The organism is Streptomyces sp. NPDC002104, assembly GCF_053593795.1.
Window position 1 is genome coordinate 57,087 of record NZ_JBSFDF010000010.1, and the last position, 55,382, is coordinate 112,468.

General features: G+C 74.2%; 50 protein-coding genes, 1 tRNA gene and 2 pseudogenes (2 of these 53 cut by a window edge). 27 read left to right on the plus strand and 26 right to left on the minus strand.

Translation table 11 applies throughout. The features are described from left to right. Both ACWCP2_RS11755 and ACWCP2_RS11760 read left to right on the plus strand, forming a co-directional pair. On the plus strand, window positions 1-600 hold the 3' portion of the coding sequence (locus ACWCP2_RS11755) for an aldo/keto reductase (protein ID WP_450908416.1). 393 nt of this gene lie to the left of the window's left edge; only the last 600 of its 993 coding nucleotides appear in the window; its start codon lies beyond the left edge, outside the window; it ends in the stop codon at window positions 598-600. Window positions 601-863: 263 nt separating this feature from the next. Beyond that, window positions 864-3,191: an ATP-dependent DNA helicase gene (locus tag ACWCP2_RS11760; protein ID WP_450908515.1), complete on the plus strand. Its 2,328-nt coding sequence runs from the start codon at window positions 864-866 to the stop codon at window positions 3,189-3,191. An 82-nt stretch (window positions 3,192-3,273) separates the two neighbouring features. On the opposite strand, the gene ACWCP2_RS11765 is transcribed toward ACWCP2_RS11760, so the two are convergent. After that, on the minus strand, window positions 3,274-3,942 hold the full coding sequence (locus ACWCP2_RS11765) for a hypothetical protein (protein WP_450908417.1): 669 nt from the start codon (window positions 3,940-3,942) through the stop codon (window positions 3,274-3,276). A 47-nt stretch (window positions 3,943-3,989) separates the two neighbouring features. Here ACWCP2_RS11765 and ACWCP2_RS11770 point away from each other — a divergent pair, with 47 nt between their 5' ends. Beyond that, entirely contained in the window at window positions 3,990-4,178 is a 189-nt protein-coding gene (locus tag ACWCP2_RS11770) for a DUF5703 family protein (RefSeq protein ID WP_243333977.1), read from the plus strand. Between the two features lie 218 nt (window positions 4,179-4,396). On the opposite strand, the gene chpH is transcribed toward ACWCP2_RS11770, so the two are convergent. Both chpH and ACWCP2_RS11780 read right to left on the minus strand, forming a co-directional pair. After that, window positions 4,397-4,630, minus strand: a complete 234-nt coding sequence (gene chpH / locus ACWCP2_RS11775) for a chaplin ChpH (protein ID WP_250740333.1) — start codon at window positions 4,628-4,630, stop codon at window positions 4,397-4,399. A 169-nt stretch (window positions 4,631-4,799) separates the two neighbouring features. Beyond that, complete coding sequence (locus ACWCP2_RS11780; protein WP_450908418.1) at window positions 4,800-6,125, minus strand: M20/M25/M40 family metallo-hydrolase; 1,326 nt, start codon at window positions 6,123-6,125, stop codon at window positions 4,800-4,802. 168 nt (window positions 6,126-6,293) lie between these two features. On the opposite strand from ACWCP2_RS11780, the gene ACWCP2_RS11785 reads away from it, so the two are divergent. Further along, window positions 6,294-6,381, plus strand: a tRNA-Leu gene (locus ACWCP2_RS11785). 92 nt (window positions 6,382-6,473) lie between these two features. Further along, window positions 6,474-6,833 carry a zinc ribbon domain-containing protein YjdM gene (locus ACWCP2_RS11790; RefSeq protein ID WP_450908419.1) on the plus strand — a complete coding sequence of 120 codons (360 nt, stop codon included), beginning with the start codon at window positions 6,474-6,476 and terminating at the stop codon, window positions 6,831-6,833. Window positions 6,834-6,907: 74 nt separating this feature from the next. Here ACWCP2_RS11790 and ACWCP2_RS11795 read toward each other — a convergent pair whose 3' ends face one another. Both ACWCP2_RS11795 and ACWCP2_RS11800 read right to left on the minus strand, forming a co-directional pair. Beyond that, entirely contained in the window at window positions 6,908-8,482 is a 1,575-nt protein-coding gene (locus ACWCP2_RS11795; RefSeq protein ID WP_450908420.1) for an APC family permease, read from the minus strand. A gap of 34 nt (window positions 8,483-8,516) precedes the next feature. Beyond that, the gene (locus tag ACWCP2_RS11800; protein ID WP_450908421.1) at window positions 8,517-9,464 is read right to left on the minus strand and encodes a hypothetical protein; all 948 of its coding nucleotides are present in this window, start codon (window positions 9,462-9,464) and stop codon (window positions 8,517-8,519) included. A gap of 228 nt (window positions 9,465-9,692) precedes the next feature. Here ACWCP2_RS11800 and ACWCP2_RS11805 point away from each other — a divergent pair, with 228 nt between their 5' ends. Then, window positions 9,693-10,118 (plus strand): ASCH domain-containing protein, encoded by a 426-nt coding sequence (locus tag ACWCP2_RS11805; RefSeq protein ID WP_450908422.1) that lies wholly within the window; start codon window positions 9,693-9,695, stop codon window positions 10,116-10,118. A 90-nt stretch (window positions 10,119-10,208) separates the two neighbouring features. On the opposite strand, the gene ACWCP2_RS11810 is transcribed toward ACWCP2_RS11805, so the two are convergent. Both ACWCP2_RS11810 and ACWCP2_RS11815 read right to left on the minus strand, forming a co-directional pair. Further along, on the minus strand, window positions 10,209-10,436 hold the full coding sequence (locus tag ACWCP2_RS11810; protein ID WP_450908423.1) for a DUF6243 family protein: 228 nt from the start codon (window positions 10,434-10,436) through the stop codon (window positions 10,209-10,211). A 163-nt stretch (window positions 10,437-10,599) separates the two neighbouring features. Continuing rightward, entirely contained in the window at window positions 10,600-12,255 is a 1,656-nt protein-coding gene (locus ACWCP2_RS11815) for an FAD-binding dehydrogenase (protein WP_450908424.1), read from the minus strand. Window positions 12,256-12,338: 83 nt separating this feature from the next. Here ACWCP2_RS11815 and ACWCP2_RS11820 point away from each other — a divergent pair, with 83 nt between their 5' ends. The 8 genes from ACWCP2_RS11820 to ACWCP2_RS11855 all read left to right on the plus strand — a co-directional run bounded on the left by ACWCP2_RS11820 (window position 12,339) and on the right by ACWCP2_RS11855 (window position 18,258). Continuing rightward, window positions 12,339-12,869 carry an NUDIX domain-containing protein gene (locus ACWCP2_RS11820; protein WP_450908425.1) on the plus strand — a complete coding sequence of 177 codons (531 nt, stop codon included), beginning with the start codon at window positions 12,339-12,341 and terminating at the stop codon, window positions 12,867-12,869. A 24-nt stretch (window positions 12,870-12,893) separates the two neighbouring features. Next, complete coding sequence (locus ACWCP2_RS11825; protein ID WP_450908426.1) at window positions 12,894-13,292, plus strand: YidH family protein; 399 nt, start codon at window positions 12,894-12,896, stop codon at window positions 13,290-13,292. 7 nt (window positions 13,293-13,299) lie between these two features. Beyond that, a complete protein-coding gene (locus ACWCP2_RS11830; RefSeq protein WP_450908427.1) occupies window positions 13,300-13,641 on the plus strand; it encodes a DUF202 domain-containing protein in 342 nt (113 codons plus the stop codon). Window positions 13,642-13,789: 148 nt separating this feature from the next. After that, complete coding sequence (locus ACWCP2_RS11835) at window positions 13,790-14,092, plus strand: hypothetical protein (RefSeq protein ID WP_450908428.1); 303 nt, start codon at window positions 13,790-13,792, stop codon at window positions 14,090-14,092. Between the two features lie 101 nt (window positions 14,093-14,193). After that, complete coding sequence (locus ACWCP2_RS11840) at window positions 14,194-15,105, plus strand: MBL fold metallo-hydrolase (RefSeq protein ID WP_450908429.1); 912 nt, start codon at window positions 14,194-14,196, stop codon at window positions 15,103-15,105. Between the two features lie 111 nt (window positions 15,106-15,216). Then, window positions 15,217-16,278, plus strand: coding sequence for a phosphotransferase family protein (locus tag ACWCP2_RS11845; protein ID WP_450908430.1), 1,062 nt, complete (start codon window positions 15,217-15,219; stop codon window positions 16,276-16,278). Between the two features lie 10 nt (window positions 16,279-16,288). Next, on the plus strand, window positions 16,289-17,509 hold the full coding sequence (locus ACWCP2_RS11850; protein ID WP_450908431.1) for an acyl-CoA dehydrogenase family protein: 1,221 nt from the start codon (window positions 16,289-16,291) through the stop codon (window positions 17,507-17,509). A 125-nt stretch (window positions 17,510-17,634) separates the two neighbouring features. Continuing rightward, complete coding sequence (locus ACWCP2_RS11855) at window positions 17,635-18,258, plus strand: acetate uptake transporter (protein ID WP_450908432.1); 624 nt, start codon at window positions 17,635-17,637, stop codon at window positions 18,256-18,258. Window positions 18,259-18,347: 89 nt separating this feature from the next. Here the strand turns inward: ACWCP2_RS11855 and ACWCP2_RS11860 are convergent. Next, window positions 18,348-18,701, minus strand: a pseudogene (locus ACWCP2_RS11860) (MerR family transcriptional regulator); the annotation flags it as partial. A gap of 71 nt (window positions 18,702-18,772) precedes the next feature. Between ACWCP2_RS11860 and ACWCP2_RS11865 the strand changes: the two are divergent. Beyond that, on the plus strand, window positions 18,773-19,957 hold the full coding sequence (locus tag ACWCP2_RS11865) for an alkene reductase (RefSeq protein ID WP_450908433.1): 1,185 nt from the start codon (window positions 18,773-18,775) through the stop codon (window positions 19,955-19,957). Here the strand turns inward: ACWCP2_RS11865 and ACWCP2_RS11870 are convergent. From ACWCP2_RS11870 to ACWCP2_RS11880, 3 genes are all read right to left on the minus strand, one after another. Beyond that, window positions 19,896-20,504, minus strand: a complete 609-nt coding sequence (locus tag ACWCP2_RS11870; RefSeq protein WP_450908434.1) for a TetR/AcrR family transcriptional regulator — start codon at window positions 20,502-20,504, stop codon at window positions 19,896-19,898. The genes ACWCP2_RS11865 and ACWCP2_RS11870 overlap by 62 nt on opposite strands. A 61-nt stretch (window positions 20,505-20,565) precedes the next feature. Then, complete coding sequence (locus ACWCP2_RS11875) at window positions 20,566-22,302, minus strand: class I adenylate-forming enzyme family protein (RefSeq protein WP_450908516.1); 1,737 nt, start codon at window positions 22,300-22,302, stop codon at window positions 20,566-20,568. A gap of 92 nt (window positions 22,303-22,394) precedes the next feature. Then, window positions 22,395-23,159, minus strand: coding sequence for an SDR family oxidoreductase (locus ACWCP2_RS11880; protein WP_450908435.1), 765 nt, complete (start codon window positions 23,157-23,159; stop codon window positions 22,395-22,397). Window positions 23,160-23,290: 131 nt separating this feature from the next. On the opposite strand from ACWCP2_RS11880, the gene ACWCP2_RS11885 reads away from it, so the two are divergent. The 4 genes from ACWCP2_RS11885 to ACWCP2_RS11900 all read left to right on the plus strand — a co-directional run bounded on the left by ACWCP2_RS11885 (window position 23,291) and on the right by ACWCP2_RS11900 (window position 27,654). Then, window positions 23,291-24,574, plus strand: coding sequence for an exo-beta-N-acetylmuramidase NamZ family protein (locus ACWCP2_RS11885; RefSeq protein ID WP_450908436.1), 1,284 nt, complete (start codon window positions 23,291-23,293; stop codon window positions 24,572-24,574). 102 nt (window positions 24,575-24,676) lie between these two features. Beyond that, window positions 24,677-26,077, plus strand: a complete 1,401-nt coding sequence (locus ACWCP2_RS11890; protein WP_450908437.1) for a serine-threonine protein kinase — start codon at window positions 24,677-24,679, stop codon at window positions 26,075-26,077. Between the two features lie 150 nt (window positions 26,078-26,227). Beyond that, window positions 26,228-26,839, plus strand: coding sequence for a hypothetical protein (locus ACWCP2_RS11895; protein ID WP_450908438.1), 612 nt, complete (start codon window positions 26,228-26,230; stop codon window positions 26,837-26,839). 83 nt (window positions 26,840-26,922) lie between these two features. Continuing rightward, on the plus strand, window positions 26,923-27,654 hold the full coding sequence (locus tag ACWCP2_RS11900; RefSeq protein WP_450908439.1) for a 3-keto-5-aminohexanoate cleavage protein: 732 nt from the start codon (window positions 26,923-26,925) through the stop codon (window positions 27,652-27,654). Here the strand turns inward: ACWCP2_RS11900 and soxR are convergent. Then, the gene (gene soxR / locus ACWCP2_RS11905; protein ID WP_450908440.1) at window positions 27,632-28,078 is read right to left on the minus strand and encodes a redox-sensitive transcriptional activator SoxR; all 447 of its coding nucleotides are present in this window, start codon (window positions 28,076-28,078) and stop codon (window positions 27,632-27,634) included. The genes ACWCP2_RS11900 and soxR overlap by 23 nt on opposite strands. 123 nt (window positions 28,079-28,201) lie before the next feature. Between soxR and ACWCP2_RS11910 the strand changes: the two genes are divergently transcribed. Beyond that, on the plus strand, window positions 28,202-28,663 hold the full coding sequence (locus tag ACWCP2_RS11910; RefSeq protein ID WP_327307527.1) for a MaoC family dehydratase: 462 nt from the start codon (window positions 28,202-28,204) through the stop codon (window positions 28,661-28,663). Here ACWCP2_RS11910 and ACWCP2_RS11915 read toward each other — a convergent pair. The 3 genes from ACWCP2_RS11915 to ACWCP2_RS11925 all read right to left on the minus strand — a co-directional run bounded on the left by ACWCP2_RS11915 (window position 28,654) and on the right by ACWCP2_RS11925 (window position 30,911). After that, a complete protein-coding gene (locus ACWCP2_RS11915; RefSeq protein WP_450908441.1) occupies window positions 28,654-29,292 on the minus strand; it encodes a TetR/AcrR family transcriptional regulator in 639 nt (212 codons plus the stop codon). The genes ACWCP2_RS11910 and ACWCP2_RS11915 overlap by 10 nt on opposite strands. A 63-nt stretch (window positions 29,293-29,355) precedes the next feature. Beyond that, window positions 29,356-29,667 (minus strand): YiaA/YiaB family inner membrane protein, encoded by a 312-nt coding sequence (locus ACWCP2_RS11920; protein WP_450908442.1) that lies wholly within the window; start codon window positions 29,665-29,667, stop codon window positions 29,356-29,358. A gap of 92 nt (window positions 29,668-29,759) precedes the next feature. Further along, entirely contained in the window at window positions 29,760-30,911 is a 1,152-nt protein-coding gene (locus tag ACWCP2_RS11925; protein WP_450908443.1) for an acyl-CoA dehydrogenase family protein, read from the minus strand. Between the two features lie 90 nt (window positions 30,912-31,001). On the opposite strand from ACWCP2_RS11925, the gene ACWCP2_RS11930 reads away from it, so the two are divergent. After that, window positions 31,002-31,661: a TetR/AcrR family transcriptional regulator gene (locus tag ACWCP2_RS11930; protein ID WP_450908444.1), complete on the plus strand. Its 660-nt coding sequence runs from the start codon at window positions 31,002-31,004 to the stop codon at window positions 31,659-31,661. 411 nt (window positions 31,662-32,072) lie between these two features. Here ACWCP2_RS11930 and ACWCP2_RS11935 read toward each other — a convergent pair whose 3' ends face one another. From ACWCP2_RS11935 to ACWCP2_RS11950, 4 genes are all read right to left on the minus strand, one after another. Next, complete coding sequence (locus ACWCP2_RS11935) at window positions 32,073-33,152, minus strand: Zn-dependent alcohol dehydrogenase (protein ID WP_450908445.1); 1,080 nt, start codon at window positions 33,150-33,152, stop codon at window positions 32,073-32,075. Window positions 33,153-33,255: 103 nt separating this feature from the next. Continuing rightward, window positions 33,256-34,668: an aldehyde dehydrogenase family protein gene (locus tag ACWCP2_RS11940; RefSeq protein ID WP_450908446.1), complete on the minus strand. Its 1,413-nt coding sequence runs from the start codon at window positions 34,666-34,668 to the stop codon at window positions 33,256-33,258. Window positions 34,669-34,758: 90 nt separating this feature from the next. Then, window positions 34,759-36,270, minus strand: coding sequence for a CitMHS family transporter (locus ACWCP2_RS11945; protein ID WP_450908447.1), 1,512 nt, complete (start codon window positions 36,268-36,270; stop codon window positions 34,759-34,761). A 74-nt stretch (window positions 36,271-36,344) separates the two neighbouring features. Further along, window positions 36,345-38,750 carry a molybdopterin oxidoreductase family protein gene (locus ACWCP2_RS11950; RefSeq protein WP_450908448.1) on the minus strand — a complete coding sequence of 802 codons (2,406 nt, stop codon included), beginning with the start codon at window positions 38,748-38,750 and terminating at the stop codon, window positions 36,345-36,347. Between the two features lie 513 nt (window positions 38,751-39,263). On the opposite strand from ACWCP2_RS11950, the gene ACWCP2_RS11955 reads away from it, so the two are divergent. Continuing rightward, window positions 39,264-40,685: an AMP-binding protein gene (locus ACWCP2_RS11955; protein ID WP_450908449.1), complete on the plus strand. Its 1,422-nt coding sequence runs from the start codon at window positions 39,264-39,266 to the stop codon at window positions 40,683-40,685. A 49-nt stretch (window positions 40,686-40,734) separates the two neighbouring features. On the opposite strand, the gene ACWCP2_RS11960 is transcribed toward ACWCP2_RS11955, so the two are convergent. From ACWCP2_RS11960 to ACWCP2_RS11975, 4 genes and pseudogenes are all read right to left on the minus strand, one after another. Next, a complete protein-coding gene (locus ACWCP2_RS11960) occupies window positions 40,735-41,355 on the minus strand; it encodes a TetR family transcriptional regulator (RefSeq protein ID WP_450908517.1) in 621 nt (206 codons plus the stop codon). A gap of 63 nt (window positions 41,356-41,418) precedes the next feature. Further along, window positions 41,419-42,852 (minus strand): hypothetical protein, encoded by a 1,434-nt coding sequence (locus ACWCP2_RS11965; RefSeq protein ID WP_450908450.1) that lies wholly within the window; start codon window positions 42,850-42,852, stop codon window positions 41,419-41,421. 502 nt (window positions 42,853-43,354) lie between these two features. Beyond that, window positions 43,355-44,188, minus strand: coding sequence for a cupredoxin domain-containing protein (locus ACWCP2_RS11970; protein WP_450908518.1), 834 nt, complete (start codon window positions 44,186-44,188; stop codon window positions 43,355-43,357). Between the two features lie 797 nt (window positions 44,189-44,985). Further along, window positions 44,986-47,082: pseudogene (locus tag ACWCP2_RS11975) on the minus strand (right-handed parallel beta-helix repeat-containing protein); the annotation flags it as partial. A 272-nt stretch (window positions 47,083-47,354) separates the two neighbouring features. On the opposite strand from ACWCP2_RS11975, the gene hmgA reads away from it, so the two are divergent. After that, window positions 47,355-48,680, plus strand: a complete 1,326-nt coding sequence (gene hmgA / locus ACWCP2_RS11980; RefSeq protein ID WP_450908451.1) for a homogentisate 1,2-dioxygenase — start codon at window positions 47,355-47,357, stop codon at window positions 48,678-48,680. A 10-nt stretch (window positions 48,681-48,690) separates the two neighbouring features. Beyond that, the gene (locus tag ACWCP2_RS11985) at window positions 48,691-49,491 is read left to right on the plus strand and encodes a GntR family transcriptional regulator (RefSeq protein ID WP_450908452.1); all 801 of its coding nucleotides are present in this window, start codon (window positions 48,691-48,693) and stop codon (window positions 49,489-49,491) included. Window positions 49,492-49,563: 72 nt separating this feature from the next. Here ACWCP2_RS11985 and ACWCP2_RS11990 read toward each other — a convergent pair whose 3' ends face one another. Further along, on the minus strand, window positions 49,564-49,725 hold the full coding sequence (locus ACWCP2_RS11990; protein WP_266876718.1) for a hypothetical protein: 162 nt from the start codon (window positions 49,723-49,725) through the stop codon (window positions 49,564-49,566). Between the two features lie 177 nt (window positions 49,726-49,902). On the opposite strand from ACWCP2_RS11990, the gene ACWCP2_RS11995 reads away from it, so the two are divergent. Both ACWCP2_RS11995 and ACWCP2_RS12000 read left to right on the plus strand, forming a co-directional pair. Next, window positions 49,903-51,048 carry a type ISP restriction/modification enzyme gene (locus ACWCP2_RS11995; protein WP_450908519.1) on the plus strand — a complete coding sequence of 382 codons (1,146 nt, stop codon included), beginning with the start codon at window positions 49,903-49,905 and terminating at the stop codon, window positions 51,046-51,048. A 263-nt stretch (window positions 51,049-51,311) separates the two neighbouring features. After that, the gene (locus ACWCP2_RS12000; protein WP_450908453.1) at window positions 51,312-52,520 is read left to right on the plus strand and encodes a CaiB/BaiF CoA transferase family protein; all 1,209 of its coding nucleotides are present in this window, start codon (window positions 51,312-51,314) and stop codon (window positions 52,518-52,520) included. A 74-nt stretch (window positions 52,521-52,594) separates the two neighbouring features. On the opposite strand, the gene ACWCP2_RS12005 is transcribed toward ACWCP2_RS12000, so the two are convergent. Beyond that, window positions 52,595-52,864 carry a hypothetical protein gene (locus ACWCP2_RS12005; protein WP_030720225.1) on the minus strand — a complete coding sequence of 90 codons (270 nt, stop codon included), beginning with the start codon at window positions 52,862-52,864 and terminating at the stop codon, window positions 52,595-52,597. 300 nt (window positions 52,865-53,164) lie between these two features. Between ACWCP2_RS12005 and ACWCP2_RS12010 the strand changes: the two genes are divergently transcribed. Then, a complete protein-coding gene (locus tag ACWCP2_RS12010) occupies window positions 53,165-54,877 on the plus strand; it encodes a serine/threonine-protein kinase (RefSeq protein WP_450908454.1) in 1,713 nt (570 codons plus the stop codon). Between the two features lie 93 nt (window positions 54,878-54,970). On the opposite strand, the gene ACWCP2_RS12015 is transcribed toward ACWCP2_RS12010, so the two are convergent. After that, window positions 54,971-55,382 carry the 3' portion of an SGNH/GDSL hydrolase family protein gene (locus ACWCP2_RS12015; RefSeq protein ID WP_450908520.1) on the minus strand. The gene runs 389 nt beyond the window's last position, so 412 of the gene's 801 nt are visible here — the last part of the coding sequence; the start codon falls outside the window, past its right edge; the stop codon is at window positions 54,971-54,973.

Here is a 55,382-nt window from a genome sequence, read left to right on the forward strand (position 1 = left end):
GAGGAGACCCTCCAGGCGCTGGACATCGCCGTGAGCAGCGGCCGGGCGCGGTACACGGGCGTGTCGAACTTCAGCGGCTGGCAGCTCGCGAAGGCGGCGACCTGGCAGCTCGCGGAGCCGGGCGTACGGACCCGGCTGGCCTCGACCCAGATGGAGTACTCCCTGCTCCAGCGCGGGGTGGAACGCGAGGTCGTCCCGGCGGCCCTGGACCTGGGCCTGTCCCTCCTCCCCTCCTCCCCCCTGGGCCGGGGCGTCCTGACGGGCAAGTACCGGGCGGGCACCCCGGCGGACTCCCGGGGCGCGTCGGAAACCCTGGCGGCCTTCGTGGACCCGTACCTGGACGAGACGGCGAGCCGCATCGTGGACGCGGTGGCGACCGCCGCGCACGGCCTCGCGGTGACCCCGCTCCAGGTGTCCCTGGCCTGGGTCCGCGACCGCCCCGGGGTGGCCGCCCCGATCGTCGGCGCGCGCACGTCGGCGCAGCTCGGGGAGGCCCTGTCGGTGGAGGCCCTTAGTCTTCCGGAGGAGATCCGCCACGCACTGGACGACGTCTCGGCGCCCGTCCACCGCTATCCCGATCAGGACTGGAGCACTTTGTGAGCGACACCGCCGCCGCGGCAGAACCGGCCGACCCGGCCCGGGAGGGCACCCCCGCCGCCGCGGAAGCCGAGCCGACCCCACCGGGCCCCGGCGAAGCCGAGGACGGCGCCCCTCGGGCGGACGCCCCCACGCCCGGCGAAGCCACCGAGGACGACGCGACGAAGTCCGCGCAGGCCGAGGCCACGGCATCCGGCGAAGCCGAAGCCGCCCCGGAACCGGAGGCTGCCCCGTCCGGCGAAGCCGGGGACACGGAGGCCGAGGCCGTGCCGGCCGGGGACGCGGGGGCGGAAGCGGACGCCGCACCGTCCGGCGGAGCCGAAGACGCCCCGGAACCGGAGGCTGCCCCGTCCGGCGAAGCCGGGGGCGCGGAGGCCGAGGCCGTGCCGGCCGGGGGCGCGGGGGCGGAAGCGGCTCCCGTCGGCGGAGCCGGCGGGGACGGGGGGCCGGGGGCGGAGCCCCCGGTTTCGGGAAGGGGCGGGGTGGGGGAAAGCCCCGCAGGGCCCACCACCGACGGCACGCCCGCGGACACGGAGCCGGAAGCCGCGACGGAAGCCGAAGTGGCCGACGGGGCCGGCGGGGGCGCCGGCACGGGAGCCCCGGCCGCCGAGGCGCAGCCTCAGCTCAGCGAGGCCGCCGCGGAGCTGGCCGCGCAGAAGATCGAGCGGGAGCGCATCGCCCGCCGCAAGGCGGAGCGCGAAGCCCCCGTCGAGGCCGGTGCCAAGCTCAGCGGCACGGCCGCCGACCTGCTGGCCGCCGTACGGGCCGTGGAGAGCGGCGCCAAGCCCCCGGCCCGGTTCGACGCACCGGCACCCCGCAGGAGCGTCCCGGCGCCCGCGCCGGAGCGCACCCCGGCCACCGCCCCGGCGCCGGCGTCCGCCCCCTCGCCCACGGCGGCCCCGGCCGCCATCGCCTCCCCCGACGCCGTCCGCGCCGTCCGCGAGGTGCTCCTCCGGGGCGGAGCCCCCGAGGCCCTCGCCCCGCAGGCCGCCGCCGCCCTCGGCGAGGACGCCGCCGCGCAGCTCACCGAGTCGCCCTGGCGGCTGCTGGCCGTGGCCGGGGTCCGCCCGACCCAGGCCGACGGCTTCGCCCGCGCCCTGCTCGGCGCCGAGGCGACCGGCCCCGGTGACGAGCGGCGCGCGGCCGCCCTGGTGGGCTGGCTGCTGGCGCAGGCCGCCGCCAAGGGCCACACCGTGCTGGAGGCCCCCACCCTGGAGTCGGCTCTCGCCCAGTACGGCGTGCCCGACCCCGCGGAGGCCCTGGAGGCGGCCGTCGGCGAGGGCGCCGCGCTGGCCTTCGAGGAGCCGGTCGGCCCGCCCGTCGGTGAGTCCGCCGAGGACGAGGAGCAGCCGGTCCGGATCCTGGTGGGGCTGGAGGGTGCCGCCATGGCCGAGGAGAGCCTCGCGGAGGGCCTGGCCCGGATCGCCAACGCCTTCACGGACCCCGCCGACTGGGACAAGGCGGCCAGCGGCCCCGGCGCCGAGCTGATCCGCGCCGCCGCCGGGCACGGCCTGGTCACCCACACCGGCGGCGAGGCCGCCCGCGCCGAGCCCCGTGCCCTGTCCGCGGCCGCCCGGGAGTTCGGGCTGCGGGTCTGCCTGGCCGCGCACGCCCCCGCCGAGGGGGCCGTCACGGTGGCGGGTCTGCTGGCCGGCGCCGAGGGCCCGGGCCGGGACGCGGACGGGCAGTTCGCGCTGGACCTGCTGATCGTGCTGGACGCCCCGCAGCTGGACGTGGAGACGGCCGCCGCGCTGGTGGAGTCCGTGCCCGACGGGGCGCGCCTGGTGCTGTCCGGCGACCCCGCGGTGCTCGGCTCCGCCGGGCCCGGCCGGGTCTTCGGCGATGTGCTCGCGGCGCGCGCCTGCCCGCAGCTCGTCTCCCGGATCCCGGACCCGGGCCCGATCGGCGAGCTGGTGTCGGGGATCGGCGTCGGGGAGCTGTACCAGGTCGAGGCCCCCGGCAAGGAGGTCGTCATCGTCCCGGTCCGCGACGCCGGGGAGGCCGTGCACCGCACCGTGCAGCTGGTGGCCGAGTCGGTGCCCCGCGCCTTCGGCATCCCGGCGGACGCCGTCCAGGTGATCACCCCGGGCCACGGTGGCCCGGCGGGCACCCGCGCGCTCAACGCCGCCCTCAAGGAGCGTCTGAACCCGGGCCCCGGCCGGTTCGGCGGCTTCGACCCCGGTGACCGGGTGGTCCACGTGCCCTCCGCCGGGCGGGCGCTGCCGGCCCGGGTGCTGTCGGCCGACGCGCAGGGGCTGCACCTGGCCGCGGCCGCGGGCGCGCGGATCGTCGTACCGAAGGAGCGGGTGGAGTCGCAGGTGCGGCACGGCTGGGCCGTGACGGCGCACCAGGCCGTCGGTTCGCGCTGGCCCGCGGCGGTCGTCGTGCTGCCCGGGGACGCGGCTCAGGCCCTGTCCCGGGACTGGGTGTACACGGCTTTCGGCCGGGCCGAGCGGCACCTCTCGGTGGTGCACGGGGTGGACCAGGCCCTGCCGCGCGCGGTCGCGGAGGTCCCGGCGAAGCCCCGTACGACCCGGCTGACGGGTCTGCTGAGGGCCCTCGTCGCCTCGGCGTCGGCGGCGCAGCCCGAGTAGCGGACGCGCGCGGCCCCCGTCCCGGGTGGGACGGGGGCCGCGGTGCGTTCCGGCTCGGTACGAGGTCTCGCGCGGGCCGGGATCAGGCCGTCGTCAGGCCCCGCTCGGCCGGCGCGCCGTCCCCGGCCTCGTCGTCGGCCTCGCCCTCGTCGTCGTCCTCGTCGAAGACCGAGCTGACGTCGAAGCGGTGCATGACGTCCTGCGGATCGATGTGCCCGAAGGGCGAACCGAGCCACTCCCCCGGTTCCGCGACCTCCTCGGAGGCGGCGATCCACAGGGTGGAATCGCCCTCCTCCAGCCCGAAGTCCTTGGCCCGGGAGGCGATTTCATCGGGCTCGTACTCGCCGAAGAGCACGCCGAGCGCGTCGGCGGTGCCGCCGTCGTGGCCGAGGTCGGCCTCGCGGTCGTGCGCGACGACGCGTTCGGCCTGGGCGATCAGGCGCGCCGGTTCGACGACGGCGTAGTCGCGGCGGATGAGCACGCTGAAGGCGGCGGGTTCGGCGGGACCGGTGTACGGAAGCCCGTCCTCGGGAGTGGGGATCTCGAAGGGGGTGACCTCGTCGTAACGGTCGTAGAGGAGCTCGTCGTACTCCTCGGCGGCGGCGGCGAGTTCGTTGAACGCGGCGTATACGTCCGGATCATCGTCCCCGATCCTGCTCTCGACCGCGGCGAGGTGACGGTCGAGCGCGGCCTTGACCGCCTCGGCGGCGGCGCGTACCTCGGCAACAGTGGGCAGAGCGGCATCAGACATAGTGCAGACGCTATCCGTAGCGGGGCTCTCACGGCACAATAGATGCGATGCCGGAATACGAATTTGTCGACTTGTACGTGCCCCGCGGGGTTCCACGTCAGGAAACGACCCGCCTGCTGACCGAACACGCCGAGTACGGGCACTGGGAGCTCGACCGGCTGACCCTGCTTCGGGACGGCAGTCGCCGCGTGCGACTGCGCCGCCGGATCATCCGTCAGGTCCGCGCGACCTGGTGACGCGGCCCCGGGGGCGGGGACCCGCGTCGTGAGGAACCGTCAGGCCCTGTCGTGGGCCCGGCGGCAGAGCACGGTGCCGGCCGCCTGCATGCCCGCGGCCGGGGGCACGGGGGCGGTGCGGACAGCACCGGAGCCCGTGCGGGCCCGCGCGGGGCCCGTTGAAACCGGACAGCCCCGGAGCGCTGGAATGCGCTCCGGGGCCGCGGACTTCAGATACGTCAGGCGTTGACGCAGGTGTTGCCGAAGGCCGGGTTCAGCAGGCCGATCACGGAGATCGTGTTACCGCAGACGTTCACGGGAACGTGGACCGGAACCTGGACGACGTTGCCGGACAGGACACCGGGCGAACCGATGGCCGCACCCTGGGCACCAGCGTCGGCGACGGCCAGACCCGCACCCGCGAGAACCAGACCACCGGTGACAGCCGCAGCGGCGGCAACCTTCTTGAGCATTGTTCCTCCTAGTAGGCAAGCGCGGTCCCAGCCGCGGACCGCACCACCTGTAACGAGGAGGGATCACCGGGGCTACGAGCGTATGAGCGCATTCACTCTTCTCAGTGGTTTCCGCACACCTTCCCGATTCCCAGGCGTTAGGTACGCCCCACCCGCGCCGCCGCCCGCCTCAGGACTCGTCGATGAACCGGTCGAGCACCCGGACGCCGAACTTCAGACCCTCCACCGGCACCCGCTCGTCCACGCCGTGGAACATCCCGGCGAAGTCCAGCTCCGGCGGGAGCTGGAGCGGGGCGAAGCCGAAGCAGCGGATGCCGAGGTCGTCGAAGGACTTGGCGTCCGTGCCGCCGGAGAGCATGTACGGGACCGCGCGGGCGATCGGGTCGTGCGCCTTCAGGGCGGTCTGCATGGCGTCCACGAGCTTGCCGTCGAAGCCCGTCTCCAGGGCCTTGTCCGCGTGGACGTCCTCGCGCTTCACGCGCGGACCGAGGATCCGGTCGAGGTCGGCGAAGAACTCCTCCTCGTAGCCGGGCAGGAAGCGCCCGTCCACGTGGGCGGTGGCCTGGCCGGGGATGACGTTCACCTTGTAGCCGGCGCCGAGCATGGTCGGGGCGGCGGAGTTGCGCAGGGTCGCGCCGACCATCTTGGCGATGCCGCCGAGCTTGGCGAGCGTGGCGTCCATGTCGTCCGGGTCGAGCGGGGTGCCCAGGGCGTCCGAGAGCTCGTCCAGGAAGTGCCGGACGGTCTTGGTGACCCGGACCGGCCAGGTGTGGCGGCCCAGGCGGCCGACGGCCTCGCAGAGCTCGGTGATGGCGTTGTCGTTGTTGGTCATGGATCCGTGGCCGGCGGTGCCCTCCACCGTCAGGCGCATCCAGTGCATGCCCTTCTGGGCGGTCTCCACCAGGTACAGCCGCAGGTTCTCGTTCACCGTGAAGGAGAAGCCGCCGACCTCGCCGATCGCCTCCGTGACCCCCTCGAACAGGCCGGGGTGCTTGTCGACGAGGTACCGGGCGCCGTAGGTGCCGCCCGCCTCCTCGTCCGCGAGGAAGGCCAGCACGATGTCGCGCGGGGGCTTGCGGCCGCTGCGCATGCGGTCGCGTACGACGGCCAGCGTCATCGCGTCCATGTCCTTCATGTCGACCGCGCCGCGGCCCCACAGGCAGCCGTCGGCGATCTCGCCCGCGAAGGGGTCGTAGGTCCAGTCGGCGGCATTGGCCGGAACCACGTCGGTGTGCCCGTGGATCAGCAGGGCCGGCCGCGAGGGGTCCTCGCCCTCGATCCGCGCCACGGTCGAGGCGCGCCCCTTGTGCGATTCGAAGATCTGCGGCTCCAGCCCGACCTCGGCGAGCTGCTCGGCGACCCACTCGGCCGCCTTGCGCTCGCCGGGCCCGGAGTGGTCCCCGTAGTTGCTGGTATCGATCCGGATGAGGTCCCGGCAGAGGTCGACGACCTCGTCCTCGCCGGTGACGGTCCTGCCCGCGCCCGATTCGCTCACGCTGATTCCTCCCACTGATCAGTTCCGAACTGCCTCCATCCTCGCGCCCCGGGGCGCTTCGCCCAAGGGCGATCCCCGGCCGCCGGGGGGTGTGATCGAGGACCCCGGAATGTTTGGTAATGTTTTCCACGTCGGAACGGCCCGCGAGGGACGCGAGACAGACACCTTGTCCGGGTGGCGGAATGGCAGACGCGCTAGCTTGAGGTGCTAGTGCCCTTTATCGGGCGTGGGGGTTCAAGTCCCCCCTCGGACACCAAGCGAAAACCCCACTTCACGTGGGGTTTTCTGCGTTTGGCGGCACCATCGGCGCGGAGCGTCCCGGTGGGCGGTACGGGATATTCTGTCCGGGTGAACGAGAATCCTCCCCCTTGCCCGAAATGTTCCTGCGCCTACACCTACGAGATGAACGCGCTCGTGGTGTGCCCCGAGTGCGGTCACGAGTGGGTGCCCGCCGAGGACGGCGCCGAGGGCGGCGGGGACGCCGGTGAGCGGGTCGTGAAGGACGCCGTCGGGAACGTGCTGAACGACGGCGACACCGTGACCGTCGTCAAGGCGCTCAAGGTCAAGGGCAGCCCCTCCGGGATCAAGGCCGGCACCAAGGTGCGCGGCATCCGGCTGATCGACGGGGTCGACGGGCACGACATCGACTGCAGGATCGACGGGTTCGGGGCCATGCAGCTGAAGTCGAGCGTGGTCAAGAAGGCCTGAGCCGCGTAGCGGACGTACGGAGAGGGGCCCCGCCGCGGCGGGGCCCCTCTCCTCTGTCGTACGTGCGGTACGGGTCAGCCGCGCGGGGCCGGGACCGCGGTCCCCCCGGCCGACTCCGCCGCCTGGTCGAGGCGGAAGGCCTCGTTGCCCAGACCGATGCGGGCGTGCACCGCGGGGCGGCGGGAGCGCAGGAAGAGCCCGTACGCCAGGCCCACCACGGCGGCGGCCGCGATGATGCCGGGCAGGGCCCAGCTCAGCGCGGAGCCCTCCGCGGCGCCGACCAGGACGCCGAAGTCCTTGACCGTGTAGACGGCGATGGCGAGCAGGGCGAGGCCGGCGAGGCCCGCCGCGCCGAGCCGCCAGACCTGGGCGCCGGCGGTGCCGCGGCGCACGAAGAAGGCGATGACCGCGAAGGAGGCGGTGGCCATGAGGAGGGTCACGCCGAGGGCGCCGACGCTGCCCATCCAGGTGAACAGGTGCAGGACGGGCACGGTGGGGTCGCCGGCCGGCGTGTCGTCGGTGAAGGCGAAGGCCAGGACGACCACGACGGAGATCACGGTCTGCAGGAGCGAGCCGGTGGCGGGGGCGCCGGTGCCCGCGTTGGTGCGGCCGAAGGCGGCCGGGAGCAGGCCCTCGCGGCCCATCGCGAAGGCGTAGCGGGAGACCACGTTGTGGAAGCTGAGCATCGCCGCGAACATGCCGGACACGAAGAGGACGTGCAGGACGTCGGTGAAGGTGGTGCCCAGGCGGCTCTCGGTGAGCTGGAAGAGCAGGCCGGGGCCGGCTTCGGCGGAGGCCTTGACCACCTCGCCGGGGCCGGTGGCCACCGACAGGGCCCAGGCGCTGAGGGCGAAGAACAGGGCGACGAAGCCGACGGCGAGGAACATCACCCGGGAGACGACGATGTGCGGCTTGCTGGTCTCCTCGGCGTACACCGGGGACTGCTCGAAGCCGACGAAGGCGGCGATGCAGAAGCACAGGGCGGTGCCGAGGCCCGCGCCGGTGAGGGTCCCGGGGTCGAAGGCGTGCAGCGAGAGGCCCTCCGGGCCGGGCTTGCCGAGGGCGGCGACGTCGAAGACGACGACGAGGAGCACCTCGATGAGCAGGAGGACGCCGAGGACCTTGGCGTTGAGGTCGATCTTCAGCCAGCCGAGCGCACCGGTCAGGACGACGGCGGCCAGGGCCGGTATCCACCAGGCGAGTTCGGTGTCGAGGTAGGTGGCGAAGAGGCCGGAGATCTCGAAGCCGAGGATGCCGTAGACGCCGACCTGCATGGCGCTGTAGGCGACGAGGGCGACGAACGAGGCGCCGGCGCCGGCGGTGGGGCCCAGTCCGCGCGCGATGTAGGCGTAGAAGGCGCCGGCGTTGTGGACGTGCCGGCTCATCTCGGCGTAGCCGACGCTGAAGAGGGCGAGGACCGCGCCGAGGATCACGAACAGCAGGGGCTGTCCGACGATGCCCATGACCCCGAAGGTGGTGGGCATGACGCCGGCGACGACCATCAGGGGCGCGCTCGCGGCGAGCACGGAGAGCAGCAGGCCGGCGGTGCCGAGGCGGTCGGCGCGCAGGGCGCGGTCCTGGCCCTTGTACGTACGGATCTCGGCCTGGCCGGCCGGATCGGTGAGCGTGGTGGATCTGCCCGTCGGCATGGCGGGGTGTCCTTTCGGGGCGGGGACTGGGCGGTCAGGCGGTGCCGAGCGCGGCGCTGCGTGCGGCGAGGAAGGCCTTGTGCGGGTCGCGGTCCGGGTAGGACCAGGGGGCCTGGGTGGCGTGGCTGCCGATGCGCTGGAAGAGCGCGGCGGCCTCGGCGGGGCGGCCCTCGCAGAGCTTGGCGTGGGCGAGGAAGTTGAGGTCCACCCGGTTGCGGGGGTGGTCCTCGCGCTCCCACTCCAGCCACCAGTCGAAGGCGGAGCGCAGAACCTGGCGGGCGCGGCGGCCGGACCAGTGCTCGGCTCCGGCGTCCGGGCCGTGGCCCTGCCCGGCGGCGAGGACGCGGTAGCGCTCGGCGTGGGCGATGACGGGGAGGACGGCGAGCGGGGAGTCGGCCGGGGACTCCTCGGCGGCCCAGGCGGCGAAGTCGTAGACCTCGTGGAGGGGGTCGCTGCCGGCGGCCGGGGACCGCTCGGCCAGCCGGGAGACCATCAGGTGGTGGGCGTGGTGGTGCTCGCGGTGGCGGGCGCGGACCTGGTCGAAGTGGCGGCTGAACTCCTCCTCGGTGCCGAAGGCGCGGGTGAGCAGCAGCAGGCCGAGCCAGGGGGTGGGGTCGGCCGGGAGCAGGGCCGCGGCGCGGCGGCAGGCTTCGTCGGCGGCCTCGGGCGTGCCCTTGCGGCGCAGGGCGCCGAAGACCGACGCACAGGCGAGGAGGGTGATGGCGTCGGCGCTCTCCGGTTCGGCGAGGAGCCATTCGCGCGCCCACGCGGTCGCCGCCGGGGTTTCGGCGAGGACCACGAGCCGGTGTCCGCGGCGGTCCCAGTCGTCTCCCGTGGCGACGAGCAGGGAGCGGGCCTTGGCCCAGCGGCCCTGGGTGAACTGGGCGCGGACGTCGACGAGTTCCGTGTCGCAGAGGGCGGGGTCGAAGAGCTGGGCGTCCCGCTTGCGGGCGCGGCCGAGGGGCGGCGGAGGGGGCGGCATCCGCGGGTTTCCCTCCAGGACGCGGGCAGTTGGACGGTGTGGCCGGAAGATCACGCACAGCAAAGCGGTACGCACAGCTCCGCGTCAAGGTCCAGTCCACCGCGTGGCTCGTTTCAACTGGTGTTCCGGGCGGATGAGTTGCTGCGGTTGTTCCGGTTCGCGACAGGTTGTCGGCGGGCCGCGCACCCGTACGGTCCGGTTCGCGCGCAGGACCGTAGGCCGGCCGCCATGACGGCCTACGAGGATCTTCCGCCCCTCGCGTTCGCCTTCCCGGGTCCGCTGCGGGACAGGCTGGTGGCGGCGGTGCTGAGCGGTGCCGGGACCACGACCACGACCGTCCTGGCCGACTACGCGGCGGCGGGGGATCCGCTGCCCGTGGCGGGCGAGCGGATGGTGGTCATCGACTCCGCCGGGCAACCGGTGGGTGTCCTGGAGGTGACGGACGTACGGGTCCTGCGGCTGGCGGACGTGGACCTGCGGCACGCGCTGGACGAGGGCGAGGGGTACGCGTCAGTGGCCGAATGGCGCTCCGGCCACGAGGCCTTCCGGCACGGCCCGCAACTGCGCGAGGCCCTCGGCGATCCGAGCTTCACGGTCGGCGACGACACCCCGGTCGTGGCGGAGCGGTTCCGGCTGGTGACCCGGCTGCCCTGAGCGCGGCCGGGTCCGACGACGGCAGGGCCCGGACCGCGCATCGCGGTCCGGGCCCTGTCCGGTGCTGCGCCGCCCTGGGGCGGCGGTGGCTCAGCTCTGTGCGGTGGCGTCGCCCGGCTGCGCGGAGGCCTCGGCCGCGCCGTCGCCGGCGCCCGCCTTCTCGCGCATCTTGCGCAGCAGCTCGGCCTTCCGGTCGGCCGCGCCGCTGCGGTCGAGGTTGCGGTGCGGGCCGTTGTTCTGGCGTTCGGCGCGGGACTGGCGCTTGCGCTGGCCGCCGCCCTGGCCCACGGGGTTGTTGATGTTCTTGCTGACGGTCATGACAAAGACGGTACCCCGTCCCGTCGGCCCCGCGGACCAGCCCTTGTCCCGCCCCGGCCGCAGCCGGCCCCGGCGGCGGCCGGGACGCGGCGCCGTAGCCGACGTCGGCGCCGGCTACGGCTACGGCTACGGCTACGGCTACGGCTACGGCCTAGGAGACGGCCTAGGAGACGGCTGCCGCCGCCGCGCGGCCGGCCGCGCGGCCCGAGAAGACGCAGCCGCCGAGGAAGGTGCCCTCCAGGGCCCGGTAGCCGTGGACGCCGCCTCCGCCGAAGCCGGCCGCCTCGCCCGCCGCGTACAGACCGGGCAGGGGTTCTCCCGTGGCGGTCAGGACGCGGGAGGAGAGGTCGGTCTCCAGGCCGCCCAGGGACTTGCGGGTCAGGATCGAGAGCCGGACGGCGATCAGCGGGCCCGCCGCGGGATCCAGGATCCGGTGCGGGGCGGCGGTGCGGATCAGTTTGTCGCCGAGGTACTTGCGGGCGCCGTGGATCGCGGTGACCTGGAGGTCCTTGGTGAAGGGGTTGGCGATCTCCCGGTCACGGGCGACGATCTCCCGGCGGACGGTCTCCTCGTCGAGGAGTCCGTCCTTGGTGATCGCGTTCATGCCGCGCACCAGCGCGGAGAGGTCCTTCTCGACGACGAAGTCCGCGCCGTTGTCCATGAACGCCTTCACCGGTCCCGGGACGGCCTGGCGCGCCCGGTCGATGACCCCGCGGACGGACTTGCCCGTCAGGTCCGGGTTCTGCTCGGAGCCGGAGAGACCGAACTCCTTGCCGATGATGCGCTGGTTGAGGACGAACCAGGTGTGGTCGTGGCCGGTCTTCATGATGTGGTCGAGGGTGCCGAGGGTGTCGAAGCCCGGGAAGAGCGGGACGGGCAGCCGCTTGCCGGTGGCGTCCAGCCAGAGCGAGGAGGGGCCGGGCAGGATGCGTATGCCGTGCTTGGACCAGATCGGGTTCCAGTTCTCGATGCCCTCGGTGTAGTGCCACATCCGGTCCTTGTTGATGTGGCTGGCGCCCGCCTCCTCCGCGATGCCGAGCATCAGTCCGTCCACGTGGGCCGGGACCCCGGAGAGCAGCCGCGCGGGCGGGGTGCCGAGGCGGGCCGGCCACTGGGCCCGTACGAGGTCGTGGTTGCCGCCGATGCCGCCGCTGGTCACGATCACGGCCTGGGCGCGCAGGGAGAACTCCCCGGTGACCTCGCGGCCGCTCGCGGCGCCGCGGACGGCGTCGGAGGGGGCCAGGACCTCGCCGGTCACGGTGTCGAGGGTGCCCGCCGTACGGGAGAGCCCGGTGACCCGGTGGCGGAAGCGCAGCTGGACCAGCCCGCGGGCCACCCCGGCCCGTACCCGGCGCTCGAAGGGTGCCACGAGGCCGGGGCCGGTGCCCCAGGTGATGTGGAAGCGGGGCACGGAGTTGCCGTGGCCGTTCGCGTCGTAGCCGCCGCGTTCCGCCCAGCCGACGACGGGGAAGAAGCGGACGCCCTGGGCGTGCAGCCAGGGGCGCTTCTCGCCGGCCGCGAAGTCCACGTAGGCCTCGGCCCAGCGGCGCGGCCAGGCGTCCTCCTCGCGGTCGAAGCCGGCGGTGCCGGCCCAGTCCTGGAGGGCCAGCTCGCGGGTGTCCTTGATCCGCATGCGGCGCTGCTCGGGCGAGTCGACGAAGAACAGGCCGCCGAAGGACCAGTGGGCCTGGCCTCCGATGGACTGCTCGGGCTCCTGGTCGAGCAGGATGACCTTGCGGCCGGCGTCGACGAGCTCGGCGGTGGCCACGAGGCCCGCGAGCCCGGCCCCGATCACGATCACGTCTGCGTCGTCACTCATGTGGAAACCCGTCCTCCGTCGGTGGTGGGGCGATCCTTTGCTACGGAGCGGTAACCAGTCAACAGGCACGGAAGGATCACGGGATGAACGCGGCCGACGAGGTACTGGACGTGGTGGACCGGCAGGACCGGGTGACGGGGCGCGCCCCGCGGGGCGAGGTGTACGGGGCCGGGCTGATCCACCGCTGCGTGTTCGTGCTGGCGCGGGACGGGGAGGGCCGCATCTTCACGCACCGGCGGACGGATTCGAAGCTGGTCTTCCCCTCGTCCTACGACATGTTCGTGGGCGGGGTGGTCGGCGCCGGCGAGAGCTACCCGGAGGCCGCCCTGCGGGAGGCGGAGGAGGAGCTGGGCGTGGCCGGGCTGGGGCAGCCCGAGCCGCTGTTCAAGTTCCTGTACGAGGGCCCGGGCGGGGCCTGGTGGAGCTACGTGCACGAGGTCCGCTGCGAACTGCCGGTCCGGCCGCAGGCCTCCGAGGTGGCCTGGCACGCGTGGCTCACCGAGGAGGAGGTGGTGCGGCGGGTCTCGGACGGCTCGTGGCCGTGGGTGCCGGACGGGCTGGAGGCGTACCGCAGGCTGCGGGAGTTCCGCGGATCGGCTCCGGGGGCCGCCTGAGCTGGACACCAGTAGATTGGGCGGGTGATCGACTTCGTCAAGGACGTGCGGCTGTGGTTCGCGCCGGCTCGGGTGAGGGACGAGGGCGAGACCCCCGACTACCGCTTCTCGCTGGCCAACGAGCGGACCTTCCTGGCGTGGATCAGGACCGCCCTGGCCCTGATCGGCGGCGGGTTCGCCGTGGACCAGTTCCTGCCCGACCTGCGGTGGGGGGTGCGCGTGGCGATGGCCTTCGCGCTGCTCGCGGTGGGCGCGGCCTGCTCGCTGCGCGCGGTGAACCACTGGGTGCGGTGCGAGCGGGCCATGCGGCGCGGTGAGGACCTGCCCATGTCGCGGTTCCCGGTGGTGCTGAGCCTGGGGGTGGGGCTGGTCGCGGTGGCGATGGTGGTGGTCGTCCTGCTGGGCTGGACGAAGGGGCGGTGACGGGGCGGTGAGCGCTTCGGCCGACGCCGCCGACCGCGAGGGCCCCGGCGGCCGCGACGCGGGGCTGCAGCCCGAGCGGACCCGGCTCGCGTGGCGGCGTACGACGCTGTCCTGCGCGGTGGTGGCCGTCCTGGCGCTGCGCCAGGCCCTGCACGGGTCCGGCTCCCTGCTGTCCGTGTCCGGGGTCGCGGTGATCGCGCTGCTCTGGGTGGCCTTCACGGGGGTGGCGCACCGGCGGGTGCGGGAGCTGGCGGCGGCGCGGCCGGCCGGGCTCGCGGTGGGCGCGGCGCTGGCCGCGACGGCGTGCACGGTGGGCCTGGCGGTGTTCGCGATGGCGCTCATCGTCTGAGCCGACCGGCGGATCGGCGGACCGGATGTTCAGCGGACCGGCGGATCGGCAGACCGGCCGATGAACCGATGGTCCGGCTTGTGACGCCACCCGGGTGCGCAGCGGACACAAGGGGCGATCCGGGTCGTACCGCACTAGCGTCGGCGCCATGACGACTCTGCACCAGGAACACCCCGCCCAGGAGCACGCCCACGCCCACGGTCCGGACTGCGGCCACCGGGCGGTCGCGCACGGCGACCACGTCGACTACGCGCACGACGGCCATCTGCACCGCGAGCACTCCGGGCACTGGGACGAATGCGAGCCCGCGGGGCACGCCCCGCACGCCTCCCACGAGCACGCCCACGGCGCGGACTGCGGTCACGACGCGGTCCCGCACGGGGACCACGTCGACTACCTGCACGACGGGCACCGGCACGCGGAGCACGACGGACACTACGACGACCACTGACCACTGACCGCTGACCTCCGAACTCCCCTCCCCCTCCCCCCGGGGCGCCGTGACTGGCAGGATGCCAGGCGCCCGCCACAGCGTCCCCGGGGAGAGCGCCGATGCCCGCCGAAGAGCCGTACCTCGTCCAGCCCGCGCCCGGTGTCCACGCCTACGTGCAGCCGGACGGCGGCTGGTGTCTGAACAACGCCGGCTTCGTGACCGGCGGCGGCCGGACGCTGCTCGTCGACACGGCGGCCACCGAGCGGCGGGCCCTGGCCCTGCGCGCGGCGGTCCTGGCCGCCGGGGCGCCGCTCCCCCGCACGGTGGTCAACACCCACCACCACGGCGACCACACCTACGGCAACGGCGTGTTCGCCCCGGAGGCGCTGGTCCTGGCGCACGAGAACGCGCGCTCCGAGCAGATCGCCGCCGGCCGGCAGCTGGAACTGATCTGGCCGGCCACCGACTTCGGCTCGCTGGACCTCACCGCGCCCGATCTGACGTACAACGACCGGATGACGCTGCACGTCGGGGAGACCGAGGTACGGGTCCTGCATCCGGGCGTCGCGCACACCACGGGCGATTCCCTCGTGTGGCTGCCCGGGCAGCGGGTCGTCTTCACGGGCGACCTGGTCTTCGCGCAGGGCACGCCGTTCCTGGCGATGGGTTCGCTGGCCGGTTCGCTGCGGGCGCTGGAGCTGCTGCGCTCGCTGGACGCGGAGACGGTGGTCCCGGGGCACGGCCCGCTGACGGATCCCGGCGCGTACGAGACCACCGAGCGCTATCTGCGGTACGTGGCCGAGCTCGCCCGGGAGGGCGTCGCGAAGGGGCTGACCCCGCTGGAGGCGGCCCGGCAGGCCGATCTCGGGGAGTTCGCCGCCTGGCGGGAGAGCGAGCGGCTGGTGGCCAACCTGCACCGGGCCTACGCGGAACTGGCCGGGGAGCCCGAGGGGGCGCCCCTGGACATCCTGGCGGTGCTGCGGGACATGACCGTGATGAACGGCGGGACGCCGATCCTCTGCCACGCCTGATCCGGACCGCGCGCTTCCGTTTCCCCTCACCCACTGGACGGCATACCGACTGGTCGGCATGATGGTGCGCGTCCGTTCCGTCGTCGCCCACTCAGCACGGAGGCGCACACCATGACCTCACCCCCCTCCCCCGCCCCCGACGGCCCGCGAGGGCTCGATCTGGAGCGGCTGCGCAGCCATCTCGACCGGGCGCTGCCGGGCCTGGTGGCCGGGCCGCTGACCGGCCGGCTGATCGAGGGCGGCCGCTCGAACCTCACGTACGAGGTGGGCGACGGGAGCTCGCGGTGGGTGGTGCGCCGGCCGCCGCTGGGGCACGTACTGGCCACCGCGCACGACATGCGGCGCGAGCACCGGGTCATCGCGGCGCTGCACGGCACCGCGGTGCCGGTGCCCGAGCCGCTGCTGCTGTGCGAGGACGAGGCCGTGCTGGGGGCGCCGTTCTACGTGATGGAGTACGTGGACGGGGTGCCGTTCCGCACGGCCGGGCAGCTCGCCGCACTGGGCCCCGAGCGGACCCGGAGCGTGGTGCTGGGCCTGGTGGACACCCTGGTCGACCTGCACGCGGTGGACCCTGAGGCGGTGGGCCTGGGCGACTTCGGCCGGCCCGAGGGGTTCCTGGACCGGCAGCTGCGCCGCTGGGGCAAGCAGCTCGCGGCCTCCCGGGGGCGGGAGCTCGCCGGGATCGACGAGCTGCACGGGGCCCTCGGGCGCGCCCTGCCCGTCTCCCCCGCGCCCACGGTGGTGCACGGGGACTTCCGGCTGGACAACGTGCTGGTCGCGGGCACCGCGTCCGGCACCGATGAGATCCGCGCGGTGCTGGACTGGGAGATGTCCACGCTCGGCGATCCGCTGACGGACCTCGGGCTGCTGGTGATGTACAGCTCCGACCTGGGGCTGGCGGACTCGCCGGTCAGCACGACCAGCGGGGCCCCCGGCCATCCGGCGCCCGCCGAGCTGATCGAGCGGTACGCGGCCCGCTCGGGCCGGGACGCCTCGCAGGTCGCCTGGTACACGGCCTTCGCCTGGTTCAAGCTCGCGGTGATCCTCGAGGGCATCCACTACCGCTTCACGCTCGGGCAGACCGTCGGCGCGGGTTTCGACCGGATCGGCGAACTGGTCCCGGTCTTCATCGAGCACGGCCTGACCACACTCCGGCAACCGCACGAAGGCTGAGGAACCCCTGATGGACTTCGCATTCGACGCCCGCACCGAGGAACTCCGCGGACGGCTCCTGGCGTTCATGGAGGAGTACGTCTTCCCGGCGGAACCCGTCGCCGCCGAGCAGCGCGCGCGGCTGGCCTCGCCCTGGGACACCCCGGCCGTGTTCGGTGAGCTGAAGGCCGAGGCGCGCCGCCAGGGGCTGTGGAACCTCTTCCTGCCCGACGCCGCGTACGGCGCGGGGCTGACCAACCTCCAGTACGCCCCGCTCGCCGAGATCACCGGCCGCAGCCCGCACCTGGCGCCGACCGCGACGAACTGCGCGGCTCCGGACACCGGGAACATGGAGCTGCTCGCGCAGTTCGGGAACGAGGAGCAGAAGAAGCAGTGGCTGGAGCCGCTGCTGGCCGGGGAGATCCGGTCCGCGTTCGCGATGACCGAGCCGGAGGTGGCCTCCTCGGACGCCACGAACATCGAGACCCGCATCGAGCGGTCCGCGGCCGGCGACGAGTACGTGATCACGGGCCGCAAGTGGTTCATCTCCGGGGCCATGAACCCGGACTGCAAGATCTTCATCGTCATGGGCAAGACCGACCCCGGGGGCGCCGACCCGCGCCGCCAGCAGTCCATGGTCCTGGTCCCCCGGGACACTCCGGGGGTCGAGATCCGGCGCGCGATGACGGTGTACGGGTACGAGGACCACGACCACGGCGGTCACGCCGAGGTCGTCTTCGACGGAGCCCGGGTGCCGGCGGGGAACCTGATCGGCGAGGAGGGCGGCGGCTTCGCCATCGCACAGGCCCGGCTCGGGCCGGGGCGGATCCACCACTGCATGCGGCTCATCGGCATGGCGGAGCGGGCCATCGAGCTGATGTGCCGGCGCGCGGTGGGCCGCAGCGCCTTCGGCAAGGAGCTGGCCGCGCAGGGCGTCGTACAGAACTGGATCGCGGACGCCCGGGTCACCGTGGAGCAGCTGCGGCTGCTGGTGCTGAAGACGGCCTGGCTGATGGACACGGCCGGCAACCGGGGTGCGCACACCGAGATCCAGGCCATCAAGATCGCGACCCCGCGGGCCGTGGTGCGGATCCTGGACGACGCGGTGCAGCTGCACGGCGCCGGCGGGGTGAGCCAGGACTTCCCGCTGGCCGAGCTGTGGGCCGCGGCGCGGACGCTGCGGCTGGCGGACGGGCCGGACGAGGTGCACCAGCGCTCGCTGGCGCACCGGGAGCTGAAGCGGTACCGGTAGCCCCGCCGGCTTTCCGCGGGCGTGGCAGGGGACTTCGGACCCTCGGGGGCGGACCTTCGATGGTCCAGACCACTGGGGAAGTCCGATATATTCGAGATGTCCCCTTACTGAAAGTGCCCCCTGCCATGCCCAGCTCCACCCTGGCCCCCGCCGCCGCGCCGCGGACCACCGCCTCCCCCGCCACCGCGCCGCGCGCCCTGGCCAACCCCGGCCCGCTCGGCCTGGCGGCTTTCGCCCTCACCACCTTCGTGCTCAGCCTCTTCAACTCGGGGCTGATCTCGAACGCCGCGCTCAGCGCCGTGGTCCTGCCGCTGGCGCTGTTCTACGGCGGCCTCGCGCAGTTCGTCGCGGGCCTGATGGAGTTCCGCCGCGGCAACACCTTCGGGACCACGGCGTTCGTCTCCTACGGCGCGTTCTGGATGTCCTTCGCCGGCTACGTGAAGTTCGTCGTCCCCACGCTGCCGGCCGACCAGGCGCACGTGGCGACCGGCTGGTTCCTCGTGGCCTGGTTCATCTTCACCGCGTACATGTCGATCGCCGCCATGAAGCTGGACATCGCGCACCGGGTGCTGTTCGTCTCGCTGGCGCTGACCTTCCTGTTCCTCGCCCTCGGCGACCTGGCGCAGAGCACGGGGCTGGGCCACACCGGCGGCTTCCTCGGACTCTTCACCGCGGGCGTCGCCTGGTACATCTCCTTCGCCGTGGTGGCCAAGGAGACCTGGGGCCGCGAGGTCGCACCGCTCGGCTAGGACCGCTCGGCGGCCATCGGCGCGGACGCGGGCATCGACTCGGGCATCGACTCGGACACGGGCACCGGATCGGACGCCGTCACCGTGCGGCCCGCCGCCGCCTCGATGACCTCGTCCAGCACGTCACGGGACCGGACCAGATCGGCGATCAGCCGGTCGATCCGGTCCCGTTCCGTTGTCAGCTCGGCGACCAGGGCCGGCGTGGCCCGGACGTTCGGCCCGCCGTCCGTGTCGCGCATGCAGGGCAGGATCTGCCCGATCTTCGTGCTGTGCAGCCCGGCCGCGTAGAGCTCCTGGATCCGGATGACCCGGTCCACCGCCCGCTCCGTGTAGTCGCGGTGGCCGCCGGGCGTCCGGTCGGAGACCAGCAGTCCCTGGGTCTCGTAGTACCGCAGCGAACGCTCGCTGACCCCGGTGCGCGCCGCCAGTTCGCCGATCCTCATGCCCCGCCCCCGCCGTGTCCGCCGTTTCCGGACTTGAATCTGACGCCAATGTCAGGTTTTAGGTTACGGGCATGACGAACACGGAGCAGTTCCTTCCCACCGGTTCCCGCCTCTTCGAGCCCGCCGCCCTCGGCGGACTCGCACTCCCCAACCGCCTGGTGATGGCGCCCCTGACCCGCAACCGGGCGGGCGCCGACGGAGTCCCCGGGCAGCTGATGGCCGTCCACTACGCCCAGCGCGCCACGGCCGGCCTGATCATCGCCGAGGGCACCGCGCCGAGCGCCGTGGGGCAGGCCTACCCGAACATCCCCGGCATCCACACCGCGGAGCAGATCGCCGGCTGGCGCCGCGTCACCGACGCGGTGCGGGCGGGGGCCGACGGCCGGGGCGGCGGCGCGGCGATGTTCCTCCAGATCGAACACGGCGGCCGGGTCGGCCACCCCGACACCAGCGGCCACGTACCGCTCGCGCCCTCCGCCGTACGGCTGCCCGAGCAGCTGCAGACGCCCGGCGGGCTGCGGGACGCCGCCGTTCCGCGCACGATGACGGCCGAGGACATCCGGGCCGCGATCGCCGACTTCCAGACCGCCGCCCGCAATGCCGTGGAGGCCGGGTTCGCGGGGGTGGAGGTGCACGCCGCCAACGGTTTCCTGCCCCACCAGTTCCTGGCGCGGAACACCAACCTGCGCACCGACGCGTGGGGCGGCCCGGTGGAGAACCGGATCCGGTTCACCGTCGAGGTGGTCCGGGCCGTCGCCGAGGCCATCGGCCGGGAGCGGGTCGGCGTACGGATCTCGCCCGCGGTGGCGGTCAACGGCATCGAGGAGGGCGACACCGACGCGATCTACCCGGCGCTGCTGGCGGCCCTGGCGGAGATCGGCCCGGTCTACCTCCACGTCCTCTACGCCGGCGAGCAGCGGGACCGCTTCCGGGAGCACCGCACGGCATGGCCGGGCACGCTGATCGCCAACCAGATGCTCTCCCGGGAGCAGTTCGCGGCCGACGGCGGCAAGAGCGTCGCCGAGGCGCTCCTGGCCGAGGGCGCCGACCTCGTCGCGCTGGGCCGGGGCTTCCTCGCCAACCCCGACTTCGTGGAGCGGCTGCGCGTGAACGCCCCGCTCAACGAGATCCGCTCCGAGTTCCTGATGCACGTACAGGGGGCGGAGGGGTACAACGACTATCCCGTGCTGGCCCCTACGGGCGCAGTGCCCGCATCAGCAGGTCCGCGAGGTGGTCGGCTACCTGCTGCGGTGTGAGCGGGCCGTCCTCGCGGTACCAGGTCGACAGGTGGTGGACGGAGCCGAAGTGGTAGTCCACCACCAGGTCGGCGGGGGTGGCGTCGGAGAAGACCCCGGAGCGCTGGCCCTCCTCGACCAGGGCGCGGAAGCGCTCGTGGTAGCGCCGGCGCTCCGAGCGGACCTGCTTGAACTTCTCCGGGCTCAGCTGGTGCATGGACCGGAAGAAGATCGCCGCGTCGTCCAGGTTCTCGATCGTGGTGACCACCACGTCGGCGGCTGCGGCGCGCAGCCGCTCCTCCACCGGGGCGTCGGAACCGGCCACCGCGTCGAGCCGCTGCTGCTGGAGCCGCAGCATGCGCGCGTACACCTCGTGCAGCAGATCGTCCTTGGAGCCGAAGTAGTGGTAGAGCGCGCCCTTGGTGACCCCGGCCGCCTCGACGATCTCCTGGACCGAGGTGCGGTCGTAGCCGCGTTCGGCGAACAGCCTGGTCGCGACGGCGAGCAGCCGGCGCGGTACCGGGGCCTCGTGCGCCCCGACGGTCTCCGTCGTGGTCCTGGCGGCCATGGCTGTCGCCTCCCTTTCGTGGTCCTCGCGTGTACGGATCCGCTGACGTGGTCCGGCTGTTTCAGCCGTGGTCGCGTTCCCGTAGTTCCCGTCGCAGGATCTTGCCACTGGTCGTCTTCGGAAGGACAGGCAGGATCTCCACCCGGCGCGGGTATTTGTACGCGGCGAGGCGCTCGGCGCAGTACGCCGAGAGCTCCTCCGGACCGGTTTCGGCTCCGGGGCGCAGGCTGACGTAGGCCTTCACGCTCTCCCCGCGGTAGGGGTCCGGGATGCCGACTACGGCCGCCTCGCGCACGGCGGGGTGGGTGTAGAGCACGTCCTCCACCTCGCGCGGCCAGACCTTGAAGCCGGAGGCGTTGATCATGTCCTTCTTGCGGTCGACCACGTAGAGCCAGCCCTCGGGGTCCATGAACCCGACGTCCCCGGTGCGCAGTTCGCCGTCCGGGAAGGCCTTGGCGGTGTCGGCGGGCAGGCCCCAGTAGCCGGGGACGACCTGGGGTCCGCGCACGGCGATCTCCCCGGTCTCCCCGAAGGGGACCTCGGCGCCGCTCTCGTCGAGGATCCGTACGAGGGTGTCGGCGCCGGGCACGCCCACGGAGAGGGTGCCCGAGGCCGGGTCGACGGGGGCCTCGCGGTGCACGGGCACGGAGGCGCAGGGGGCGGTGCACTCGGTGAGGCCGTAGCCGTTGCGCAGGTAGAAGCCGTAGGCGGCGCGCAGCCGTTCGACCAGGGCGGGCGGCAGCGGGGCGCCGCCGGAGGAGAGCACCTGGAACGAGGCGAAGTGGTCCGGGGTGGCCCCGGGGTGCGCGGCGAGCGCCATGAAGGCGGTGGCCGGGCCCACGGTGTAGGCGGGGCGGTGTTCGAGGAAGGCGTCGAGGACGGCCCCGGCGTCGAAGCGGTGGGCGAGGACCAGGGTGCCGGCGTTGGTGAAGCAGGCGGCGAGCTCGCAGACCATGCCGGTGATGTGGAAGAGCGGGGCGAGCGCGAAGTAGCCGGCGCCTTCGGGGAGGGGGTGGCCGGTCACCTGGCGGACGGCGTTGTGGGTGAGGGCGCCGTGCGGGTTCATCGCGCCCTTGGGGGTGCCGCTGGTGCCGGAGGTGTAGCTGATGAGGGCGGTGTCGGCGGCCGTGAGCTCCGGGTCGGGCGGGGCGGGGTGGCCCTGGTGGGCCACGGCGAGGAGATCGGCGGGGGCTGCCCGGTGGGGCTCCGGCGGCGCGTCGGTGATTCCGGGCGCCCCGCCTGCGCGCGGCTCCGCGTGGCGGAACCCTGTGGGGGCGCTGCCGGGCGCGGGGAAGATCCGGGGGTCGTCGCGGGTCTGGAAGTCCGTGTCGTGCGCCGTCAGGGCGACCCGTACGCCCGTCCCCCGTACCGTCCCGCCCAGGTACGCCTCCCAGGCGCGGGCCTCGCAGACCAGGGCGGTGGCCCCGGAGTCGCGCAGGACGTGGCCGGTCTCGCCGGACTTGTACATGGGGTTGATCGGCACCACGACCGCCCCGGCCTTCCAGGCGGCCAGGACGGCGAGCACGAAGTGCGGGGTGTTCTGGAGCATGACCGCGACCCGGTCCCCGCGATGGATGCCTTCGGCGGCGAGGTGGCCGGCGAGGGAGTCGGAGAGGGCGTCGGCCTCGGCGTAGCTGAGGCGGCCGTCGAAGTAGGCGAGCGCGGTGCGGCCGGGGGCGCGGGCGACGGCGGCGCGGAAGGCGTGCAGCACGCTGGGCGGAGGCGCGATCGGGGCCCGCTGGACGGGGGTGAGCAGGCCCAGCCAGGGCTTGGCGGCGTAGGGGGAGGCCGGGGGCACGGGCTGCGGCGGGGTCGGGGTCGCGGGGACCGGCTGCGGCGGGGTCGGGGGGACCGGCGGGGTCGGGGGCGTGGCGTCCGTGGCGCCTGGCGTCACCGGGTCTCCCACGTGCGCTGGAGGTGGTTCATGCCGCCGAGCCAGCGGTCCGGGTCGGTCGCGCGGGCCGCGTAGAAGTCCGCGACCTCGGGGTGCGGGAGGATCAAGAACCGGCCCTTCTCCATGCCGTCGAACAGTGCGTCCGCGACCGCTTCGGGCTCGATCGCGGTCGGCGCGAGGACCAGCTCCCCCGCCGATCCGGCCGCGGTGAGCATGTCGGTCCGGACCCCCTGCGGGCAGATGGCGTGGACCTGGAGCCCGCGGTGGCGGTAGGTCAGCGAGAGCCATTCCGCGAAGGCGAGCGCGCCGTGCTTGGTGACACTGTACGGGGCCGCTCCGATCATGGTCAGCAGACCGGCGGCCGAGACGGTGGACACGAACCGGCCGCTCCCGCGCTCCAGCCAGTCGGGCAGCAGCAGCCGGGCGGCGCGGACGTGGGCCATGACGTTGGTGTCCCAGGCCGCCTCCCAGACGGCCTCGTCGGCGAAGGCGTCGCCGCCGGAGGCGAGGCCGGCGTTGGCGCAGTAGACGTCCACGGTGCCGCCGAGCGCCTCGCGGGCCTGCTCGGCCACGGCCGAGGCGTCGCCGGGCACGGCCACGGCGCGGGCGCCGATGGCCCGCGCGACCGAGGCGGCCTTGGCGGGGTCGAGGTCGTTGACCGCCACGGTCGCCCCCTCGGCGGCGAAGCGGTGGGCGAGGGCGGCGCCGATGCCGCCGCCCGCGCCGGTGACGACGACTCGCTGGTCCTGGAACGCGTTCACGGGTCCGCCCTTCGGGTGGTGGTGCCTGGGTGCCCCGGTGGCCGCGCGCCTTGCCCGCGCCCGCCGGAACACGGGCAGACTAACCAGTCGGTATGTCCCGGTGGAAGGGTGCGGAGCCCTACTTTGGCGCGATGACGCTGTCGCGACGCGGGTTGCTGGGTCTGGCCGGGGCGGCGGGCGCCGCGGGCGCCCTGGGAGCGGGAGCCCCGGGGGCCGGAGCCCCGGGGGCGCGGGCGGCGGTCGCGGCCGGGGCCGGCGGCCGGGTGCGGACCGGGTTCGAGCGGCTCGCCGCGGACGGGTACGCCGTCCTGGCCGGGCAGCGGGTCGGGGTGGTCACCAACCCGACGGGCGTCACCGCGGACGCCCGCCACCTGGTCGACGTACTGCATGCGGACGAACGTGTGAACCTGGTCGCGGTGTTCGGGCCCGAGCACGGTTTCCGGGGCACGGCCCAGGCGGGCGGCTCGGAGGGGGCCGGGCGGGATCCGGCGACCGGGCTGCCCGTGCACGACACGTACGGCAAGAGCGGGCAGGGTCTCGCGGACGTGTTCACGGCGGCCGGGATCGACACCGTCGTCTTCGACATCCAGGACGTCGGCGCCCGCTTCTACACCTACATCTGGACCCTCTACGACTGCATGCGCGCCGCCGCCCTCGCCGGGAAGGCGGTGGTGGTGCTGGACCGGCCCAACCCGGTCGGCGCCCGGCGGGCGGCCGGGCCCGTCCTGCAGCGCCCGTACGCGAGCTTCGTGGGCCGGGAGCCGATCGCGCTGGCGCACGGGATGACGGCGGGCGAGCTGGCGGGGCTCTTCGCGGGCGAGTTCCTGCGGGGCGCCGGCGCCGCCCCGCGGCTGGAGGTCGTACGGATGGCCGGATGGCGGCGGGAGTCCTTCTTCGAGGAGACCGGGCTGCCCTGGGTGCCGCCGAGCCCGAACATGCCGACGCCGGCCACGGCCCTGGCGTACGCCGGGACCTGCCTGTTCGAGGGGACGAACCTGTCGGAGGGGCGCGGCACCACCACCCCCTTCGAGCTGCTCGGCGCGGAGGGGCTGGACCGGCGGTGGGCGGAGGCGGCGAACGCGCTGGAGCTGCCGGGGGTCTGGTTCCGGGAGGCCTATTTCACGCCTTCCTTCTCCAAGTACTCCGGGAAGACCTGCGGCGGGGTCCGGCTGCTCGTCCACGACCGGGAGGCCTTCGATCCGGTACGGGCCGGGATCGGGCTGCTGGTCACCGCGCGGCGGGTGTGGAGCGGCTTCGCGTGGCGTTCGGACCAGTGGATCGACCGGCTGACGGGCTCGGACCGGGTCCGCCGGACGATCGACGCGGGGGCGGGCGTGGAGGAGGTCGCGGGCGACTGGGCGGCCGGGCTCGCGGAGTTCGCGGCGGTGCGGGAGGCGTACCTGCTGTATCCGTGAACCCGCCTGCTGTATCCGTGAACCGGTGGGTGCGCAGGGGCTGGCCGGGCGGCCCGTTCCGCAGGATGCTGCGGGCAGGGACACGGCGTGGAGGGGGGCGTCATGGTGCACATCGGCGGGGCGGTGCCCGCGGGAGCCACGGGGGCGGCGGCGGGGATCGGGCCCCGGCCGTACGTGGAGCTGACCTTCGACGCGCAGGGCGACGCGGGCCCCGGCGCCCGGGAGGCGGTCTTCGGGATCGAGGCCACGGACCTGCTGGTCTTCGCCCACGGATGGAACTCCGACCGGTCCACCGCCATCCGGCTCTTCGACCGGTTCTACGCCCCCTTCGCGGATCTGGTGGGGACCGGGGTGCGGCTGGGGTACGTGGGGGTCGTGTGGCCCTCGATCCGGTTCTCCGACGAGCCGATACCCGACTTCGACGCCCGCGACGCCGTGGGCGGAGCGGCGGAGGCGGGCCGGCCCGGGCACGGCACGGCCCTGGACCCGGTCACCCGGAGGGCGCTCGGCGCGTTCTGGCCGGGCCGCGGGGCGGAGCTGGACCGGATCGCCGAGCTGCTGGAGGAACGGCCCGTGCACGACGGCGGCTTCACCGAGTTCGGCGCGCTCGTACGGGAGCTGGCCGGCGTGGACGGAGTCGGCACGGGCGACGATCTGGCGGCGGCCTTCGCCCCGCGCGAGGTGCCGGACTTCCTCAGCGGGGACGTCCTGCGGGTGTGCCGGGAGTTCACCGACGCCCTGGCCGAGGCGGGCGCCACGTTCCCCGGGGATCTGCGGGAGCCGCGGGACTCCCGCGTCTCCTCCCCCGTCTCCTCCCCCGGCTTCTCGGCCGGCGCCGGGGTGCGCACGCTCTGGAACGGCGCCAAGGAGATGCTGCGCCAGGCCACGTACTACCAGATGAAGGCACGGGCCGGAGTGGTCGGCGAGCACGGCCTCGGGCCGCTGCTGGCGGAGCTGGCCGGCCGCCGCCCGGCCCTGCGGGTGCACCTCATCGGCCACAGCTTCGGCGGCCGGGTGGTCTCCTTCGCGCTGCGCGCTCTGCCGTCCGGGGCACGGAACGTGAAGTCCCTGACCGTCCTCCAAGGAGCCTTCTCCCACTACGCGTTCGCCGACAGCCTGCCGCACGACCGGGGACGCGGGGGCGCCCTGCGCGGACTGCAGGACAGGATCGACGGACCGCTGACGGCCTGCCACTCCCCCTACGACTCCTCCCTCAAGGTGTTCTATCCGCTGGCCTCCCGGATGGCCGGCGATTCGGCCGGTCTGCTCGGTTTCGACGAGCGGTGGGGCGCGATCGGGCACGACGGGGTACGGGGGGTGCCGGGAAGCCCCCGGCTGACCCTGGACGCGGCGCTGCGGGGCGGCCTTCCCCCCACGGGCTGCGTGAGCGTGGACGCGGGCTCCGTGGTCCGCCGCGGCGGGGCCCCCTCGGGGGCGCACAGCGACATCTGCCACGAGGAACTGGCCCGGCTGGTGGTGGTCGCGGGGCGCATGGGGCGCTGAGTTCCGGCCATGTGCCACCCGTACGCCTCGACCGCCCCCGCATGCGCCCGCACCTGGCCGGGCATGTTGGCACACGGCGCCGGTCTGTGGGGAACACAGCGCGGCGGGCACGGCGCCCGGTGCTGGGCGCTCGGCGGAGGTGAAGGTGTGATGGCGGGATTCCGGAGTCTGGCCCATCAGGTGCGCGATGCGCGCAACGACAGGGCCCTGCGGCGCCACTCGCTGCGCCGGTGCCTGGAGCGGTTCGCCCCGTACGGGCACCGCGCGACGTGGTGGCACCTGTGCGACCGGCACGGGATCGGCCCCGAGGACCGGGCGGCGGACCCGTCGCGGCTGGTGGCGGCGCTGGAGGAGCTGGAGGAGGCGCGGGCGGTCTGGCTGGCGTACGAGCGGCAGTTCGCGGAGCGCCGGCGCCGCGAGAAGCACGACGGACTGCGGCGCCCCGAGTGGGCCTGGGGCGGCAGCGGGGACGCGGTCGTCCGGTGCGCCGATCCGGGCGTGCGGCCGCAGGGAGCGCTCGGCGAGGTACTGAGACGGCTGGTCGAGGCGCTGGAGTCGGAGCCCGGTACGGGATGCCCCGTGTGCGGGGCGCGGGAGCTGCACTGGCCGGTGGCGGCGGCCGCCGGGTGCTCGGCCGCCGGGGCCGCGGCCGCCGGGTGGGCGTGGGACGGGCCGGTGTGCGCGGGCTGCGGAATCGTGGTGCCCAGACCGGCGCTCGCGGACACGGCACTGCACCGGGCCGATCTGGCGGGTGCGGCGTGAACGGGGCGGGAGCCGGGGCCGGCGCGGGAGGCGCGGCCGGTGCGGGAGCCGGGGCGGAGGCGGGTGCTGGGCCGACTCTGGTGGTGTCGCTGAACGGGTCCCGGGGCGCCGCCGACGGGGCGGCCGTCCCCATGAGCCCCGAGGACCTGGTGGAGGCCGCGCTGGCGGCCGTGGCCGCCGGGGCCCGGGAGGTAGTGGTGCATGCGCGCACCCCGTGCGGCCGCGAGAGCCTCTCGCCCCGGGTGGTCGGACCGCTGCTGGAGGCCCTGCGCGCAGCGGGCCTCGGGGGCGGGGGCTCGGGCGTGCCCGTGGGTGTGGCCGTGAGCGTGGGATCCGAGCCGGATCACGCCGGGCGCCTCGCGCGGGTGCGGAGCTGGACGGTGCTGCCCGACCGGGCGGTGGTGCGGTTCGCGGAGCCCGGGGCCCCGGAGCTCGCCGAGGCATTGCTGGAGCGCGGGGTGGCGGTGGACGCGGAGGTCCCGGTGGGCGGGGATCCCGGCCCGCCCGCGCGGTTCCTCGCCTGGCCGGTACGGGATCCCGCGCGGGTCCGGCTCGCCGCCGAGCTGGGCTCCGCCGGCCCGGGGCCGGTCGCCGAGCTGCTGCGGCGGCTGCCGCCGGTGCCGCTGCTGCTGTTCGGGCGGGAGGCGGCGGCCTGGCCGGCGCTGCGGCTGGCCGCACGGTACGGCGCCGGTGCGCGGATCGGCGTAGGAGACGTGCTGCACCTGCCGGACGGGCGGGTGGCGCGGTCGAACGCCGAACTCGTCGACGCGGCGGCAGACATGGCTCAGCAGGTCACAACAGCCGCGAGCCGGTGAGGCGTTCGCCGAAGACGTCGTCGGGGTTGGAGAGCGCGCAGTTCTCCAGGGACAGGCATCCGCAGCCGATGCAGTCGGTCAAATGGTCGCGCAGCCGCCCGAGTTGGGCTATGCGCTGATCGAGCTCGGTGCGCCAGCTCTCGGAAAGCCGGGCCCAGTCCTCGCGGTTGGGGGTGCGGCCTTCGGGGAGCTGGGCGAGTGCGTCACGGATGCTGGCGAGCGGGATGCCGACGCGCTGGGCGGCCCGCACGAACGCCACGCGGCGCAGCGCGTCGCGGGTGTAGCGGCGCTGGTTGCCGGAGGTGCGGCGGCTGCTGATCAGGCCCTTGGCCTCGTAGAAGTGCAGGGCGGAGACGGCCGCGCCGCTGCGGGCGGACAGCTGGCCGACGGTGAGTTCGTGGACCTTCTCGGGAATCTGCGGCACACCGCCGAGGGTAATCGGCCGGGCGGGGATTCGGAGTCGGGCACGTCGCCGGCGGTCGTTGACAGATCCATGACGGTCCCAGCATGCTGAGCAAGCGCTTATTCGCCAGGGAGAGGTACGGGTATGTCCGAGCCGAGGATCTTCACGTCCGCCGAGGAGCTCACCGCCGGGATCGGCGCACCGCTCGGCCCGAGCGACTGGCTGGAGGTGGACCAGAAGCGGATCGACCTCTTCGCGGACGCCACCGGCGACCACCAGTGGATCCACGTGGACCCGGAGCGGGCGGCGTCCGGCCCCTTCGGCTCGACGATCGCGCACGGATACCTCACGCTGTCGCTGCTGCCGAGCCTGGTGCCGCAGATCATGCGGGTCGAGGGCATGCGGATGGGCATCAACTACGGGGTCGACAAGGTGCGTTTCCCCGCGCCGGTGCCGGTCGGTTCACGGCTGCGCGCGACCGCGCTGATCACCGAGGTCGTGGAGGCGGGCGGCGGCGTCCAGGTGTCGGCCACCGTGACCGTCGAGCGCGAGGGCGGCGAGAAGCCGGTGTGCGTGGCGCAGTCGGTGTCCCGCTACTACTTCTGATCCGCTCGCGGCCCGGCAGGGCCCACCATGCGGAGCACGAGACCGGCGTAGAGCGCGCCGACCTCGTCGGGCGTGCGGCTGCCGTCCGCGCTGAACCAGCGGGCGACGTCGATGCAGAGCGACAGCACGGCGAGGGTGGTGCCGGGGACGTCGGGGACGAAGAACTCCCCGGCCTCGACGCCGTCGGCGAGGATGCGGCGGATCGCCGCGTCGCTCCGCCTGCGCAGGGCCACGATCTCGGAGCGGTGCTCCGGAGCGAGAGCGTCGAGCTCGTACTGGACCACGCGCGCGGTGGTGTGGTGGGCGGCGTGCCACCGCACGAAGGACCGTACGGCCGCGTCGAGCCGGTCGGCGGCGCTGCCGGGCCCAGAGGCGGCGGTGTCCAGGATCTCCAGGGCCTTGTCGTGGCCGATCCTGCTGATCCGGTGGAGCAGCTCTTCCTTGGTCTTGTAGTGGATGTAGAGCGCGGCGGGGCTCATGCCGGCCCGTCCCGCGATGTCACGCGTGGTGGTGGCGTGGTACCCGCGCTCCGCGAAGGCCTCCACGGCGGCGACGAGCAGCCGCCGCGCGGCGTCGGGGGTGACCTCCGACCACGGCCGGTAGCCGCCGATCTCCTCCACGCTGTCCATCGCTCGCCCACCCTCTTCGGTCCGTAGGAACGAACAACACCTTACCGGAGGGTGAGCAAGCGCTTAGCGATCCTGCGGGGCGGGCTGCTTCGGGGTGGCGAAGGGGTCGTAGCTGGTCATGATCTTCTCCATCCGGGCCTGGTCGACCCGGCTGACGATCTGGGTGACCTCCTGCCGGTCGCGGATCACCTTGGCGAGGGTGAAGGCCGAGGTGGTGAGGTAGAGGACCGCGATGCCGAGGAAGGCGCGGACCCAGCCGTCGGCCTCCATGTTGTAGATCCCCAGGGAGACCGCGGCGATGGCGACGCCGAAGGAGGCCACGGCCTGGCCGTAGTAGGCCCCGGTGTTCTGCTGCTTGACCTGTGTCTCGTTCATGGGTCCAGCTTCGGGCGGGCCGGGCCGCGGCACATCCGCGCACGTACTCACGTACGTACTCAGACCGCCCTCAGGCAGCCGTCAGGCAGCCGTCAGAAGGCCGAAACCCCCGTGCGGGCACGGCCGATGAGGAGCTTCTGGATCTGGCTGGTGCCCTCGTACAGGGTCATCACGCGGGCGTCGCGCAGCAGCTTGCCGGCCGGGTACTCGTCGATGTAGCCGTACCCCCCGTGCACCTGGAGGGCGTTGCTCGCGGCGCGGACGGCGGCCTCCGAGGCGAAGAGCTTGGCGGTGGAGGACTCGGTGGCGAAGGGCAGCCCCCGGTCGATCAGATCGGCCACCCGCCAGGTCAGCAGCCGGGCCGCGTCGACGTCGACGGAGATGTCGGCGATCAGCTCCTGGACCAGCTGGTGGTGGGCGATCGGCTTGCCGAACTGCTCGCGCTGGGCCGCATAGGAGACCGCCGCGTCCAGCGCGGCCTGGGCGATGCCGACACAGCCCGCGGCGACGGACATCCGGCCCTTCGCGAGGGCCGACATGGCGACGGAGAAGCCCTTCCCCTCGGGGCCGAGCATCGCGGAGGCGGGCACGCGCACGCCGTCGAGGGCGAGTTCGGCGGTGGCCTGGCCGCGCAGGCCGAGCTTGCCGTGGATCTCGCGGCGGGTCAGACCGGGGGCGTCGGCGGGCACGAGGAAGGCGGAGATGCCGCGGTGGCCCGGGTCCTCGTTCGTGCGGGCGAAGAGGAGGACCACATCGGCCCAGGTGCCGTTGGTGATGAACATCTTGCTGCCGCTGATCACGTACGCGTCCCCGTCGCGCCGGGCGCGGGTGGTGAGGGCGGCGGCGTCGGAGCCGGTGCCGGGCTCGGTGAGCCCGAAGCAGCCGAGGGCCTCGCCGGAGCAGAGGCGGGGCAGCCAGGCACGCTTCTGCTCCTCGCTGCCCCAGGAGGCGACGGTCTTGGCGACCAGGCCCAGGGAGACGGAGACGATGCCGCGCACGGCGGAGTCCCCGCGGCCGAGCTCCTCGGTGACCAGCACGTAGGAGAGGTGGTCCCCGCCGGAGCCGCCGTACTCCTCGGGGACGGTCAGGCCGAGGAAGCCGACGGAGCCGAGCTTCTTCACGACGGCCCGGTCCACGCTCTCGGCGCGGTCCCAATCGGCCGCGTACGGGGCGATCTCGCGCTCGGTGAACGCGCGGGCGAGATCGCGGACGGCGGACTGCTCCTCGCTGAGCTCCAGATTCACCGGGCACCTCCGGGGTGGGGACGGGACCGGCCGGACCGGCCGGCCCGACCATTAATTACCACCGCTAGTTTAATTGTGGCAGGCCTTACTATGTGGCGCATGGCCAGACCGCGCAAGCCCCTGCTCAGCAGATCCCGCATCGTCGAGGCGGCGGGCGTCCTGGTGGACGGCGAGGGGCTGGAGGCCGTCTCGACGCGGCGGCTGGCGGCGGCGCTGGGCGTCAGCGGGCCGTCGCTGTACAACCACTTCCGCACGAAGGACGAGATCCTGGACGCGGTCGCGGACGCGGTGAGCGCGCGGGTCGACCTGTCGATGTTCGAGGCCGGGGACGGGCGGGAATGGCAGGTCGCGCTGCGCGACTGGGCGCACTCCTACCGGGCCGCGCTGTCCGACCATCCGAACATCGTGCCGGTGCTGGCGCGCGGACCGGGCCGCAGGCCGGCCGGCCTGCGGGTGGCGGACGCCGTCTTCGGGGCGATGACCGCGGCCGGCTGGCCCCCGGCGCAGGCGACCCGGATCGGCGCGCTGATGCGGTACTTCATCCTCGGCTCCGCGGTGGGTTCCTTCGCCCGGGGTTTCGTGGACGACGAGACGGCGTACGACCCGTCGGACTACCCGCACCTGGGCCAGGCCCACCTCCTGGCGGAGCGCCAGCAGGAGGTGGACGAGGGCGCCTTCGAAACGGGCCTGACGGCCCTGCTGGACGGCCTGGCCCTCCAGTACGCGGCCCTACGCGAAACCACCCCCTGACGCGGTGTGGCTTTCCAGCCGTCCGGCGCCTGAGGACCGGGGCCCGGGGCGCAGCCCCAGGGGGTCCGGGGCGCAGCCCCAGGGGGTCCGGGGCGCAGCCCCAGGGGGTCCGGGGCGCAGCCCCAGGGGGTCCGGGGCGCAGCCCCAGGGGGTCGTCCGGGGCGGAGCCCGGGACCCCTTCAGCCCGTCCGGCGCCTGAGGACCGGGGTCCGGGGCGGAGCCCCAGGGGTCCGGGCGCAGCCCGGTACCCCTCCTCAGCCCGTCCGGCGTTTGAGGACCGGGTCCGGGCAGCGCCCGGGGAACGGTGGAAGGGCGGGTAGGGGAACTCCGCCCCGCGCAGCGGCACACCCGCGGCCGGGGCTGCGGAGGCGCCAGGCCGCCGGACCGCCGGGCCGCCGGGCCGCCGGGCCGCTAGAAGATCACCAGCGAGCGGCCACCCTTGCCCGCCAGCATCGCGTCAAACGCCGCCGGGATCCCGTCAAGGGTGATCCGATCGGTGACGAGGCCCCCCAGATCGAGGCGCCCCGCGCGAACGTGCGCGGCGATCACCGGGAGGTCACGCGCGGGATCGCTGTTCCCGTACACGCAGCCCGTGAGGGTGCGCGCGAAGTGGAAGATCTCCAGGGCGTTGAAGGTGACCTGCTGCTCCTTGCCCCCGATGCCGACCACCGTCGTACGGCCGCCGCGCCGCGTGGACTCCCAGGCCGCCCGGATGCTCGCCGCCCGGCCCGCGCACTCGACGGCCACGTCCGCGCCGTGCCCGCCGGTGAGCGCGCGGATGTCCTTGGGGGTGGTCTCGGAGGCGAGGAGGAACTCCGTGGCCCCGGCCGCCCGGGCCAGCTCCTCCTTGTCCGGGGAGACGTCGACGGCCACGATCGGCCCCGCCATCGCGATCCGGGCCGCCTGGAGCGCGGCCAGCCCCACGCCGCCGGCCCCGAAGACGGCAACCGATTCGCCGGGACGGACCTGCGCGGCGTGGTGGACGGCTCCGTAGCCGGTGAGGACCGCGCAGCCGAGCAGCGCGGCCTCCGCGAGCGGGATCCCGGCGGGGGCGGGCAGCACGCAGTTGGCGGCGACGACCGTCTCCTCTGCGAAGGCGGCCACGTTCAGCCCGGGGTGCAGCTCGGCGCCGAGGGCGTCGTGGGCGTACACCGCCCCGACCCCGGTGAGCGCCTTGGCGCAGAGCCAGACCTCGCCGATCGAGCAGTGGTGGCACTGCCCGCAGGACGGGGCCCAGTTGAGCACCACCCCGTCGCCGGGGGCGACATGGGTGACGCCTTCGCCGACGGCGAGGACCGTTCCCGCGCCCTCGTGGCCGAGGACGGCGGGTACGGGGACCCGCATGGTGCCGTTGGTGAGGGAGAGGTCGGAGTGGCAGACCCCGGCGGCGGCGAGCCGCACCCGGACCTGGCCGGGGCCGGGTTCGGGCAGCACGATGTCCCGTATCTCCAGCGGGGCTCCGACGGCGGGCAGGATGGCGGCGCGGACCATGATCGTCGTCTCCGTGTCTGCGAGGTGTGAAAGAAGCGGGCCAGGGGGTGTCCGCACAGGAGCGCCGTGCGCCCGGAGGGCGGCGGGACTGTGCGGTCGCCCCCTAGAACTGCAGGGACTTGGTCTGGAGGTACTCGGCGAGGCCGTGCGGGCCCAGCTCGCGTCCCACACCCGACTTCTTGTACCCGCCGAAGGGCGCGAGCGGGTTGAAGCGGCCCCCGTTGATGTCCACCTGGCCGGTGTCCATCAGGCGCGCGAAGGCCACGGCCGTCTCCTCGTCCGCCGCCCAGACCGCCCCGCCCAGCCCGTAGTCAGTGCCGTTCGCGATGGCCAGGGCCTCGTCCTGGTCGGCGTAGGACAGGATCGACAGCACGGGGCCGAAGATCTCCTCCTGGGCGATGGTCATCCCGGGCGTGACGTCGGCGAAGACGGTCGGGGCGATGAAGTACCCCTGCTCGTGCGGGGCCTCGGGCCCGCCCGCGACGAGGCGCGCGCCCTCCTCGACGCCCTGGGTGATGAACCCGCGGACGCGGTCGCGCTGCTTGGCGCTGACGACCGGGCCGAGGCGGGTGCCCGGGTCGAGGGGGTCGCCGGAGGCGTACTTGGCCGCGGCGGCGGCCGCGAGGGAGACCGCCTCGTCGTACTCGTCCCGGTGGACGAGCATGCGGGTGAGCGCGTTGCAGCTCTGGCCGGCGTTGTTCATGACGTGGCCCACGCCCGCGGCGACGGCCTTGGCGAGGTCGGCGCCGGGCAGGATGACATTGGCCGATTTGCCGCCCAGTTCCAGGGCGACCCGCTTGACGGCGGCGCCGGCCGTGGCGCCGATCTGCTTGCCGACGGCGGTGGATCCGGTGAAGGAGACGAGGTCGACTCCCTCGTGCGCGGCCAGTGCCTGGCCGGTGACCGGTCCGGTGCCGGTCACCAGGTTGAAGACCCCGGCGGGGATCCCCGCCTCGTGCACGGCTTCGGCGAAGAGCTGCGCGGTCAGCGGGGTGTCCTCGGCGGGCTTGAGGACGATCGTGCAGCCTGCGGCGAGAGCGGGTGCCACCTTGGCAACGATCTGGTGCAGCGGGTAGTTCCAGGGGGTGATGGCCCCGACGACGCCGACCGGCTCCAGGAGCACGGTCGAGTTCCCGATCCGCTCCTCGAAGGCGTACGAGGCCCCGAGCTCGGCGTAGGAGGAGGCCACGGCGATCGGCGCCCCGACGTGGACCATCTCCGAGAACCCCAGCGGCGAGCCCAGCTCGGCGGTGATGGTCTCCGCCATCTCTCCCTTGCGGGCGACCAGTACGTCGCGCAGGGCCCCGATGAGGGCCGCCCGCTCGGCCGGAGCCGTGGCCGCCCAGGCGGGGAAGGCCGCGCGGGCCGCCCGTACGGCCGCGTCCACGTCCACGGCCGTACCGGCCGGGACCGAGGCGATGGGCCGCTCGTCGGCCGGGTTGAGGACCTCGATGCGGTCGTGGCCGAGGGCGGCCCGCCACTCGCCGCCGATGTACATCCCGTCATGGGCCTTCATGGCAATCCTCCCGAGCACGCGCGAACCTGACGTCGCCCACACCCTACAAACTAGCGCCGGTAGTTTTGTGCGCGCCAGGGGCGGGCGGGGTCAGATGATGCCGAAAAGCATCCCTGCCGCCAGGACCACCAGGGAGGTCAGGGCCGCCCATTTCACGGTGAACCGGGTGTGGTCGCCGAACTCGACCTTGGCCATGCCCACCAGGACGTAGACGGCCGGAACGAGCGGGCTCGACATGTGCAGGGCCTGCCCGACCAGGGAGGCGCGGGCGATTTCGAGCGGGGAGACCCCGTGGGCGGCGCCGGCCTCGGCGAGGACCGGCAGGACGCCGAAGTAGAAGCCGTCGTTGGACATGAAGTAGGTGAGGGGGAGGCTGAGCAGGCCCGTGACCAGGGCCATGTGCGGGCCCATGCCCTCGGGGACGGCCCCGACGAGCCAGTCGGCCATGTGCTTGACCATGCCGGTGCCGGTGAGGACACCGGTGAAGACGGCGGCGGCGAAGACCATTCCGGCGACGTTCAGGACGTTGTCGGCATGGGCGGCGATCCGGGCCTTCTGGTCCGGCATGTGGGGGAAGTTGACGGTGAGGGCGAGGGCGGCACCGAGGAGGAAGAGCACCGGGATCGGGAGCAGTTCCATGATCATGGCGGTGAGCAGGGCGACGGTGAGGCCCGCGTTGAACCAGTAGAGGCGGGGGCGCAGGGTCGCGCGGTGCGGGTCGAGCCCCTGGAAGCCGTCCCCGGCGGGGTCCTCGGCCGAGTCCCCGGCGGAGCCGGAGGCGGCGGAGCCGGAGGCGGCGGGGCCGGAGGCGGCCGGGCCGGAGGCGGCCGGGCCCGAGGGGGCGGAGCCGGTGGACGCGGAGCCCATGGAGGCGGAGCCGGTGGAGGCCGTGCCCGCGGTCCCGCCGGTGGACGGGCCCGTACCGGCCGTGACCAGCAGTTCCTCGGCCGGCTCCGCCGATCGCGCGGTGCCGCCGGGGAGGGTCAGCAGGCCGAGGCGGCGGCGCTCCTTGAGGCCGAGGACGTAGGCCAGGACGAACACGCAGAGCAGACCCGCCGCGAGCGCCGGGATCATCGGTACGAAGATGTCGCCCGCGTCCAGCTTGAGCGCGGTGGCGGCGCGGGCGGTGGGGCCGCCCCAGGGCAGGGTGTTCATGACGCCGTTGGCGGTGGCCGCGACACCGGTCATGACCACCAGGCTCATCCCGAGGCGCTTGTAGAGCGGGTACATCGCCGAGACGGTGATCATGAAGGTGGTCGAGCCGTCGCCGTCGAGCGAGACGACGGCGGCGAGGACGGCGGTGCCCACGACGACGCGCATCGGGTCGGCCCTGCAGAAGCGCAGGATGCCGCGGACGACCGGGTCGAAGAGGCCGACGTCGATCATCACGCCGAAGTAGACGATGGCGAACATCAGCATCGCGGCGGTCGGCGCGAGCTTGCCGACCCCATCGATGACGTAACCGCCGAGCTGCGCGCCCTGACCGGCGAACACGCAGAACAGCGCGGGGACGAGGACGAGCGCCGCGATGGGCGACATTTTCTTCAGCATGATCAGAACCAGGAAGGTCGCGATCATGGCGAAGCCGAGGAAGGTGAGCATGGGGGGGAACCTAGGTGCCTCCTCCGGGGCCCAACAAGACGTCCAAGCGTGAGCAATACGAGCAAAACCCCAGCTCAGGGGATGGGTGTCAGTTCGACGGGGAATCCGTTGAGCACGGCCGTCCCGGACAGCGGGTCCAGTCGGCTGCCGTCGAGGAGCTGGTTGACGTTGACTCCGGGCGCGGCCTCGGCCACCGACAGCCGGGTGCCGGGGCGGTCGTGGCCCCAGCCGTGCGGGAGGCTCACGACTCCGGCGCGCAGGGTGTCGGTGATCTCCACGGGAACCTCCAGGCTGCCCCCGTCGGCGGTGATGCGGGCCGGGCGCCCGTCGGTGAGGCCGAGCCGGGCGGCGTCGTCCGGGTGGACCTGGAGGGTGCAGCGGTTGGAACCTCCGGCGAGGGCCGGAACGTTGTGCATCCAGCTGTTGTTGGACCGCAGGTGGCGGCGGCCCACGAGCACCAGCGCGGCGGGGCGCTCGGTCAGCGTTGCGCGCAGCCTGGGGAGTTCGGCCGCGATCGGGTCCGGCAGGAGCTCCATCCTGCCGCTGCGCGTCTTGAGCAGGCCCGGGAGCCGGGGCCGCAGCGGGCCCAGGTCGATTCCGTGCGGGTGCGCGCGCAACCGCTCCAGCCCGAGGCCGCCCGGGACGCCGGGGTCCGGGACGCCAGGGTCCGGGATGCCAGGGTCCGGGACGCTGGAGTCCGGGACACCGATGTCCGGGACACCCGGGCCTCCCAGCCCGCCCGGGGTCCCGGGGTACTGGCGCGCCGCGCCGTCGGGCTCGCCCGCGCGGGTTCCCGTAGCGGCGCTCCCGGGCAGGTCCGCGGCCACGGCGAAGCGGTCTCCGTAGGGTCCCAGCCGGAGCATCAGGTCGAGGCGGCGCTCGGGGCCGCTGCCGCCCGTGAGCAGGCCGGCGAGGCGCGCCGGGTCCTGGCCGCGCAGGGGGGAGTCCGGGTCGGCGCACTCCCTGGCGAGGGTGCTCCCGATGGCCAGGTCGTCCACGGCGACCGGGTCGGTTCCGTGCATGCCGGAGACGGCGAGCACGAGACGGGCCTGGATCTCGCACTCGTCCATGCGCCCGTCCTCGAGCGGTACGGCGGGCGGTGAATAGCGGACCTGGTTGCGGATAGCGAAGGTGTTGAAGGAGAAGTCGAAGTGGGCGCTCTGCGAGGGCGGCGGCGGGGGCAGCACCACATGGGCGTGGCGCGAGGTCTCGTTGAGGTACGGGTCGACGCTGACCATGAAGTCGAGCCCGGCCAGGGCCGCGTCGAGGCGCCGGCCGTCGGGGGCGGACAGGACGGGGTTCGCCGCGATGGAGACGAGGGCCCGGATCCGCCCCTCCCCCGGGGTGTCGATCTCCTCGGCCAGGGCGGACAGCGGGAGTTCGGCCTTGGCCTCGGGGTGGCCGCTGACCCGGCTGTGCCAGCGGCCGAGGCCGAAGCCCTTGCCGGGTCCGGCCGGCCGGGGTGCGCGGTCGGTCGCGGACAGCGGGAACAGGGCCCCGCCCGGCCGGTCGAGATTGCCGGTCAGGACGTTCAGCACGTCGACCAGCCAGCTGGCGAGCGTGCCGTACTCCACGGTGCAGCTGCCGATCCGCCCGTAGACGGCGGCGGTCGGCGCGGCCGCGAGGTCCCGGGCGAGGGCGCGGATCTCCTCGGCCGTGAGGTCGCAGGCGGGGGCGACGGCCTCGGGAGTGAAACTACCGAGCGCCTCGCCGAGTTCCCCGATTCCCTGCGTGTGTTCCGCGAGCACGCCCGGATCGGTCAGCTCCTCGGCGAGCAGGGTGTGGGCCAGGGCCGCGAGCAGCAGGGCGTCGCTGCCGGGGCGGGGTGCGAGGTGGCGGTCGGCGAGCTTGGCGGTGCGGGTGCGGCGCGGGTCGACGACGACGAGGGTGCCGCCCCGTGCGCGCAGCGCCTTGAGCCGCCCGGGGAAGTCGGGTGCGGTGCACAGGGAGCCGTTGGACTCGACCGGGTTCGCCCCGAGGAGCAGGAGGAAGTCGGTGCGGTCGAGGTCCGGGACGGGGATGGCGAAGGGATCCCCGAAGAGCAGCCCGCTGGAGACGTGTTTGGGCATCTGGTCGAGGGTGCTGGCGGTGAAGAGGTTCCGGGTGCCGAGGGCCTTGAGGAGCAGCGGAGGGTAGAGCTGGCCCGCCATGGTGTGGACGTTCGGGTTGCCGAGGACGACGCCGACGGACTGCGGCCCGTACTCCCGCACGAGGGCGGGGACCGCGTCCGCGATGGCCTGGAAGGCCTCCTCCCAGGTGGCTTCGCGAAGCCGGCCGTCGCGCCGCACGAGGGGGGTCCGCAGCCGGTCCGGGTCGGCGTCGAGGCCGCCGAAGGCTGCGCCCTTGGGGCAGATGAAGCCGCGGCTGAACACGTCGTCGCGGTCCCCTCTGGCCCCGGTGACGGTGGTGCCCTCGATGGTGAGCGTGAGGCCGCAAGTGGCTTCGCAGAGGGGGCAGATGCGCAGGGCGGTGCGGGGCATGGGCCCTCCAGGGGCGGCAGGCTGCGGCACGGGACACGGCGAGGGGGACGGGCACGAGGCACGGGCGAGGGGCACGGGCGAGGGGCGCGGGGACGGGCACGAGGCACGGGCGAGGGGCACGGGGACCGACGGGGCACGGGGACGGATGGGGCACGGGCACGGGGCCCGCGCGAGCGGCACCGAGCATACCGACCGGTAGGCACGGTGGGGAGGGTCCGCGGCCGACGGAATCGGCGGGGCTCCTCCGCACGGGGCCGGACGGGCCGCCCACGGCCTCGGCCCACGGCCTCGGCGCACGGCCGCGCACGGCCTCCCCACACCCGATGCGCACGCCCTCCCGCCCCGGATGCGCATGCGCTCGCCGCCCGGCCGCGCATGCGCCCCCGTCACCCGCCCATCCCGGGCGTTCTCCCTGGTCAGCGGCACCCATTGGGCCTTCTGCTGACGCGTTTCAGCACCCTTGGTCGGGAAAGCACATTGCCCCTGGAGCCGGGCGGCGGATTGGATTGCCGGATGACATCCATGCTCGACGGCTGTACGCCCTGGCCCGAGGAATTCGTCGACTACTACTGGGCGTCCGGCCACTGGCGGGGCAGCACGCTGGACAACCTGCTGCGCGGCTGGGCCGTGCAGTTCGGGCCCCGGACCGCGCTCGTCCACGGCGACACCCGTGTCACGTACGCGGCCCTGAACCGCCGGGTGGGCCGGATGGCCGCCGGGTTCCGGCTGCGCGGCCTGCGGACCGGGCAGCGGGTCGTCGTCCAGCTGCCCGACGTACCCGAGCTCGTCGTCACCGTGTTCGCCCTGATGCGCGCCGGCGCGGTCCCCGTGCTCTGCCCGATCTCGCACCGTACGGACGAGGTGGCCCACGTCGTCCAGGTCTCCGAGGCCACCGGCTACATCGGCCCCGCGACGTACCGGGGCTTCGACCACACCGCGATGGCCGCCGACATCGCCGCCCGGGGGCCCTTCCTGCGCCGGGTGTTCACCTTCGAAGCACCGGGCGCCTCGGACCCGTACGGCGGTTTCGCCACCGACCCGTCGGGCTGCCACTACTTCCCGCTGCACACCCTCGACTCGCCGCCCGAGCCGGCGCTCGCGCTGACCGCCGGGCAGGTGGCGTTCTTCCTGCTCTCGGGCGCCGCCGGTGAGGCGCCCAGGCTGGTGCCGCGCACCCACAACGACTACGCCTACCAGGCGCGGGCCGCGGCCGAGCTGGTGTCGCTGACCCAGGACGACGTGTACCTCGCGGCGCTGCCCGGCGACCTCAACCTCGCCTTCGGCGGCCCCGGCATCATCGGCACGCTGACCGTCGGCGGCACCATCGTCCTGGTCGAGGACCCGGAGCCGGCCGCGCGCCTGGCGGCCGTCGAGCGCGAGCGGGTCACCGTGGCCGCGCTGACACCGGACACCGCCCGGCGCTGGCTCGACGCGCGTCCCGGGGCGGGGGCTGGGACGGAGGCCGGGGCCGGGACAGGAGCCGGGGCGCAGGCCGGGGCCCGGGCCGGGGCGGACGTGAGCAGCCTGCGGCTCGTACAGATCGGCGGCAGCACGCCGCCCCTGGACCGCGCGAGCGCCGAACGGGTGGCCGCCGAGTGGGGCTGCCGCCTCCAGCAGGCCTTCGGTACGGACGAGGGGCTCCTCACCCTCACCCGGCCCGGCGATCCGGACGAGACCGTGCTCACGACGCAGGGCCGTCCGCTCTCCCCCGACGACCAGATCCGCGTCGTCGACGCCGCCGGCGAGGAGGTGCCCGCCGGGGAGCCGGGCGAACTCCTGGCCCGAGGCCCGTACACCGCGCGCGGCTACTTCCGGTCGCCCGGCCTCAACGCGCGCTCCTTCACCGCCGACGGCTACCTGCGCACCGGCGTCCTCGCCCGGCGCACGCCCGACGGCAACCTGGTGGTGACCGGCCGGCTCGAACGCGTCGGGTGACGCGGCGGCGGCCTCCCCTGGCCCCGGAGAGGGAGGAGGGAGGCCGCCGTCAGTCCAGGACGCGCGCGAGGTAGGCGTGCATCATCGCCCGGGTTTCGGCGACGATGCCGGGGTCGCCGTCCGGGTCGTTGCGGAAGGCGAGCTGGATCAGGGCGTCCGTGGCCTCGACCGCGACCAGGACGGACCGTTCCAGGACGGCGTCCGTGGTGAGGGCGAGATGGGCGCCGAGCAGTTCGGTGAGGCGGACGGCGACCAGGTGGTTGGGGTCGGACGCGGGCCCCTCGGAAGGCGGCGCCGGCACCCCGAAGTCGACGAGGGCGAAGCCGGGCACGCTGCGCTTCATGACCAGGTACTCGTCCAGCACCGCGTCGACGACCGGACGCCAGTCGGTGTCCGGGAGGTCCGCGAGCCGCCGCTCGATGCCGTCGGCGTAGCGGTCGAGGTTGCGGTGGGCCAGGGCGATGGCCATGGCCCGCTTGTTGCCGAAGAACCGGTAGACCGAGCCGATCGGCACGCCGGCCCGCAGGGCCACGGCCCGGGTGCTGAGGTTCTCGTAGCCGGTCTCGTCGAGGAGTTCCGCACAGGCGTCGAGGATCCGGGCGAGGCGGTCGGCGCTGCGCTGCTGGATCGGCGTCCGGCGCAGGGGGTGGGCTGGGGGCACGGGGTCCATCATGCCGCTCCTGGGTTCACGGGTGGGCGGCGGTACCGGTTCGGCCGTGTCGGGCCGGCCTTCTCAGTTGAGCAGCAGGCTGAGGCCGCCGACCGTGTACGTGATCATCAGCGCGAGCAGCGGCAGTTGCCCGGCGACGGCTTTCGCGGGCGGGAAGAGGCGTACGGAGCGGTCGTGCGCGGCGATCACTCCGAGGACGTGGCCGGTCACGACGGCGATCACCTGGAGGGCGGCGAGACCGCCGGGACCCAAGGGGGACAAGGGTTCGGGGGCGTTGTCAGTGCCCACTGCCATGATGACTGTGCGTGGTCCTTCGGTCACCAGGAGGGAGAAGTAGTGGGCGACGAGATAGCCGAGGGCGATCGGTACGAGTGAGTGCGCGAAGGCGGTCAGCGGGCCGGGGTGCGGGCCGCAGACGAGGCGGGTGACCGCCGCGCAGAGGCAGTAGAGGGCGGCGACGAGTGTGATGGCTCCGAGCAGCCCGAGGGTGGCCGCCGCCGTGCGGCCGAGGGGGGAGGTCTGGATCGCGTTGATCCACGAGGGGTTGTCGGAGAAGCCGTCGTAGGCGGTGGATCCGAGCAGGACGCAGACGGTGGCGACGAGTCCGGGCCGCTCGGGCGTCGCGTCGAGTCCGTGGAAGGGGTTACGGAGGACGAGGCGGCCGTCGCTGCGGCGGCCGAGGGGGGAGAAGCGGGCCAGGAGGGCGGAGTACGCCTCGAAGGCGTCTCCATCGGCGAACCAGTCTTCGCCGTAGCGGGCGGCGAGCAGGAGCTGGACGGCGGCGTAGCCGGTCAGGGCGATCAGGAGGGTGGTGGTGGAGGCGGGATCGGGAGAGACGAGTTCGAGCCAGGTGAAGGCGAAGAGCCCGGCGGCGGCCGGCCATTGCCCGAGCCGGGCGGGGAGCGGGCGGTACGGGCGGGCCTTCGGCCCGGGGGACGGCGGGAGCGGGGGCTCCGGGCTGGCGGGATGCGGCACCCCGGCGGGGCGCGGGCTCCGGGAGGAGCGCGCGGCGGCAACGGCGGTCGCCGTACGGGATGTCCGGGCCGTACGGAGCCTCCGCACCAGCAGCACGAAGAGCCGGTGCACGGTGCGGAGCGGGTTGAGGAGGCGCCAGACGGGGCCGAGAAGGAGGGAGGCGGGGACGAGGCCGACCCAGAGCAGGACGTAGACGGCGCCGGGGGCGGGGTTGCGGGCGGGGTCGTCGGGGCCGAGGAGGAGGTGCAGGAGGACCGCGAGCGCGGCCGCGAGGCCGAGCCCGCGCAGGGCGGTGCGGGTGGCCGGCGCGTCGGCCACCCGCTGCAGCCCGGCGGGCAGCGCCAGGCCCGAGCGGTCGCCGCGGAATCGGGAGGCGGACCAGAGGAGACCCAGTGCGAGGAAGGAGACGAAGAGCGCGGTGAAGGCACCGGCGAAGGCGTAGAAGGGTGAGATCGGCAGATCGTGCTGCGAGCCGATCCCGTGCGCGAGCGAGGTGAACGGATCGGCCGGGCGAAGGACCACGCCCGGCCGGCCGATCCCCCCACCGAACACCCCGTACGGGAGAACCTGCCCCCCGAGCCCGCTCACCACCGAACCGCCGGGGCGGGAACCAGAGCCCGCCCCGGGGCCGGGGCCGGGGCCGGAGTCGGTGCCGGAGCCAGAGCTGGAGCCAGGGCAAGGACCAAGGCCGGGGCCGGGTCCGGGGCCGGGGCCCAGGCCAGGTCCGGGGCCCAAGCCAGGTCCGGGGCCTGGGCCAGGTCCGGGGCCTGGCCCAGGGTCTGGCCCAGGGCCCGCGCCCCGTTCGCAGCCGGCGTTCGACGCGGGGCAGGAGTCCGACCCGGGGTCGAGGCCGGGGCCGGAGCCAGGGCGGGGGCGGGGGCCGGAGCCAGGACCTGCGCCGGGGTCCAACCCAGGCCCCGCGCCCCCGTCGGAACCGGGGTCGGAGCCAGGGCCGAGGTCCCGCCCAGAACCCGCACCCATGTCGGAACCGGGGTCAAGGCCGGGGTCGAGGCCGGGGCCGGGGTCATCGGACGAGGAGCTGGGTCAGGACGAGGTCGGACTCGTGGGTCTCGACCTCGAAGAGGCCCGTGCGGTCGGCCGTCAGGATCAGGGTGGCCTCCTGGCCTGCCGGCAGGGCGAGTTCCTTGTCGAAGCCGTGGACGTGCAGGGTGTCCGCGCGGTCGCTGGTGACCCGCAGGGCCACGCGTTCGCCGCGCGTCACCTCCACCCGGCCCGGGGCCGGGCTGACCTTGCCGTCCTGCACGGTGATGGTCACCGTGCGGTCGGCCCGCTCCGCCTCCGGGGTCGCGGCCGGCGTGTGGGTGTGGGTGGGGGTGGATTGGGTTGCTCCGGCGATCAGTTGGAGCGTCGTCTCGACCGGTTTGCCCGCCACCGCCCAGGCCGTGTGGTCGTCCGCGTAGAGGCGGACGGTCAGGGAGTGCGTGCCCTCCGGCACCTGCGCGGCGGGCAGGTGGTACCAAGGGCCGTACAGGCGAGCCAGTTTGCGGCCGTCCAGCTCCAGATGCGCGTGGCCGGCACCTGGGAGGGCGGCGCCGCCGGTGCTGTCGGGGGTGAACTGGAAGTTCTTCAAAGCCAGTTGGAGGTTCCAGCCGTCCTCGGAGTCCGGTCGGGCGGTGAGCCGGACCTCCGGTGCGCCCTCGGCAGGGACCTCGCGTAGCCGGTGGCCCGCGCCGTCGTCGGCGGCGAGGAGGGTGCCGGCCGTTCCGGAGGCCTGCTCGTGGGTGGTGCCGGGCTTGTGGTGGGTGGTGGCCCGCCCATCGCAGCCCGTCGCCGCGCCGCCGGCGAGGAGCAGGGCCAGGGCGAGCAGCGCCGCCGCGCGGCCCGTCCGGCGGGACAGCGGGGACAGGCGGGACCGGCGGGGCGGCGTGCCGCAGACGTCGCACCAGGTCCGGCGTTCAGGGCGTCCGTCGCCCGGCTGGCCCGTCACGGCCGGTCTCCCCCGGCCGCGCCCCGCTCCCCGTCGGGGGCCGGACCGGGACGGCCGCCAGGGCCACTGCCGGAGCTACCACCGGGGCCGCCGGAGCCTCCCTCGGAACCGCCGCCGAAGCTGCCACCGGATCCTCCCCCGGGGCCGCCGGGGCCGCTGCCGGAGGCCCCGCCCAGGCTGCCACCGGGACCTCCCTCGGGACCGCCGCCGGAGACTCCGCCCGGGCGGATACCGGTGTGTCCCGCAGGACCGGCGCCCGGGCCGCCACCCGGACCGCCGCCGGAACCGAAGCCCGAACCTCCCTCGGGACCGGCCCCGGAAACTCCGCCCGGGTGGCCACCAGGGCCTCCCCCAGGACCGGTGCCCGGGCCGCCACCGGGACCGCCCCCGGAACCGAAGCCCGAACCTCCCTCGGGACCGCCGCCGGAGCCACCACCGGGGCCGCCGGAGCCTTCCCCGGGACCGCCGCCGAAGCTGCCACCGGCCCCTCCGCCGGGGCCGCCGGGACCGCTGCCGGAGGCCCCGCCCGGGCTGCCACCGGGACCTCCCTCGCGACAGCCGCCGGAGACTCCGCCCCGGCCGCCAACAGGGCCTCCGCCAGGGCTGCCACCGGGACCTCCGCCGGAACCGGAGTCGGAACCTCCCTCGGGACCGCTGCCCGAGGCTCCGCCCCGGGGGGCGCCCGGGGTGGCCACCGGGTCGCCACCGGGGGCGCCGACCGGGCCTCCCGCGGGCTCGGTGGCGTGGTTGCCGGGTTCGGCTTTGCGGGGCGGGGTCGGGCCCGCGGGGGTGCTGTGCGGGCGGGCTGCGGCGATGGTGGCCCAGAGGGCCCAGAGGACCGCGACGAGGGACCGGATCCAGGCGGGGCTGAGCGGGATCCAGGGGATCATCAGGACGGCCTTGTCGAAGGCGTCGAGGAGGGTGAGCCCGCCCAGGAGCAGGGTCAGGCGGGCCAGCCAGGGCCGGGTGGGGCGCAGGGCGAGGCCGGTGCCGGTCCACCACAGGCCGAGGCAGAGCAGGGCCAGTGCCGGGACGAAGGTGCCGACCAGGCCCGTCGTGGAGCCTGCCACGTCCAGCGCCAGGCCCCCGAGGCCGAGCAGGGCGGCCGCCGTGCCCAGCCGGGAGGTGCGCAGGCGGCGCCACCACAGGAGGCCGCCGACCAGGAGGAGGACCGCGGCGACGGCCAGGGCCAGCTGCGTCTCCACCCGCTGGAGGCCGCGGGAGCCGTACCAGTCGCAGCCGGCGGGGAGCTTGCGTGCCTGGACGTTGTAGTCGGCGCAGACGAGGAGCTGGGCCAGCTTCACCGGTTCACCGGCCAGCCGGGCCGAGGCGCCGGAGACCGCGCCGCGGCGGTCGCCGCACTGCGGGAGCGTGCCGGGGGTGGAACCGTCCGGGCCCTGCTGCCAGCAGTTCCCCTTGCCCTGGCCGTCCCACCACACGTCCATGCCGTTGGGGCGGGAGGCGCCGGACTTGTCCTTGCCCAGGACGTTGCCGGCGTAGCGGTTGTGGTGGGAGGTGTCGGCCTGCTTGGACAGCTCCTCCTCGCCGCGGATGAAGGCGGGCACGGCCGAGAGGAAGAAGCCCGCACGCTTGTGCCCGTACACCCAGTTGTTCTCGTAGAGGTTCCAGTTGCCGCCGGCGGTGATGATGCCGGTGCCGGGGGGCATGGAGATCTGCGGGCAGACCACCCCCTGCTCGTAGCCGCGCTCGACGGGCGGTTTGGCGCAGGTGCCGTCCGCGACGTAGGGGTAGTAGTCGGCGTTGTTGTCGTGGATCAGGTTGCGTTCGAAGCGGGCGTGGTTCTGCGGGAGTCCGGGGTGGCCGGGGAAGGCGCTGTCCATCGAGGCGCCGCCCATGTTCTGGTCGAACTCGTTGTCGTGCACGTACACCGAGTCGCCCGCGGTACCGGAGTAGCCGACCATGTTGTGGTGGCTGCGGCAGCCGGTGATCTCGATGGAGTAGCGGGGGACGTCGTAGCCCCGGCCGTCGTTGATGTTCGAGGCGCTGCCGGGGTAGATGCCGGAGTCGCCGTTGCCGTAGGACTCGCAGTTCTTGTACAGCCCGTGGTCGCTGGCGAAGGTCAGGAAGCCGTACTCGTCGTTCCAGCGGGTCAGCACGTCGTCGATGACGAAGCCGTCGCCCGCGAGGACGTACAGCGAGTTGAAGGTGGTGCGCTGGGCGGTGAAGTTGCGGAAGTAGATGCCGTTGGACTTGTCCGCGCGGATCGCGTTCAGCTTCTGGTACTTGGCGTCGATGACCACGTCCTCGCGGGAGGCCCCCGTGCCCTCGATCTGGAGGTCGGTCTTGCCGAGGATGGCGACCAGGTTCTGGTTGTGGCGGCAGGCCACCTGCTGCTCGTAGGTCAGGATCTGGTAGCCGAGCGAGGAGTTGGGCGCCTTGAGCGAGGCGCACGCGCCGGTGGGCTTGGGGAGCGAGGGCTCCTCCTCGTAGAGGCCGGGGAGGATCGCGATGTTCATGCCCGGGCGGTCCACGGCGTCGACGGCCGCCTGGAGGTCGCGGAAGCCGTTCTTCTCGCAGCGCTCGTAGAGGGCGAGGTTGCGCTGCCTGAGGGCGTCGGGGAAGGCGGCCGTCCGGCGTTCGAAGGCGGGCCGGTCGGTCTTGCAGACGATCAGGTCGGGCTCGCCCGCGCGGTAGGAGGGTACGGAGCCGGTGCCGTCGGGGAGCTCGACGGGGCGCTCCTCGTGCGCGTGCGCGGCGGGCGCGGCGACGAGGAGGGACAGAAGCGCGAGGAGGGCGGCGAGGAGCGCCGCCGGCACGGCAGGAAACCTGCGGGTCCACGACATGCGCGTGAGAGTAGAGCAATGTTCATCTTTTGGGATCCCCTCGCGCAGGAATAGGCCCCCGGCGGGGCAGAGCCGGAGCCGAGCCGGAGCCCGGCCCCACCGAGCCCCACCCCCGCCCCCGCCTCGCCGAGCCCCGCTCAGCCGAGCCCCGCCCCGCCGAGCCCCGCCCCCGCCCCACCGGTCGGCCGACCGGCCGGAATCCCCCGTTGACGCGTGGGCCCAGGAATCCTACTGTCAGGCATAGGATTCCTTCGGCAGACCGGGAGCGTGCAATGAGCGGCGGCAGCGAGCAGGCCAGGAAGACGGCGGAGGGGCTGGAGTACCTCACCGGCTTCGGCAACGAGCACAGCTCGGAGGCCGTCCCCGGGGCCCTGCCGGTCGGGCGGAACTCGCCCCAGCGCTCCCCCCTCGGCCTCTACGCCGAGCAGCTCAGCGGCAGCGCCTTCACCGAGCCGCGTTCCCACAACCGCCGCTCCTGGCTCTACCGGATCCGCCCCTCGGCCGCGCACCCGCGCTTCACCCTGGCCGCGGACAACGGCGCCCTGCGCTCCGCGCCCTTCACGGAGGCCCCGGCCGACCCGAACCGGCTGCGCTGGAACCCGCTGCCCGACCCGGCGCCCGGTACGGATTTCCTGGCCGGCCTGTGGACCCTCGGCGGCAACGGCGACGCCACCCAGCGCTCCGGCATGGCCATCCACCTCTACTCCGCCAACACCTCCATGACCGACCGGGTGTTCAGCGACTCCGACGGCGAGCTGCTGATCGTCCCCGAGCGCGGCGGCCTGCTCCTGCACACCGAGTTCGGCCTGCTGAGCGCCCGGCCGGGCGAGATGGCGCTGATCCCGCGCGGGGTCCGCTTCCGCGTGGAGCTCCAGGACGGGACCGCCCGCGGGTACGTCTGCGAGAACTACGGCCGCCCCTTCGAGCTCCCCGACCTGGGCCCCATCGGCGCCAACGGGCTCGCCGCCGCCCGTGACTTCCGCGCGCCCGTGGCCGCGTACGAGGACGCCGAGCGTGCGACCGAGGTCGTGAACAAGTTCTGCGGCAACCTCTGGACCGCCACCTACGACCACTCCCCGCTCGACGTGGTCGCCTGGCACGGCACGCACGTCCCGTACGTCTACGACCTGCGCAGCTTCAACGTCCTGGGCTCGATCAGCTACGACCACCCCGACCCGTCCATCTTCACGGTGCTGACCTCGCCCTCCGACACGGCGGGCCTGGCGGGCGTGGACTTCGTGGTCTTCGCCCCGCGCTGGCTGGTCGGCGAGGACACCTTCCGCCCGCCGTACTTCCACCGGAACGTGATGAGCGAGTACATGGGACTCATCGACGGCGCCTACGACGCCAAGGCCGAAGGCTTCGTGCCCGGCGGCGGCTCCCTGCACAACATGATGTCCGCGCACGGCCCCGACCGGGAGACCTTCGACCGGGCGAGCGCCGCCGAGCTGAAGCCGCAGAAGATCGACGACGGCCTGGCCTTCATGTTCGAGACCCGCTGGCCCATCACCGCCACCGCCCAGGCGGCCGGCGCGGACCACCTGCAGAGCGGATACGACGACGTCTGGCAGGGCCTCCAGCGCCACTTCCGCGCCTAACATCACGAGCATGCCGCGCGGCGCCGCCGCCGCGCCCGCCCCGTCCTACGGAGATCCACCCGTGACCGCCTTCGCACCCGACTCGCTGGTACTGAACCGGAAGCTGCCGCTCTGGTACCAGGTCTCCCAGTCGCTGCGCGCCTCCATACTCGGGCGCACCGCGGACGCCTCACTGCGCCTGCCCACCGAGGAGCAGCTCGCCGAGCACTACGGGGTGAGCGTGCTGACCATGCGGCAGGCGCTCAAGGAACTGGAGACCGAGGGCCTCATCAGCCGCCACCGGCGGCGCGGGACCTTCATCGAGCCGGGGGCCCTGCGCGGGGCCCCGGTCCGGCTGCTCGGTTCGGTCGACGCGATCGTGGCGCAGCAGTCCGGCGACCGTACGACGATCCTCGGGCACGAGCGGACGGCGGTGTCCGGGGAGCTGCTGGAGCACTTCCCGGACACCGCCGAGGTGGTCACGTACCGCAGGCTCCGCCACGACAGCGAGAGCGGCGAGCCGACCAACTGGGCGGAGAACGCGGTACGTCCGGAGCTGGCCGACGCCATCGACCTTGCGGATCTGGTGCGTTGGCCGATGACCAAGGTGCTGCGGGACGTCGCGAAGGTGGACATCAGCCGGATCACCGACACCGTGGAGGCCCGGCTCGCCGACCCGCTCACGGCCGAGCTGCTCCAAGTGCCGCTGCTGAGCCCGATCCTGCACTACACGGGCGTCACCTACGACGGCTCCGGCCGGGTGGTGGACGTGGCGCGGATCCGGTACCGCGGGGACCGGTTCTCCTTCACGGTGACCGTCGACGCGCACTGACGGGCGTCACCGCGACGCGCGGGCCGTCGGGCCGGCGGGCCGGCGAGCTGCCGCCGTGCCGCCGCCGTGCCGCTACTTCTGGTCGTCCTCCGTCCCCCGCTCGCCCTCCGCCTGGGACGGCGTGGTCCGCTGCGTCTGGGCGTGGCGGAGCTTCTTCTGCTTCGCGTCCAGGTCCTCGTCGAGCCGCTCACCCTCGGCCTGCGAGGGGGTCGAGTACTCGTCGTACTGGCTCATGTGCGTCTCCCGGTCCGTGTCGCGTGGTCCGGCCCGGCTCCGTGCGGATCCGGGCAGATCCCTCCATAGCGAGCCTAACGCTCCGGCCTGGACGCGGCCCGGTCACCGGGTGGCGTCGCTACCATCGGCCGGGTGAGCGCTGACGCATCCCCGCGGGACCCGCTGCTGGACGATCTGATGCCCTGGGCCGTGGGCCCCCTGCGCCTGGGCCGGGCCTGGGTCGCGGCCCCCGATCCGGCGACCCTGCGGGCCCGGTGGGCCGCGCTGGCGGCCGCCGAGGGCCCCGAACGGGAGCGGCTGTTCCGCCCGACCCGGGCCCGGACCCCGGGCGCGGGGGCGGCGGCGCTGCCGGGTCAGCGGGCCGGTTCCACGGCCCGCTTCGCGGACACGCCCGGGCCGCGCCCGGACCCCGTACGGATCCTGCGCGAGCCCTTCGACGAGCAGTGGCTGCTGCCCGACCAGCGGCTCATCGACCTGGCCCGGCCGGAGCTGTGGCGGGTGCTGGACGAGCACCAGCTGTTCGTCGTGGAACCCGCGCAGCCGGCGGAGCTGCAGGTCACCGCGCATCTCCCGGCCGGCCGGCTCGGCCGGATCCGCCCGCTGCACCGCCGGCCGGGCGGAGCCGAGCCCAATCTCGCCCCCGGGCTGCAGCACCTGCTCGGCGAGCGGTACGGCACCTGGGTCGCCCCCGAGGACGTGCTCTGCTGGATCCTCGCCGCCGGCCGCCCCGGCCCCCGGGGGTACGAGGTCCCCCTCACCGCCGACGCCGAGCGCTGGCGGGCCGGGCTGGAGCTGGGGCACCGGGTGCTCTCCGTCCGGCTGCGCGGGGCCCGCGGCGGCGAGGCGCCCCGGCTGCCCGGCGGACGCCGGCCGTACGTCCGCTCCGCGCTGCCGGCCTGGCCGCGCGAGCTCGCGTACGACCCGGGGAGCGATACGCTGAGCATCGGCGGCTCCGGGGACCCCGGCACCGTGTCGCCCGTACCCGCCGGGGCGTGGGAGTACGAGGTCCAGGGGGTCCGGGTCCTGGAGTCCTGGTTCGCCGCCCGGCTCGCGCACCGGGATCCGGAGGCGGAGGGGCTGGACGCGGTGGGGCCCGCGGAGTGGCCGCAGGGGTGGACCTCGGAGCTGCTGGCCCTGGTGACGACCCTGGCGCTGCTGTCCGAACTGGAGCCGGAACGGGCGGCGTTCGAGGTGGGCCCGGTGCTGGGCGCCGCCGAGCTGCGGGCGGGCGGGGTGCTGCCGCCTCCGGCGCGGACCCGGCGGCCGGCCTCGGTCCTGGACCACCAGGAGGAGGGGCCGGGCGGGCAGTTCGCGCTCCTCTGAGCCGCGGGGGGGGGGGCCGGTTGCGGGTGGCCCGGCGGCGGGCGGCCTGCGGTTGCGGGGGGCCCTGCGGGGCGGAGTCCCCTACCCGCCCTTCGCCCGTTCCCCGGGCTGCGCCCGGACCCCTGAGGCTCCGCCCCGGACCCCGCGCCTCAACCGCCGAACGGGCCGGGGACGGGTACCGGGCTCCGCCCCAGGCCCCGCGCCTCAAACGCCCCACGGCTGGATGGGTGACAGCCCGGGGTGGGATCGAGTAGGCAGGGGGCATGGCTACCGATTCGTTCACCGAGCCGCTCCCCCTCGACGGTGTCACCGTCGTCTCCGTCGAGCAGGCCGTCTCCGCGCCCTTCGCCACCCGTCAGCTCGCCGACCTCGGGGCCCGGGTGATCAAGGTCGAGCGGCCCGACGGCGGGGACTTCGCCCGTGGCTACGACACCGCCGCGCACGGTCTCGCCTCGCATTTCGTGTGGGCCAACCGGGGGAAGGAGTCGATCGCGCTGGACCTCAAGGACCCGCGCGGCCGCGAGGTGCTGCACGGGCTGCTCGGCGGGGCCGACGTGTTCGTGCAGAACCTCGCCCAGGGGGCCGCCGCCCGGCTCGGGCTCGACGCGGCCGCGCTGTGCGCCCGCTACCCCCGGCTGGTCGCCGTGGACGTCTCCGGCTACGGCCCCGAAGGCCCGTACGCCCACAAGCGCGCCTACGACATGCTCGTGCAGTGCGAGGCGGGCCTGGTCTCGGTGACCGGTACCCCGGAGCGGCCGGTCAAGGCGGGGATCCCGGCGGCGGACATCGCGGCCGCCATGTACGCCTTCTCGGGCGTGCTCGCCGCCCTGCTGCGCCGCGGGATCACCGGGCGCGGGGGCAGGGTGGAGGTGTCGATGCTCGACGCGCTCGCCGAGTGGATGGGGCATCCGCTGCACCACACCATGCACGGCGGGGAGCAGCCGGTGCGGACGGGCCTGGCGCACGCCGTGATCGCCCCCTACGACGCCTATCCGACGGCGGACGGGGACCGGGTGCTGCTGTCGGTGCAGAACGACCGGGAATGGCGGCGACTTGCCGAACAGCTCCTGGAGCGCCCGGACTTGGCCGAGGACCCGGGGTTCGCGACGAACGCCGCGCGCACCGCGAACCGGGAGAAGACCGACGCGGTGGTCGCCGAAGCGCTGGGCCGGCTCGACGCCGACACGGCGATCGGGCGGCTGGAGGCGGCGGGCATCGCCTGCGCACGGCTGAACTCGGTGGCGCAGCTCGCCGCGCACCCGCAGCTGGAGGCCCGGGACCGCTGGCGCGAGGTGGGCTCGCCCGCGGGTCCGCTGCGGGCCCTGCTGCCGCCGATCGGACTGCCGGGCGGCGCGGCACCGCACATGGGTGCGGTGCCCGCGCTCGGCGAGCACACCGAATCCCTGCTGCGCGCCCTGGGGATGACGGGCGAACAGATCACGGCATTGCGCCGGGACGGCGTGGTTCGCTGACTGGGCAGGGTTGACCGGGCCGGGTTCGGAGCGGCGGCGCTGCGGGGGCGGGACGCGCCCCGCAGTGCTGCCGGCTACGAACGGCGGCTGCCGAAGAGGGTCCGCCGCAGCCTGCGCAGCGGCGCGAAGAGCGAAACGCGCGCGCTCCGGCTCCGCAGCCGGTGCGTGTGGTCGCGCGAGGTGAGCTCACGCATGAGCAGCGTCGCCTCGGCCGTCTCGCGGTGCGGGACGGCGGGACCGCCGAGCACGGCGAGGTGACGGTCGAGGCGCGAACTGGTCGCACCGCTCCCGCATGTGATGGCAGGCACGCGAGGCGGCCTGCTGCGCATTGCTATCTGTTCCATGTCTCTCCCCACCCGTACGAGGGCACCCGGCCCACCGGGCAGGGTAACCCTATCGTCCCCACGTCGCGCACAGGTATCCCGGTCGTGTGAATTGCCCGTGTGGCGAGCGGGAGTTGACGATTACTCAGCGGAGTCGATCGTCACTCTCCGCACAGCCCGGCAGGGTTGGGCTGCCGAGTTCGGGGGGCCGGGAACCGCATCGGCGGCGTCCGCGTGACTCCCGTCGCGGGCGGAGCCACGGCGCGCGCTCTGCGCTAACTTGGAGTGATCGTCCGGTAACGCTCTTGGGGGCGCGCGTGAATGAGGCTTTCGGTGACTGAGTCGGGGGCGGACGGGGACGGAGCCGGCGGGAGGGTCGTCGGCGGACGCTACCGCCTGCTGGGCCCGCTCGGCCGCGGCGGGATGGGCATGGTGTGGCGGGCCCTGGACGAGGTCCTGGGGCGCGAGGTCGCCGTCAAGGAGGTGCGCGCACCCGCCGGGATGGACGAGGCCGAGGTGGCCCGGATGTACCGGCGCCTGGAGCGGGAGGCATGGGCCGCGGCCCGCGTCTCGCACCGGGGCGTGGTCACCGTCTACGACGTGGCCACCGAGGACGGCCGGCCCTGGATCGTGATGGAGATCGTACGGGGACTCTCGCTCGCGGAGGTCCTGGAGGGCGACGGGCCGCTCAGCCCGCAGCGGACCGCCCACATCGGGGAGCAGGTGCTGGCCGCGCTGCGCTCCGCGCACGAGGCGGGGGTGCTGCACCGGGACGTCAAACCGGGCAACGTGCTGATCGCCAACGACGGCCGGGTCGTGCTCGGCGACTTCGGGATCGCGAGCCTGGAGGGCGCCGGCGCCATCACCATGACGGGCGAGGTGGTCGGCTCGCCCGATTTCCTGCCGCCCGAGCGGGCGCTCGGGCGCGAGCCGGGTCCCGCATCGGACCTGTGGGCGCTCGGGGTGACGCTGTACCTGGCCGTGGAGGGGGCGCTCCCCTTCCACCGGGACTCCCCGGTGGCCACGCTGCGGGCGGTGGTGGACGAGGACTTCCCGGCGCCGCTGCGCGCCGGAGCGCTGGCGCCCGTACTGGAGGGGCTGCTGGTCAAAGATCCCGAGGAGCGGATGTCCGCGGCGGAGGCGGCCCGGATGCTGCGCATCATCGGCGCGGGCGGGGCCGTCGTACGGGCCTCCCCCGGTTCGGTGCCGGGGCCCGCGGCGGCCCGGGTGCCGGGCTCCGAGGACCCGACCTCGGTGGCGCACCACGGGTACGGCCTCCCCACCCCGCCGCTGCCGGCGTCCGGGACCGGGCCGACGCGGACGGTTCCCGCGGAACCGGAGCGGAACGCGGCCGGGATGGTGCTGGCCGGCGGGATCGTGGTGCTGCTCGCCGTGGTGGTCCTGCTGGGATGGCTGCTGCTGAAGGACCGCGGCACGGGCGGGGACGGCGGCGCCGGGGCGACGACCGCCCCGCCCGTCACGCAGAGCGCTTCTCCTTCACCGACCCCCTCGCCGAGCGCGTCCCCCTCGCCCTCGCCCTCGCCGTCCGCCTCCCCGTCCCCTTCGGCCACGGCGCCGGGCGTCACCCTGTCCGCCGTGCGGGCCGTCCGGGACGGCTATCGCGGCACGTGCCCGGCGCCCGCCGACGAGGCGCCGGCCTTCACCGGCACCGTGACGGTGGACCGCACCCCGGCGGTGGTGGAGTACCGGTGGGCCACGCGCAGCGGGCAGACCTCGGGCCCCGGCTGGCAGACCCTGGCGTATCCGGCGGGCGGGCCCGGGAGCGTGAAGCTCGACCACACGGAGCTGACGCACTATCCGGACGCGACCTTCGAGGACGCGGTGCGCCTCGAAGTCCGGGCTCCGTCGGCGGCGGCTTCGGACTGGCTGGAGTTCTCGGTGACGTGCGAGGAGGAGGAGACCCCGACGGGCGGGGCCTCCTCCCCCGGTCCTTCCGGTGGTTCGCCCGGACCGACCGCGTCCCCGTCACCGAACCCAGGGCCCACGGCCAGTCCGTCACCGGTCAGTCCGTGACCGGTCAGTCCGTGACCGGTCAGGCCATGACCGTGCAATCGGTGACCGAGCGGTCCGTGACCGAGCCGCCGCGACGGCTCGGCCCGTGACCGGTCAGGCCGCGCCGGTGAAGACGGGCAGGTAGCCGCCGGACTGTCCGGCGGCCGTCGGGTGGTAGGACTCCCCGATGTTCAGCCAGTTGAGGCTGTGGAGCCACTCGCTGCCGGAGCAGATCTCGTGCCCGGTGAAGGCGCCGGCGACCGAGGCGAAGGCGAAGCCGTGGTTGGCGGCGCGTTTGGCGATGGCGGCGTTGAGGTAGTCGGAGGCGCCGTTGATGGCCGTGCGCTCGCCCTCCGTCAGCCCGGCCACGCAGGTGCCGTTCAGCTTGTAGAAGCGGGGATAGCCGAGGACGACCACGCGGGCGCCCGGGGAACGGCTGTGGATGGCGTTGTAGACCGTGTCGAGCTGGCCGGGGAGGGTGGAGTCCACGTACGCCTTGGCCTGGTTGACCCGGCTGACGCAGGTG

Bases quoted from the DNA above. Each gene is read 5' to 3' on its own strand.
- ACWCP2_RS11765 (WP_450908417.1), bottom strand. From the start codon at position 3,942: ATGTCTGATGCCGCTCTGCCCACTGTTGCCGAGGTACGCGCCGCCGCC.
- ACWCP2_RS11770 (WP_243333977.1), top strand. From the start codon at position 3,990: ATGCCGGAATACGAATTTGTCGACTTGTACGTGCCCCGCGGGGTTCCA.
- chpH (WP_250740333.1), bottom strand. From the start codon at position 4,630: ATGCTCAAGAAGGTTGCCGCCGCTGCGGCTGTCACCGGTGGTCTGGTT.
- ACWCP2_RS11795 (WP_450908420.1), bottom strand. From the start codon at position 8,482: ATGCCGACGGGCAGATCCACCACGCTCACCGATCCGGCCGGCCAGGCC.
- ACWCP2_RS11800 (WP_450908421.1), bottom strand. From the start codon at position 9,464: ATGCCGCCCCCTCCGCCGCCCCTCGGCCGCGCCCGCAAGCGGGACGCC.
- ACWCP2_RS11805 (WP_450908422.1), top strand. From the start codon at position 9,693: ATGACGGCCTACGAGGATCTTCCGCCCCTCGCGTTCGCCTTCCCGGGT.
- ACWCP2_RS11810 (WP_450908423.1), bottom strand. From the start codon at position 10,436: ATGACCGTCAGCAAGAACATCAACAACCCCGTGGGCCAGGGCGGCGGC.
- ACWCP2_RS11815 (WP_450908424.1), bottom strand. From the start codon at position 12,255: ATGAGTGACGACGCAGACGTGATCGTGATCGGGGCCGGGCTCGCGGGC.
- ACWCP2_RS11820 (WP_450908425.1), top strand. From the start codon at position 12,339: ATGAACGCGGCCGACGAGGTACTGGACGTGGTGGACCGGCAGGACCGG.
- ACWCP2_RS11835 (WP_450908428.1), top strand. From the start codon at position 13,790: ATGACGACTCTGCACCAGGAACACCCCGCCCAGGAGCACGCCCACGCC.
- ACWCP2_RS11840 (WP_450908429.1), top strand. From the start codon at position 14,194: ATGCCCGCCGAAGAGCCGTACCTCGTCCAGCCCGCGCCCGGTGTCCAC.
- ACWCP2_RS11845 (WP_450908430.1), top strand. From the start codon at position 15,217: ATGACCTCACCCCCCTCCCCCGCCCCCGACGGCCCGCGAGGGCTCGAT.
- ACWCP2_RS11850 (WP_450908431.1), top strand. From the start codon at position 16,289: ATGGACTTCGCATTCGACGCCCGCACCGAGGAACTCCGCGGACGGCTC.
- ACWCP2_RS11855 (WP_450908432.1), top strand. From the start codon at position 17,635: ATGCCCAGCTCCACCCTGGCCCCCGCCGCCGCGCCGCGGACCACCGCC.
- ACWCP2_RS11865 (WP_450908433.1), top strand. From the start codon at position 18,773: ATGACGAACACGGAGCAGTTCCTTCCCACCGGTTCCCGCCTCTTCGAG.
- ACWCP2_RS11870 (WP_450908434.1), bottom strand. From the start codon at position 20,504: ATGGCCGCCAGGACCACGACGGAGACCGTCGGGGCGCACGAGGCCCCG.
- ACWCP2_RS11885 (WP_450908436.1), top strand. From the start codon at position 23,291: ATGACGCTGTCGCGACGCGGGTTGCTGGGTCTGGCCGGGGCGGCGGGC.
- ACWCP2_RS11890 (WP_450908437.1), top strand. From the start codon at position 24,677: ATGGTGCACATCGGCGGGGCGGTGCCCGCGGGAGCCACGGGGGCGGCG.
- ACWCP2_RS11895 (WP_450908438.1), top strand. From the start codon at position 26,228: ATGGCGGGATTCCGGAGTCTGGCCCATCAGGTGCGCGATGCGCGCAAC.
- ACWCP2_RS11910 (WP_327307527.1), top strand. From the start codon at position 28,202: ATGTCCGAGCCGAGGATCTTCACGTCCGCCGAGGAGCTCACCGCCGGG.
- ACWCP2_RS11915 (WP_450908441.1), bottom strand. From the start codon at position 29,292: ATGGACAGCGTGGAGGAGATCGGCGGCTACCGGCCGTGGTCGGAGGTC.
- ACWCP2_RS11920 (WP_450908442.1), bottom strand. From the start codon at position 29,667: ATGAACGAGACACAGGTCAAGCAGCAGAACACCGGGGCCTACTACGGC.
- ACWCP2_RS11930 (WP_450908444.1), top strand. From the start codon at position 31,002: ATGTGGCGCATGGCCAGACCGCGCAAGCCCCTGCTCAGCAGATCCCGC.
- ACWCP2_RS11935 (WP_450908445.1), bottom strand. From the start codon at position 33,152: ATGGTCCGCGCCGCCATCCTGCCCGCCGTCGGAGCCCCGCTGGAGATA.
- ACWCP2_RS11940 (WP_450908446.1), bottom strand. From the start codon at position 34,668: ATGAAGGCCCATGACGGGATGTACATCGGCGGCGAGTGGCGGGCCGCC.
- ACWCP2_RS11945 (WP_450908447.1), bottom strand. From the start codon at position 36,270: ATGCTCACCTTCCTCGGCTTCGCCATGATCGCGACCTTCCTGGTTCTG.
- ACWCP2_RS11950 (WP_450908448.1), bottom strand. From the start codon at position 38,750: ATGCCCCGCACCGCCCTGCGCATCTGCCCCCTCTGCGAAGCCACTTGC.
- ACWCP2_RS11955 (WP_450908449.1), top strand. From the start codon at position 39,264: ATGACATCCATGCTCGACGGCTGTACGCCCTGGCCCGAGGAATTCGTC.
- ACWCP2_RS11960 (WP_450908517.1), bottom strand. From the start codon at position 41,355: ATGGACCCCGTGCCCCCAGCCCACCCCCTGCGCCGGACGCCGATCCAG.
- hmgA (WP_450908451.1), top strand. From the start codon at position 47,355: ATGAGCGGCGGCAGCGAGCAGGCCAGGAAGACGGCGGAGGGGCTGGAG.
- ACWCP2_RS11985 (WP_450908452.1), top strand. From the start codon at position 48,691: ATGCCGCGCGGCGCCGCCGCCGCGCCCGCCCCGTCCTACGGAGATCCA.
- ACWCP2_RS11990 (WP_266876718.1), bottom strand. From the start codon at position 49,725: ATGAGCCAGTACGACGAGTACTCGACCCCCTCGCAGGCCGAGGGTGAG.
- ACWCP2_RS11995 (WP_450908519.1), top strand. From the start codon at position 49,903: ATGCCCTGGGCCGTGGGCCCCCTGCGCCTGGGCCGGGCCTGGGTCGCG.
- ACWCP2_RS12000 (WP_450908453.1), top strand. From the start codon at position 51,312: ATGGCTACCGATTCGTTCACCGAGCCGCTCCCCCTCGACGGTGTCACC.
- ACWCP2_RS12005 (WP_030720225.1), bottom strand. From the start codon at position 52,864: ATGGAACAGATAGCAATGCGCAGCAGGCCGCCTCGCGTGCCTGCCATC.
- ACWCP2_RS12010 (WP_450908454.1), top strand. From the start codon at position 53,165: ATGAGGCTTTCGGTGACTGAGTCGGGGGCGGACGGGGACGGAGCCGGC.